General features: G+C 59.4%; 55 protein-coding genes and 1 tRNA gene (2 of these 56 only partly in view). 16 read left to right on the top strand and 40 right to left on the bottom strand.

Annotated elements, in window-relative coordinates; genetic code table 11:
- A protein-coding gene (locus AC2CGQ_RS13645; RefSeq protein ID WP_004931740.1) for a TIGR03571 family LLM class oxidoreductase crosses the window boundary here: on the top strand, positions 1-178 show its final stretch. The gene continues 740 nt to the left of window position 1, outside the view; 178 of the gene's 918 nt are visible here — the last part of the coding sequence; the start codon falls outside the window, past its left edge; the stop codon is at positions 176-178.
- 158 nt (positions 179-336) lie between these two features.
- Positions 337-768 carry a VOC family protein gene (locus tag AC2CGQ_RS13650; protein WP_015378948.1) on the top strand — a complete coding sequence of 144 codons (432 nt, stop codon included), beginning with the start codon at positions 337-339 and terminating at the stop codon, positions 766-768.
- A gap of 6 nt (positions 769-774) precedes the next feature.
- Here the strand turns inward: AC2CGQ_RS13650 and AC2CGQ_RS13655 are convergent, their stop codons facing one another.
- Entirely contained in the window at positions 775-2,319 is a 1,545-nt protein-coding gene (locus tag AC2CGQ_RS13655; protein WP_015378949.1) for a BCCT family transporter, read from the bottom strand.
- Between the two features lie 158 nt (positions 2,320-2,477).
- Between AC2CGQ_RS13655 and betI the strand changes: the two genes are divergently transcribed.
- Complete coding sequence (betI, locus tag AC2CGQ_RS13660) at positions 2,478-3,074, top strand: transcriptional regulator BetI (protein WP_160125905.1); 597 nt, start codon at positions 2,478-2,480, stop codon at positions 3,072-3,074.
- Between the two features lie 18 nt (positions 3,075-3,092).
- On the opposite strand, the gene AC2CGQ_RS13665 is transcribed toward betI, so the two are convergent.
- On the bottom strand, positions 3,093-4,862 hold the full coding sequence (locus tag AC2CGQ_RS13665) for an ABCB family ABC transporter ATP-binding protein/permease (RefSeq protein WP_413714697.1): 1,770 nt from the start codon (positions 4,860-4,862) through the stop codon (positions 3,093-3,095).
- Positions 4,863-5,041: 179 nt separating this feature from the next.
- Between AC2CGQ_RS13665 and AC2CGQ_RS13670 the strand changes: the two genes are divergently transcribed.
- Positions 5,042-5,899 carry an AraC family transcriptional regulator gene (locus tag AC2CGQ_RS13670; RefSeq protein ID WP_015378952.1) on the top strand — a complete coding sequence of 286 codons (858 nt, stop codon included), beginning with the start codon at positions 5,042-5,044 and terminating at the stop codon, positions 5,897-5,899.
- Positions 5,900-5,933: 34 nt separating this feature from the next.
- On the opposite strand, the gene actS is transcribed toward AC2CGQ_RS13670, so the two are convergent.
- On the bottom strand, positions 5,934-6,683 hold the full coding sequence (gene actS / locus AC2CGQ_RS13675) for an amidase activator ActS (RefSeq protein WP_025304102.1): 750 nt from the start codon (positions 6,681-6,683) through the stop codon (positions 5,934-5,936).
- A 149-nt stretch (positions 6,684-6,832) separates the two neighbouring features.
- Here actS and AC2CGQ_RS13680 point away from each other — a divergent pair, with 149 nt between their 5' ends.
- Positions 6,833-7,402, top strand: a complete 570-nt coding sequence (locus tag AC2CGQ_RS13680; protein ID WP_076741306.1) for an HdeD family acid-resistance protein — start codon at positions 6,833-6,835, stop codon at positions 7,400-7,402.
- Positions 7,403-7,460: 58 nt separating this feature from the next.
- Here AC2CGQ_RS13680 and AC2CGQ_RS13685 read toward each other — a convergent pair whose 3' ends face one another.
- Both AC2CGQ_RS13685 and AC2CGQ_RS13690 read right to left on the bottom strand, forming a co-directional pair.
- Positions 7,461-8,720 carry a glycoside hydrolase family 75 protein gene (locus AC2CGQ_RS13685; protein WP_076741305.1) on the bottom strand — a complete coding sequence of 420 codons (1,260 nt, stop codon included), beginning with the start codon at positions 8,718-8,720 and terminating at the stop codon, positions 7,461-7,463.
- Between the two features lie 73 nt (positions 8,721-8,793).
- Entirely contained in the window at positions 8,794-9,519 is a 726-nt protein-coding gene (locus AC2CGQ_RS13690) for a hypothetical protein (RefSeq protein WP_484593723.1), read from the bottom strand.
- 607 nt (positions 9,520-10,126) lie between these two features.
- On the opposite strand from AC2CGQ_RS13690, the gene AC2CGQ_RS13695 reads away from it, so the two are divergent.
- The 3 genes from AC2CGQ_RS13695 (at position 10,127) to AC2CGQ_RS13705 (ending at position 13,239) form a co-directional block, all read left to right on the top strand.
- Positions 10,127-10,741 (top strand): 2OG-Fe dioxygenase family protein, encoded by a 615-nt coding sequence (locus tag AC2CGQ_RS13695; protein ID WP_226883068.1) that lies wholly within the window; start codon positions 10,127-10,129, stop codon positions 10,739-10,741.
- Positions 10,738-11,970 (top strand): cysteine desulfurase-like protein, encoded by a 1,233-nt coding sequence (locus AC2CGQ_RS13700; protein ID WP_171404316.1) that lies wholly within the window; start codon positions 10,738-10,740, stop codon positions 11,968-11,970. Before AC2CGQ_RS13695 ends, AC2CGQ_RS13700 begins: the two co-directional genes overlap by 4 nt.
- A gap of 276 nt (positions 11,971-12,246) precedes the next feature.
- Entirely contained in the window at positions 12,247-13,239 is a 993-nt protein-coding gene (locus AC2CGQ_RS13705) for a LacI family DNA-binding transcriptional regulator (protein ID WP_031300612.1), read from the top strand.
- Positions 13,240-13,358: 119 nt separating this feature from the next.
- Here the strand turns inward: AC2CGQ_RS13705 and AC2CGQ_RS13710 are convergent, their stop codons facing one another.
- From AC2CGQ_RS13710 to AC2CGQ_RS13725, 4 genes are all read right to left on the bottom strand, one after another.
- A complete protein-coding gene (locus AC2CGQ_RS13710; protein WP_076741303.1) occupies positions 13,359-14,756 on the bottom strand; it encodes a c-type cytochrome in 1,398 nt (465 codons plus the stop codon).
- Positions 14,753-16,405, bottom strand: coding sequence for a GMC family oxidoreductase (locus tag AC2CGQ_RS13715; RefSeq protein WP_004931708.1), 1,653 nt, complete (start codon positions 16,403-16,405; stop codon positions 14,753-14,755). Before AC2CGQ_RS13715 ends, AC2CGQ_RS13710 begins: the two co-directional genes overlap by 4 nt.
- Positions 16,402-16,989: a sugar dehydrogenase complex small subunit gene (locus AC2CGQ_RS13720; protein WP_015378961.1), complete on the bottom strand. Its 588-nt coding sequence runs from the start codon at positions 16,987-16,989 to the stop codon at positions 16,402-16,404. Before AC2CGQ_RS13720 ends, AC2CGQ_RS13715 begins: the two co-directional genes overlap by 4 nt.
- A gap of 374 nt (positions 16,990-17,363) precedes the next feature.
- Positions 17,364-17,834, bottom strand: a complete 471-nt coding sequence (locus AC2CGQ_RS13725) for a NanQ anomerase/TabA/YiaL family protein (protein WP_015378962.1) — start codon at positions 17,832-17,834, stop codon at positions 17,364-17,366.
- Between the two features lie 570 nt (positions 17,835-18,404).
- Between AC2CGQ_RS13725 and AC2CGQ_RS13730 the strand changes: the two genes are divergently transcribed.
- A complete protein-coding gene (locus AC2CGQ_RS13730; RefSeq protein ID WP_021505698.1) occupies positions 18,405-19,355 on the top strand; it encodes a 2-hydroxyacid dehydrogenase in 951 nt (316 codons plus the stop codon).
- Between the two features lie 85 nt (positions 19,356-19,440).
- A complete protein-coding gene (locus tag AC2CGQ_RS13735) occupies positions 19,441-20,751 on the top strand; it encodes an MFS transporter (RefSeq protein ID WP_015378964.1) in 1,311 nt (436 codons plus the stop codon).
- Between the two features lie 200 nt (positions 20,752-20,951).
- On the opposite strand, the gene AC2CGQ_RS13740 is transcribed toward AC2CGQ_RS13735, so the two are convergent.
- From AC2CGQ_RS13740 to xerD, 6 genes are all read right to left on the bottom strand, one after another.
- Positions 20,952-21,025: transfer RNA gene (locus AC2CGQ_RS13740), tRNA-Gly, on the bottom strand.
- Between the two features lie 147 nt (positions 21,026-21,172).
- Positions 21,173-22,690 (bottom strand): lysine--tRNA ligase, encoded by a 1,518-nt coding sequence (gene lysS / locus AC2CGQ_RS13745; RefSeq protein WP_004931697.1) that lies wholly within the window; start codon positions 22,688-22,690, stop codon positions 21,173-21,175.
- Positions 22,691-22,699: 9 nt separating this feature from the next.
- A protein-coding gene (gene prfB / locus AC2CGQ_RS13750; protein WP_096242572.1) for a peptide chain release factor 2 occupies positions 22,700-23,798 on the bottom strand; the annotation gives its coding sequence in 2 pieces (ribosomal slippage) (positions 22,700-23,722 and positions 23,724-23,798; 1,098 coding nt in all).
- A 166-nt stretch (positions 23,799-23,964) separates the two neighbouring features.
- Positions 23,965-25,698, bottom strand: coding sequence for a single-stranded-DNA-specific exonuclease RecJ (gene recJ, locus AC2CGQ_RS13755; protein ID WP_015378966.1), 1,734 nt, complete (start codon positions 25,696-25,698; stop codon positions 23,965-23,967).
- A gap of 6 nt (positions 25,699-25,704) precedes the next feature.
- Positions 25,705-26,421 (bottom strand): bifunctional protein-disulfide isomerase/oxidoreductase DsbC, encoded by a 717-nt coding sequence (gene dsbC / locus AC2CGQ_RS13760; protein WP_004931688.1) that lies wholly within the window; start codon positions 26,419-26,421, stop codon positions 25,705-25,707.
- Positions 26,422-26,447: 26 nt separating this feature from the next.
- Positions 26,448-27,347, bottom strand: a complete 900-nt coding sequence (gene xerD, locus AC2CGQ_RS13765; protein WP_004931685.1) for a site-specific tyrosine recombinase XerD — start codon at positions 27,345-27,347, stop codon at positions 26,448-26,450.
- Between the two features lie 106 nt (positions 27,348-27,453).
- Between xerD and fldB the strand changes: the two genes are divergently transcribed.
- Positions 27,454-27,972 (top strand): flavodoxin FldB, encoded by a 519-nt coding sequence (gene fldB, locus AC2CGQ_RS13770; protein ID WP_004931683.1) that lies wholly within the window; start codon positions 27,454-27,456, stop codon positions 27,970-27,972.
- A 34-nt stretch (positions 27,973-28,006) separates the two neighbouring features.
- Here fldB and creD read toward each other — a convergent pair whose 3' ends face one another.
- The 5 genes from creD to sdhE form a co-directional block, all read right to left on the bottom strand.
- Entirely contained in the window at positions 28,007-29,371 is a 1,365-nt protein-coding gene (creD, locus tag AC2CGQ_RS13775; RefSeq protein WP_484593724.1) for a cell envelope integrity protein CreD, read from the bottom strand.
- A gap of 80 nt (positions 29,372-29,451) precedes the next feature.
- On the bottom strand, positions 29,452-30,870 hold the full coding sequence (gene creC, locus AC2CGQ_RS13780; RefSeq protein ID WP_033632173.1) for a two-component system sensor histidine kinase CreC: 1,419 nt from the start codon (positions 30,868-30,870) through the stop codon (positions 29,452-29,454).
- Positions 30,867-31,562: a two-component system response regulator CreB gene (gene creB, locus AC2CGQ_RS13785; protein WP_033632172.1), complete on the bottom strand. Its 696-nt coding sequence runs from the start codon at positions 31,560-31,562 to the stop codon at positions 30,867-30,869. Before creB ends, creC begins: the two co-directional genes overlap by 4 nt.
- Positions 31,562-31,984: a protein YgfX gene (locus AC2CGQ_RS13790; RefSeq protein WP_033632171.1), complete on the bottom strand. Its 423-nt coding sequence runs from the start codon at positions 31,982-31,984 to the stop codon at positions 31,562-31,564. Before AC2CGQ_RS13790 ends, creB begins: the two co-directional genes overlap by 1 nt.
- Positions 31,965-32,231, bottom strand: coding sequence for an FAD assembly factor SdhE (gene sdhE / locus AC2CGQ_RS13795; RefSeq protein WP_004931679.1), 267 nt, complete (start codon positions 32,229-32,231; stop codon positions 31,965-31,967). The genes AC2CGQ_RS13790 and sdhE overlap by 20 nt, the downstream gene beginning before the upstream one ends.
- Before the next feature lie 320 nt (positions 32,232-32,551).
- On the opposite strand from sdhE, the gene ygfZ reads away from it, so the two are divergent.
- The gene (gene ygfZ, locus AC2CGQ_RS13800; RefSeq protein WP_044030542.1) at positions 32,552-33,544 is read left to right on the top strand and encodes a tRNA-modifying protein YgfZ; all 993 of its coding nucleotides are present in this window, start codon (positions 32,552-32,554) and stop codon (positions 33,542-33,544) included.
- 38 nt (positions 33,545-33,582) lie between these two features.
- Here ygfZ and AC2CGQ_RS13805 read toward each other — a convergent pair whose 3' ends face one another.
- Positions 33,583-34,080 carry a DUF2165 family protein gene (locus AC2CGQ_RS13805; RefSeq protein WP_044030541.1) on the bottom strand — a complete coding sequence of 166 codons (498 nt, stop codon included), beginning with the start codon at positions 34,078-34,080 and terminating at the stop codon, positions 33,583-33,585.
- Between the two features lie 150 nt (positions 34,081-34,230).
- Positions 34,231-34,905: a PAQR family membrane homeostasis protein TrhA gene (gene trhA, locus AC2CGQ_RS13810; protein ID WP_021505704.1), complete on the bottom strand. Its 675-nt coding sequence runs from the start codon at positions 34,903-34,905 to the stop codon at positions 34,231-34,233.
- A gap of 183 nt (positions 34,906-35,088) precedes the next feature.
- Between trhA and AC2CGQ_RS13815 the strand changes: the two genes are divergently transcribed.
- Positions 35,089-35,697 carry an HD domain-containing protein gene (locus AC2CGQ_RS13815; RefSeq protein ID WP_004931670.1) on the top strand — a complete coding sequence of 203 codons (609 nt, stop codon included), beginning with the start codon at positions 35,089-35,091 and terminating at the stop codon, positions 35,695-35,697.
- A 40-nt stretch (positions 35,698-35,737) separates the two neighbouring features.
- Here AC2CGQ_RS13815 and rbsK read toward each other — a convergent pair whose 3' ends face one another.
- From rbsK to AC2CGQ_RS13875, 12 genes are all read right to left on the bottom strand, one after another.
- Entirely contained in the window at positions 35,738-36,664 is a 927-nt protein-coding gene (gene rbsK / locus AC2CGQ_RS13820) for a ribokinase (RefSeq protein ID WP_021505706.1), read from the bottom strand.
- Positions 36,661-37,569 carry an allose kinase gene (alsK, locus tag AC2CGQ_RS13825; RefSeq protein ID WP_021505707.1) on the bottom strand — a complete coding sequence of 303 codons (909 nt, stop codon included), beginning with the start codon at positions 37,567-37,569 and terminating at the stop codon, positions 36,661-36,663. Before alsK ends, rbsK begins: the two co-directional genes overlap by 4 nt.
- 10 nt (positions 37,570-37,579) lie before the next feature.
- A complete protein-coding gene (gene alsE / locus AC2CGQ_RS13830) occupies positions 37,580-38,251 on the bottom strand; it encodes a D-allulose 6-phosphate 3-epimerase (RefSeq protein ID WP_021505708.1) in 672 nt (223 codons plus the stop codon).
- A 31-nt stretch (positions 38,252-38,282) separates the two neighbouring features.
- Positions 38,283-39,317, bottom strand: a complete 1,035-nt coding sequence (locus AC2CGQ_RS13835; protein ID WP_021505709.1) for an ABC transporter permease — start codon at positions 39,315-39,317, stop codon at positions 38,283-38,285.
- A 10-nt stretch (positions 39,318-39,327) separates the two neighbouring features.
- A complete protein-coding gene (locus tag AC2CGQ_RS13840) occupies positions 39,328-40,314 on the bottom strand; it encodes an ABC transporter permease (protein ID WP_021505710.1) in 987 nt (328 codons plus the stop codon).
- Positions 40,307-41,824, bottom strand: a complete 1,518-nt coding sequence (locus AC2CGQ_RS13845) for a sugar ABC transporter ATP-binding protein (protein WP_021505711.1) — start codon at positions 41,822-41,824, stop codon at positions 40,307-40,309. Before AC2CGQ_RS13845 ends, AC2CGQ_RS13840 begins: the two co-directional genes overlap by 8 nt.
- Before the next feature lie 2 nt (positions 41,825-41,826).
- On the bottom strand, positions 41,827-42,810 hold the full coding sequence (locus tag AC2CGQ_RS13850; protein WP_015378977.1) for a substrate-binding domain-containing protein: 984 nt from the start codon (positions 42,808-42,810) through the stop codon (positions 41,827-41,829).
- A 47-nt stretch (positions 42,811-42,857) separates the two neighbouring features.
- Complete coding sequence (locus AC2CGQ_RS13855; RefSeq protein ID WP_004931653.1) at positions 42,858-43,676, bottom strand: DeoR/GlpR family DNA-binding transcription regulator; 819 nt, start codon at positions 43,674-43,676, stop codon at positions 42,858-42,860.
- Between the two features lie 381 nt (positions 43,677-44,057).
- Positions 44,058-44,375, bottom strand: a complete 318-nt coding sequence (locus AC2CGQ_RS13860; RefSeq protein WP_004931651.1) for a BrnA antitoxin family protein — start codon at positions 44,373-44,375, stop codon at positions 44,058-44,060.
- A complete protein-coding gene (locus AC2CGQ_RS13865) occupies positions 44,338-44,661 on the bottom strand; it encodes a BrnT family toxin (protein WP_072056098.1) in 324 nt (107 codons plus the stop codon). The genes AC2CGQ_RS13860 and AC2CGQ_RS13865 overlap by 38 nt, the downstream gene beginning before the upstream one ends.
- A 77-nt stretch (positions 44,662-44,738) precedes the next feature.
- Entirely contained in the window at positions 44,739-45,485 is a 747-nt protein-coding gene (locus AC2CGQ_RS13870; RefSeq protein ID WP_031300616.1) for an SDR family oxidoreductase, read from the bottom strand.
- Positions 45,486-45,581: 96 nt separating this feature from the next.
- Entirely contained in the window at positions 45,582-45,815 is a 234-nt protein-coding gene (locus AC2CGQ_RS13875) for a hypothetical protein (protein ID WP_004931645.1), read from the bottom strand.
- A gap of 189 nt (positions 45,816-46,004) precedes the next feature.
- Between AC2CGQ_RS13875 and AC2CGQ_RS13880 the strand changes: the two genes are divergently transcribed.
- From AC2CGQ_RS13880 to AC2CGQ_RS13890, 3 genes are read left to right on the top strand one after another with little or no spacing between them, the layout of a single operon-like run.
- A complete protein-coding gene (locus AC2CGQ_RS13880; protein ID WP_031300618.1) occupies positions 46,005-46,664 on the top strand; it encodes a response regulator in 660 nt (219 codons plus the stop codon).
- Between the two features lie 4 nt (positions 46,665-46,668).
- Positions 46,669-48,075: an ATP-binding protein gene (locus AC2CGQ_RS13885; protein WP_021505718.1), complete on the top strand. Its 1,407-nt coding sequence runs from the start codon at positions 46,669-46,671 to the stop codon at positions 48,073-48,075.
- An 11-nt stretch (positions 48,076-48,086) separates the two neighbouring features.
- A complete protein-coding gene (locus AC2CGQ_RS13890; protein WP_031300620.1) occupies positions 48,087-48,614 on the top strand; it encodes a GNAT family N-acetyltransferase in 528 nt (175 codons plus the stop codon).
- A 10-nt stretch (positions 48,615-48,624) separates the two neighbouring features.
- Here the strand turns inward: AC2CGQ_RS13890 and AC2CGQ_RS13895 are convergent, their stop codons facing one another.
- The 6 genes from AC2CGQ_RS13895 to ubiH form a co-directional block, all read right to left on the bottom strand.
- Complete coding sequence (locus tag AC2CGQ_RS13895; RefSeq protein ID WP_021505720.1) at positions 48,625-49,590, bottom strand: quinone oxidoreductase family protein; 966 nt, start codon at positions 49,588-49,590, stop codon at positions 48,625-48,627.
- Positions 49,591-49,698: 108 nt separating this feature from the next.
- A complete protein-coding gene (gene gcvP / locus AC2CGQ_RS13900; RefSeq protein WP_015378983.1) occupies positions 49,699-52,578 on the bottom strand; it encodes an aminomethyl-transferring glycine dehydrogenase in 2,880 nt (959 codons plus the stop codon).
- Between the two features lie 92 nt (positions 52,579-52,670).
- Positions 52,671-53,057: a glycine cleavage system protein GcvH gene (gcvH, locus tag AC2CGQ_RS13905; protein ID WP_004931633.1), complete on the bottom strand. Its 387-nt coding sequence runs from the start codon at positions 53,055-53,057 to the stop codon at positions 52,671-52,673.
- 46 nt (positions 53,058-53,103) lie between these two features.
- Positions 53,104-54,201, bottom strand: coding sequence for a glycine cleavage system aminomethyltransferase GcvT (gcvT, locus tag AC2CGQ_RS13910; protein WP_004931631.1), 1,098 nt, complete (start codon positions 54,199-54,201; stop codon positions 53,104-53,106).
- Positions 54,202-54,707: 506 nt separating this feature from the next.
- Positions 54,708-55,910 carry an FAD-dependent 2-octaprenylphenol hydroxylase gene (gene ubiI, locus AC2CGQ_RS13915; protein WP_004931629.1) on the bottom strand — a complete coding sequence of 401 codons (1,203 nt, stop codon included), beginning with the start codon at positions 55,908-55,910 and terminating at the stop codon, positions 54,708-54,710.
- Positions 55,911-55,991: 81 nt separating this feature from the next.
- Positions 55,992-56,554, bottom strand: partial view of a 2-octaprenyl-6-methoxyphenyl hydroxylase gene (gene ubiH / locus AC2CGQ_RS13920; protein ID WP_242141794.1) — the 3' end only. 616 nt of this gene lie beyond the right edge of the window; only the last 563 of its 1,179 coding nucleotides appear in the window; the start codon falls outside the window, past its right edge; its stop codon occupies positions 55,992-55,994.

The raw sequence follows: 56,554 nt of genomic DNA on the forward strand, positions 1-56,554 counted from the left end.
TCAGCGCCATCGCTTCGGCATCAAGAGCGGCCGCAATGGATTGATTCAGGAACTGAGCGCCATGCGTGACGCCGGGGTCAACCACATCGGCCTGCATTTCCGCCGCAACCAGCGGCCGCTGGAAGAGACGATGCAGGAGATCGGTCAACTGGTGTTGCCGGAATTCCATCGCGCCTGAAGCCCGCTTTAGCCCGCTATTCCGACCTGAGCGGGTCTTTGCCCCGTTACCGGGGCTTTTTTATTTCCGCCGCTGCTAGTTCATAACAACTCAGTCTAATCCCTGCGGCCAAACGGCGGCATGATGACGGGGAAACGAGCCACCATGAGGAATGAGCAATGACGGCAAAACTGACAGAAGCGGGCTTTTGGCGCAAAACCGCCGACTCTTCATCGCTGCGCGAGCCGCGCGTGCTGATCCGGGTCTACGTCGACGAAGGCGAGATTGACCGCGCCATTGCGTTTTACGAGCGGCTGCACGGCGTGGAAGCGGATATGCGTTTCGACTTTCCCGAACATCGGCTGGTGCTGGCGGCGGTGGGGCCGTTTCTGATCCTGGAAGGCTCGGAAGAAAGCCTGCGTCCTTTCCGCAGCACCGTCGGCACGTTGCTGGTCGATGACATTTATCCTTACCACCAGCGGCTGCTGGCCGCCGGGGCCGATATCTTCTTTGGCCCGGTGGACGTGCCCACCGGCGCCTGTTTCAATGCGCGCCTGCCGGACGGCACGATTATCGAATACGTGCATCACCGGCCGCGCGCGGACGAATAAGCCGCCTCAAGGGAGCGCCGGCGTCATGGCGTAACCGCGCAGATCCTTGCGCAGGCTGACCATGTACAACACGATCACCGCCGAGAACGGCAGGCCGCACAGCACCACCGCGGTCTGCATCGCGCTGAAACTGCCGGCGTACAGCAACCCGGCGCAGATCAAGGTGGTGACCGCCGCCCAAAATACCCGCAGCCAGGCCGGCGCGTCATCGTGGGCGGAACCGCCCTGGCAGGAGAGGTTCGCTATCATCAGCGTGCCGGAATCAACCGGCGTCAGGAACAGCACGAAACTGATCACCACCACAAAACCGGCGGTCAGCTGGGTATAGGGCAGGTATTCGAACAGCTTGAACACCGCCATCGGCGGATCGCTTTGCGCCACCTGCCCGAGGATCGCCTGCCCGCCTTCCAACACCAGGCTGATGGCGGTATTGCCGAAGATCGACAGCCACGCCAGCGTGAAGCCCAGCGGGATCAGCAACACGCCGAAGATCAATTCACGAATGGTGCGCCCTTTGGAAATGCGCGCGATGAACAGCCCGACAAACGGCGCCCACGCCACCCACCAGGCCCAATAGAACAACGTCCAGGCGCCCTGCCACTGGCGCGCCTTGCCGTACAGATACATATCGAAGCTGCGGCTGACCAGCGAAGTGAGATAATCGCCGAGGTTCTGCAACATGCCGTTGAGCAGATTCAGCGTCGGGCCGGCCAGAAACACGAACAGCAGCAACAGGCACAGGAAGCCGACGTTGATGTTCGACAGCATCGCAATGCCCTTCTCGACGCCGGTGACCGCCGCCAGCGTGGCCACCACCATCATCACCACGATCAGCGCCAGCAGCACGCCGGTGCTTTGCGGAATATCGAACAGATAAAACAGCCCCGAGTTCACCAGCAGTGCGCCGATCCCCAGGTTGGTTACCATCGAAATCACCGTCACCAGAATGCCGAAGCTGTCCACCAGATGGCCGGCGCCGCCGTGGGTGCGCTCGCCGAAGATCGGGTATAACGCAGAGCGCAGCGCCAACGGCAGGCCGCGGCAATAGGCGAAATAGGCCAGCGCGGTGGCGATCAGCGCATACAGCGCCCAGCCGTGCAGCCCCCAGTGCAAAAAGGTCAGCGCCATCGCCTGCCGCGCCGCCTGCACGGTGCCGCCGCTGCCTTCCGGTGGCGACAAAAAATGATCCAACGGCTCATAGGCGCCGTAGTACACCAGCGCAATGCCGATGCCCGATGAGAACAGCATCGCCACCCACGAGGGATAGCTGAACTGCGGCGGTTCGTCATCCTGGCTGAGGCGAATATGGCCGAAGCGCGACAGCGCCAGCCAGAAGACGAACACCATGCAGGCGACCATCAACAGCATGTAGTACCAACCGAACACGTCGGCGACCCAACTTTGCGCGACGTTCAACCACTGTTTGCTGGCTGCGGGAAACAGCACGACCAGCGATCCCAGCAGCAGGATCACCGCCGCCGAGCCGAAAAATACCGGGACATTCAATCTGACAGGTTCTTCGTCAAGCGATGGAGGAGTTTTTGTTGTCATTGGCAGGCTTCCATGATGCGAAAGACAGACGATTTAAATGCAACTTTTAATTAACATTTCATCGTCATTTATTTGACATTTTCGCAGCATATAGAGTATTGATTGACCGTTCAATCAATCAAATCCAAAGTGTGATTGGCCTATCAGTTGAGGAAAATATGTACCGAAGAGACATTCCGGAGCAGCGTAAGGAGCAGTTGATTAACGCCGCCTTCGAGACCATAAACGTCGTCGGGCTGGCCGGCGTCACCCTGTCTCAGGTCGCGAAAGAAGCCGGGCTGTCGACCGGCATCGTCAGCCACTATTTTGGCGATAAAGAGGGGTTGCTGAGCGCCACCATGCGCAAGATCCTGCGCGATCTGCGCGACGCGGTGGCCGAGTGCCGCGCGCAAGCGGCGAGCGACAGCCAGTCACAGCTGTTCGCCATTATCCAGGGCAACTTCCACCCCAGCCAAACCAACGCCGTGTCCATGCGCGCCTGGCTCGACTTCTGGGCCGCCAGCATGCATCAGCCGGTGCTGCGCCGCCTGCAGCGCGCCAACGATCGGCGGCTCTATTCCAATATTTGCTGCCAGTTCCGCCGCGAGCTGCCGCTGCAGCAGGCGCGCGACGCGGCGCGCGGGCTGGCGGCGATGATCGATGGGCTTTGGCTGCGCGGCAGCCTGGCCGGCGGCGAGACAGACCTAAAGCAGGACTGCCGCATCGCCTGCGACTACGTGGCGCAGCGGCTCAACGCCGCCCAGCAGCAGGGGTGAACGTGAACGGCGGCTCCATCAGTGCGGTTCCTGCTCTTCACTGTACTGGGTTTGCCACATGGCGGCGTAGCGGCCGTTCGCGGCCAGCAACGCCTCGTGCCCCCCGCGCTCGACGATCTCCCCCGCCTCCAGCACGATAATTTCATCGGCATCCACCACGGTGGAGAGCCGATGAGCGATCACCAGCGTGGTGTGGTTGCGGCTCACCTCGCGCAGGTGCCCCTGGATTTCGCGCTCGGTCTGGGTATCCAACGCGCTGGTCGCCTCGTCAAACACCAGGATGGCCGGATTTTTCAGAATGGTGCGCGCAATCGCCACCCGCTGCTTTTCCCCGCCCGACAGCTTCAGCCCGCGCTCGCCCACCCGGGTGTCGTAACCGTCGGGCAGACCGACGATAAAATCATGGATATGCGCCAGCCGCGCCGCCCGCTCGATATCTTCATCGCTGGAGCCGGTTTTGCCGTAACCGATGTTATAACGCAACGTATCGTTGAACAGCACCGTATCCTGCGGCACGATGCCGATCGCCTGCCGCAGGCTGGCCTGGGTCAGCTGGCGAATGTCCTGGCCGTCGAGGGTAATAGCGCCCCCTTGCACGTCGTAAAAGCGGAACAGCAGGCGCGACAGCGTGGACTTGCCCGCGCCGGAGGCGCCGACCACCGCCACCGTGTGGCCCGCCGGAATGGTAAAACTCACCTGCTTGAGGATCGGTCGACGCGTGTCGTAACCGAAGCTGACCGCGTCGAACCTCACTTCGCCGCGATCGAGGCGCAGCGGCTGCGCATCCGGGTTATCGACGATCTCACGCGGTTCCTGCAGCAGATCGAACATGTTCTCCATGTCGATCAGCGCCTGGCGCACCTCGGAATAAATAAAGCCGAAGAAGTTCAGCGGCTGATACAGCTGCAGCAGATAGGCGTTGACCAGCACGAAGTCGCCGACCGTCATCGTCCCCTGCGTAATGCCCCGCGCCGCCATGGTCATCATCACGATCAGTCCGATCGAGATAATGGCGGTTTGCCCCAGGTTGATCGCCGTAAAACTGAATTGGTTCTTGATGGCGGCGTATTCGTACAGCCGGCGCGACAGGTCGAAACGCTCGGCCTCGAACTCTTCATTGCCGAAGTACTTCACGGTCTCATAGTTCAGCAGGCTGTCGATGGATTTGCTGTTGGCGTCGGCGTTGGCCTTGTTGAGCTCGCGGCGAAAGCGGGTGCGCCAGCTGACCGCCAGCACGGTGAACAGGATGTAGCAACCGACCGTCGTCAGGATCGCCAGCGCGAACCAGCCGTTCAGCATATGCCACATGATCGCCGTGACCAGCGAGAGCTCGAACAGGATCGGCACGATGGAGAACAGCAGCCGCGACAGCACCGTGGACACCGCCTGAGTGCCGCGCTCGATGGACAACGACAATCCGCCGGTCTGGCGCTCCAGATGGAAACGCAGGCTCAGCGCATGCAGCTGGCGGAACACCCGCACGCCCAACAGGCGCGTGGCGTTCTGGCTGACGTGGATAAACATCACGTTGCGCAGTTCCTCAAACAGCGCGCCGCCCACCCGCGCCACGCCGTAGGCGACGATCAGCCCCAGCGGCACCGCCAGCATTTTCGCCGTCTCGCCGCTCAGCGCATCGACCATCGCTTTATAAGCCAGCGGCACCAGCGTGGTGCTGACCTTGGCCGCCACCATGAACACGAAGGCCACCACCAGATACCAACGCAGCCGCGGGTTATCTTTCGGCCACAGATAGGGCAGCAGGAATTTCAGCAAACGGGAACGATCCATCATGTAATATTCATCTTCTCGGTCGGGATCGCGGCGCACAGCCGCGCGGGGTTATGAGTTTGGCCTGGCCGGCGGCGAACGCCGCACCATTCCGTTTTCCTGCAGCGATAACTCAGCATCATCCGTCAGGAGAAGCGGCGGCGGCTCGGGCAAAGTTCAGGCATGGAGGAGACAATCACATGACCCAGACGTATGCAAAGCGTTTTGCGCTGGTCTTTGACTATATCGACCGCCACCTGGACGAGGCGCTCACCGTCGAAAAACTGAGCGAAGTGGCTCACTTTTCGCGCTTTCACTTTCAACGCCAGTTTAGCGCGTATTGTGGCATCTCGGTGTGGCGTTATATCCAGTGGATGAGGCTCAAACGCGCCTCGTACCGCCTGGCGTATAACCCGCTGGAGCCGGTGATTGACATCGCGCTGGACGCCGGTTTTCAAAACCCGGAGTCCTTCAGCCGCGCCTTCAAACAGGCGTTCAGCCAAACGCCAAGCCAGTTTCGCAAACGGCCGGCCTGGATCGATTGGCAACAGCGCTTTCCCGAGCCGAAACACAAAAGGAAACAACCCATGAAGGTAGACATTCTCGACTTCCCGGCCACGCCGGTGGCGATGATCGAACATCGCGGCCCATCCGCGCTGGTCAACGAAACCGCCGCACGCTTTATCGAGTGGCGCAAAACCAGCGGCCTGTCGCCGGTCAGAAGCAGCCGCACTTACGGCATCGCGCCGCACGATCCGGCCACCACCGAAGCGCAGGACTTCCGCTTCTACATCTGCGGAGAGGTCACTGCGCCGATCCCGGAGGACAACGCCTTCGGCGTGGTGAACAGCACGCTGCCGGCCGGGCGCTGCGCGGTGCTGCGCCATCTCGGATCGCTGGATGGGCTCTCGGAAAGCGCCCGCTATCTTTACAGCGAGTGGTTGCCGGCCAGCGGCGAGGAGCTGCGCGATTTCCCGCTCTATTTCCACTACCACAACTTCGTGCACGAGGTAGCGGAATATGAACTGGTGACCGATCTTTATCTGCCGCTGAAATAGCTGACATCCGGCTCTGCAAGGAGCCGGATTGACGTTAACAGGACGGCGACGATCCCTGCGGCGGCAGATAGCGCTGCGGATCGAGCGCGGTGGCGCGGTAGCGGATCTGGAAATGCAGGAACACCGAATCGGTGCCGGTGCTGCCCATGGTGCCGATCTTCTGCCCCGCTTTCACATCCTGGCCGTTGCGCACCAGCGTGGTGTCGTTGTGCGCATAGGCGGTAATGAAGTCTTCGCCGTGCTTAATCATGATCAGGTTGCCGTAGCCGCGCAGCTGGTTGCCGACGTACACCACTTTGCCCTTGGCGGAAGCATAGATCGGCTGGCCGCGTTTACCGGCGATGTCGATGCCCTTGTTGCCGCCATCGGCATTGGAGTACGCCTGCACGATCCGGCCGCTGGTCGGCCAGCGCCAGCAACGTGCGGCGCCCGGCGGCGGCGTTTGCTTGGCGATCGCGGAGGAAGAAGTTTTACGGCGCGTGGCGGCGGTTTTGGTCGGCGCGCTGCCGCTCAGCCGCAGCTTTTGCCCCACTTCCAGGCTATAAGGAGGGCGTATCTTGTTGATTCTGGCCAGATCGCTGACTTCGCTGTCGGTGATCCAGGCGATGTAATACAGCGTATCGCCCCGTTTGACGGTGTAGGACTTGCCGGTGTAGCTGCCCTTCGGCAGTTTGTCGTAGTCGCGGTTGTAGGTGTTTTTACCCGAACATCCGGCCAACAGCAGCCCCAATGTCAGACACACCGCGATGCGGCGCCACCTCGCCAGCTTGCTTCCTGTGCTCAAATCCTGTCCCCAGTCGTCTTTTCGGTTCTGATACGCCTCAGCCACACAGTGTAACATTTGCGCCGGGTCAGTCAAAAACCCCCAGACGGTCTATGCTAAACAGATAAGGATGACTGATTAATTACCCAACGACGAAATGGAGTACTGTCATGTTGAACCTCGACCGCAATAATCTGCCCCTCCTGAGCGAAGAACTGCTCAAAAAGCAACGCACCACCCTGCTGATCATCGCCTTCCTGCTGCTGGCGGGCGGCATACTGTGCCTGGTCAACCCTTTCGCCTCCGGCGCGGCGCTGAGCATCGTGGTGGGCGTCCTGCTGCTGTTGAGCGGCGCCGGGCTGATTATCGCCATGATCGCCAACCGGGCGCAGAATACCTGGCCGATGATCGGCGGCATTCTGCTGGGCGTGGCCTACCTGATTATCGGCTATGTGTTCATCACCAGTCCGCTGGCGGGCATTCTGGCGCTGGCGGTCTACCTCGCCGTGCTGTTTGCGCTCGGCGGCATCGCGCGCCTGGCAGCCGGCTATATGCGCCGCGGATTGCCGGGCAACTGGCTGCAGTTCGTCATTGGCGTACTCGATTTGATCATCGCCTGGATGCTGATCGGCTCAGGCCCGGCGGCGTCGGTCACGCTGGTGACGGCGATCGTCGGCATCGAAATGCTGGTCAGCTCCTTTGCACTGTTCCAGGCGGCGAATCTGTTTAGAAAAAGCTAAATCGGTAGCCGCCACTCCCTTGAGCGGCGGCTTTGAATAACACGCCAATAAAAATTCCCTAGGGCATTCTTATTGCGTAACGCCATTCCCCAATCGTTGAACCTATACCATCAAGAGAACGTAGGTGGATACCAAAATATTGATTATCAAAAATAGCCGCATAGCCGACCTGCTCGGCAGAAAACGAGACAAAGCAATAAACATGGTCAAATTCCTTGAGGTGGCCAATCGGCCCGGAGACACAGATATCTCCCGGCACCAGACTCGCGCGATTGGTTATCTTCTGCCATCCCTGCTCCAGAGCCCATTCAACGAAATAATCAACATTGATAGACTGTATGCTGCCAAGTTGCGGATAAGGTAGGTCACAAAGTTTAAGGCAACTGACCTGGTGTGCAACGCAGGCATTACTTGTCGCGGTAGGGCTGTATTCCGGCACAAACCAGTCTTCTACTGCTTCCCTGATTGAACGGTAATCTTCTTTAAACATCCCGACAAACCGTTCAGCATTGCTGGGAAAGTGATCATTCCACACCATGGCATCAGCCAGTTGCACAACAAACGGTGCATCTATCGTGACCTTTGTTTTGGGCAGTAGTTGCAATATCAGAGCGAGTTCCTGAGTATCACTATATTCTTTAACATGACTTTCGCCCGATTTCGACGAGATAACCACCGTCGGCGTTCCCTTTACATTACTACCTAACATAACACCGGAGATATCTTCGACTTTCATCGGCAAACTAAAAGGCAAATTTTCCTTGAATAACTCTCTACCATATGCCTGGATCGTTTCAAAACTCACTGTTGCCCCCAAGCTTGCAGAACCTGCAATGACCTCATAGGTCACACCATATCCGATCCCCCTGATTATTTTTTTCTTATTTTTACTCCATGGGTTAACTCCAAGCGCTTCGACTGCGGCAATGGAGGCCTCTCCTATAGAATCTTTTCCACCGATATCTGCACAGATTGCATAGACATGATTATTTCTATAATTTATTTTAGCCATATCTCCCATATTCACAGCGACCCCGGTGATCTTCTTCCAATTACCTGGAATAACAAAATATGGAATAATACGTGCATTAACATAATCTCCCTCACCTCGCCAACCATTCCCTCTTCTTAAGCTAGTTTCCTTTTGCCCTGTCGGATCGATTTCCTCGGCATCAGGACTGCCATCGGCATCCGTATCCGCATCGGAAATAATTAAAATATGGCCATCATCTTTAATCATAACCACAGGATCTGGCATGACCGGCTCATCTGGGGAAGTTCGGTTATTTTTCCATGGGTGGGTGACGATATTTGACATAATGTTACCCTCGTTGAAAGTATGGCATCAAGCGATATATATTCCCGACAAGTACAAAGATATACGTGATACATTATGACGGTTTGTCGGTCATATTAATTCGGCAGAGTTTTATTTTCGATTTAACAGATGCGACCACCAACTCCTTGTCTTCTTTACTGTAAAATTTACTTTCCTGACTCATTGTGACACTCAGCAATTTTTCTTTATTTTGTTGTTCTTTTTTAATGGCTTCCGCCAACGCATCAAGATTAGGCGTGATTAATTCAACACCCGCCTGCCTGACCTCCAATTCATAGGCCAAATCCTCCAGATTCTGGTAAAGATAGTTTCCAATATCAGTATAGTATGCCTTATTAGCATTAATAATTAACGTAATGTCCTGATCTAAAAGGTTGATAGCTTCATACATGCAATTAGCCGATGCCGCAGCCGTCTTGTAATTATAGATTTGCGTTGCATAATTATAATGACCGGGAAAGATATTAGCGCCAGCAGCAATGCCGCCACTGTACATCGCAGTGGTCACTGAACCACTTGCGGCGGAAATCACAGCAACGAGAGTACCAAAAAAACCCACTTCATTATATCCATAGATTTGCTGATAAAGACTTATGTATTTTTCTCGCCATAAATTCCGATAAACCAAAGCGATTTTCTTAATGTTATCAATCATAGGCTTTTTTTCTTCCTCGACCGGCCACGGTGCAGGCCGAGGTGTTTCTACCGGGATCGGATAAGGACTGGTACAGCCAGAAAGCATCCACGCTAATGATAATGAAGCTAATAGATTATTCATATTCCAAGCTCACAACACAGACACTTACTTATAAAAATAGCTCAGCACTTTTTTTCCTCCACTTTTCTAGTTATAGACTTTTAGTTTGAAATTTAAATCTAAAAAACCAACGATAGACTGATATTTTGTTCTTCACAATGGTTTACCTATGCATAAAAATCTTGGATAGAATATATTTGACCACCGCTCCTTTTCACTAAAGTTAAAATATTCAATATAATAAAGCAGACCTCTGCCCTGACGGAAAATCGCCAATAGATATGATAGTCTTGTGCACACTATTCGATAATATGTCCTTTTATCCCTCCCCCCTCATCTGACAGGCAGTGTTCTATCATGCCTCCAATCCTTAGCCAGGAGTAAACCAGGCTTGATTGGGATGCTCTTGTAAAAATGACGCTTACCTCTCATTACCACCGAAAAACGCGTTGATGCCCCCCCCCCTCTCTGCTGTTCACCCCACTTTACGACCGCCGTCACACCTCGCTACCGCTAAATTGCGTTGGTTATAGAGTCGTCTACAATTCAATCGAATTACCCCCTACAACATCAGAAATTATTATTATTAGAGGTGATTATGTTACAGAAACACGAAAACGTAATAAGTATGACTGTACTAAGCCCGCAAGCCACCCAACAGCTGATGCCATCGTTCTCCTCCTTGCCCCACACGCAACACGCCGACGGCAAATATCGCCTGCGCCGTTATTCGGTCGTTAAATACCTCAACCCCAACGTCGCCGAAGTGGGGCCGCGCACCTTCATGCAGTCGGATCAGATCAACCACTTCCAAGGCAATGTGGTACGCCGCTTCGAACCTATCGACAGCGCCGTGTTGCAGAGCGCCGGCATGGCAGAGATGTGCAACCTGTTTGCAGAAAGCAACGAACTGCCGGAAGGCGCCGAGATAGAGATCCACCAGATGCGCGTGGTCGCCATCGAGAAAGACACCCAGGTGGCGCCGGAAGGCATTCACCAGGACGGTTTCGACCATATCGCAATGATCGCCATTCATCGGCACAACATCGTCGGCGGTGAAATCATGCTGTATGACGACAGCCACCACGACCCTTTCTTTAAAAAAGCGCTGGCGGACGGTGAAGCCGTGCTGCTGGCGGACAGCAAACTGTGGCACAACGCCACGCCGATCAACGCCGTGAGCCCGGAAGAAGAAGGTCATTTGGATCTCTTTGTCCTCACCGCGCGGGGGGAGAAAGCATGACCTTTACCCCCGAGCTCGCCCGCGCCCAGTTCAGCGCGCTGTCACAGCAGATCGACGGCAAACCGGCCATCTTTTTCGACGGCCCCGGCGGTGCGCAGGTTTCACGGGGCGTGCTGGAAAAAATGACCGACTACCTGGGAAGGTACAACGCCAACCTGGGCGGCCACTATTTCTCGAGCCGGGTCACCGGCGAGGTGATGGGCCAGGCGCGGGAATCAGTGCGCGCCTTGTTAAATGCGCCGTCGCCCGACAACATCGTCTTCGGCATGAACATGACCACGCTGACTTTCCATCTCAGCCGCATCATCAGCCGCGACTGGCAGGCCGGCGATGAAGTCATCGTCACCGCACTGGATCACTACGCCAACGTCTCCAGCTGGCAGCAGGCTGCCGCCGACAAAGGGGCCGCGGTGCATCAGATACCGCTGGAGAGCGCCGACTGCGCATTGGATGCCGCGAAAGTGTGCGAGCGCATCAACGCCAACACCCGTCTGGTGGCGGTCAGCTACGCCTCCAACGTCACCGGCAGCATCGTCGATATCAAAACCATCGTCGAAGCCGCGCATCGGGTCGGCGCGCAGGTGTATGTCGACGCCGTGCACTATGCGCCGCACAACCTGATTGACGTGCAGGCGCTGGGCTGTGACTTCCTGGTGTGCTCCGCCTACAAGTTCTTTGGCCCGCACGTCGGCATGGCCTACATCGCGCCGCAGTGGTTGCAGCGCCTGCGCCCTTACAAGGTCGAGCCGGCCACCGACGTCGGCCCCGGCCGTTTCGAGACCGGCACGCAAAGCTTCGAAGCGCTGGCCGGCGTCGCGGCCGCTATCGAGTATCTGGCGCAGTGGGGCACGCCCGGTGCGCCGTTGAGGCAGCGTCTGCAGGAGAGCTTCGCCGCCTACCACCAGCATGAAGAGGCGTTGTGCAGCCACTTCCTGCAGCGGCTGCAACAACTCGACGGCGTGCGGCTTTATGGCAACCCCCAGGCGGACAGCGCGCGCCGCACGCCGACCTTCGCCCTGACCTTCAGCGGCCATACGCCTGACGCGATCGCCCGCCGCCTGGGGCAGCACAACATCTGCGCCGGCAGCGGGCATTTCTATGCGTTGGGCTTGGTGCAACAGCTGGGGTTGCAGGACGGCGGCGTGCTGCGCATCGGCATGATGCACTACAACACTCGGGGCGAGATCGATACGCTGTTCAACGTGATCGCCGAAGATATTCTCAGTTAATCCGGCCATATCGGCCCGTTCATCTTATTGAGCGGGCCGAATAAGGTATCAAACTGCCCGTCTTTTCTTCCACCGCGTCCACGGCGCACAGATGCATGCCTTTCTTTCCCCGCGTTACGAAATGCGGAGATAACGAACATATAATGCCGGAGACCGGAATCGGCGCATCGTGCGGTTGTCACCGGATACGGCGGAGGCAGCACATTGCGCGCATTCTCTTTTGACTCGGCAGTGGGCATAATGACAAACACGGTCTGGATCAGATGAGTATGAATGGTGAAGTCGCAGCGCATTACGTTAAATGACATTGCTGTACTGGCTGGTGTCACCAAAATGACGGTCAGCCGCTATCTGCGCACGCCGGACAGGGTTAAACCGGAAACCGCTGCGCGCATCGCCGCCGTGATCGAGGAAGTCGGCTATCAGGCCGATCCTGACAATCCCGCCCTCTATTCCAATAGCCCTCCCCTCATCGGCGTTCTGGTTCCTTCTTTTAACAATCTGATATTTGCTGATGTCCTCGCCGGCATTGAATCCGTGACGTCTGTACAGGGTTATCAGACGCTGGTCGTCAATTATGACTACAACAGCAAACGCGAAGAGGAGCAAATTGCCGCGATCCTGGCTTTTAAGATCAAAGGGCTGCTGCTGACCGAGTCAGTTCATAGTCTGCGGGCGGAAAAATTCCTGAAGACGGCAAAAATACCCGTTGCTGAAATCATGGGGCTGTCAGGCAATGCAGATCGAATTAACGTGGGTTTTGATAATGTGAAAGCCGGCTACGATATGACCACCATGTTGCTGGCCAGCGGTAAAAAACGCATTATCTATTTTGGTTCAATGTCTGATATCCGCGATGAACAGCGTTACACGGGATATTGTCAGGCAATGGCTAACCATGATTTACCTACCGGTCGTATTTCCCCCAATAAGATCTCTTCCATTTCAATTGGGACGGGCATGATGACGCTTGCGAGCCAAATGTATCCGGATATGGATGGAATTCTCTGTACCAACGACGATCTGGCCGTGGGCGTGTTACAGGAATGCCTGGCAAACGGTATCAGCGTTCCAGCGCAAATTGCCATTGCCGGATTTCACGGTCTTGAGATCGGGCAGATCATCACCCCCCGGTTAGCCAGCGTACTGACGCCACGGTATGAGATGGGGAAAGTGGCGACAGAAATCATAATAAAAAAAATTAAAGGGCTGCCGACCATTGAACGTGTCGATCTCCACTTCCGCCTGTCAATGGGGGAGACAATATAGCTTTCCTCGCCAGTCACTTCAGTACTGGCCATAATTGCCCGCTTCGCCAGAAAAACATCACTCGCTATCCCGACCAGAAATTCGGCCAGATGGCGCCACCCACCTGACCGAACGCCCCCTTAACGTGCCTTGCGGCGCCGGAGCCAGAATAGGACCAGCAGAATAATGACGACCGCCGCGACGGCCATGCCAGGCAGAATCATCGGCTGTGCGCGCGCCAACAGCGGTTTCGGGCCCCCGGCGCGCACCTCACTCACGTCCTCCTCAGTCACGCTCAGCGTGCTGTTGCCGTATTTCTGCAGCACGAAGTTAGCGATATCGGCAACCTGCTTATCCGTCAGCTCTCCGACATAGGAACCGGCGCCAAAGCTCGGCATCAGTACGTGCTTGCCGTCAACCCGGCGATCAACCCCCTGCAAAATGGCGGCAATCAGGTTTGACGGATTGCTCGCGGCCGTGGTGGAGTTGTTGAATAGCGAAGGGTAGGCCTGGTTCAAACTGCCGCTGCCGTCCGGCTGATGGCAACTGGCGCAGTAGCCGCTGTAGAGCGCCTCGCCGCTATTGAGCGTGTGGTTGGCGTTGGGCGAATTCATGCCGCGGAGATGGGGCTCAACGTTGTAGTGCGCCTGGCTAAGGCCATTGCCCTGGCGCCCCTCGCCCTGTGACGGCACGGTCTTCAGGTAAGTTGCAATCGCCCGCAGCTGCCGGTCGGTCAGGTATTGGAAGCTGTGCTCAACGGCTTCAGCCATTGGCCCCGCAGCTTGTGCGCGCCCTTCCGCCCGACCGGTTTTCAGGTAGTCCACTAACTCCTGCTCGCTCCAGTCGCCGATCCCTTCCTGGCGATCGGCGGTGATATTCGGCGCGTACCAAGCCCCCAACGATGCCCCCATCAGGAAGCGCGAATTGTCTTCCGCCATCAGCACATTACGCGGCGTATGACAGGTTCCGCAGTGAGCCGGGCCCTGCACCAGCGCAGCCCCCTCGTTCCACGCCTCACCTTTCGTCACATCCGGGGTGAAACGCCGATTGTCCAAATAAAGCATGTTCCACACCGCCATGGAGAGGCGGATGTTGAACGGAAACGGCAGATCGGTTTGGCGCTTGGCCGGCTCATCGACCGGGGCAACGCCATGCATGAAATAGGTATACAACGCGTGGATCTCGTCATCACTCAGACGGGTATAGGCGGTGTAAGGCATTGCCGGATAGAGATACGTCCCATCTTGCCGGATCCCAGAACGCAGAACGTCGGCAAACGCCGCTTCAGAATAGCCGCCGATGCCGTATTTTACCGATGGGGTGATATTGGTGGCGTAGATAGTGCCCATGGGAGAAGCAATGCCGTACCCCCCGGCAAAAGGCTTGCCCTGCTGCTGCGTATTCGTATGGCAGGCCATGCAGTCCGAGGCGATAGCCAGCGCTTGCCCTCTAGCGATCAGATCGCCGTCCTGGGCATGCGCCGCGAAGCCGCTTCCCAGCAGCAGCGTCGCTGCCAGCGAGTGGGTGATTTTATTCATTTGCTCTCCAGGGCGCGCAGTACGTCATTGGCCGCCTTGAGTCCAAGCGCCGCCATCGTCAACGTGGTGTTGACAACGCTGGCTGAAACCATGGCGCCTCCACCCGGGATCCAAAGGTTGTCATGATCGTGGGCGCGGCAATTGCCGTTCACCACCGAGTTCGTGGGATCGCTGCCCATGATCGTGCCGCCCATAATGTGGTTGTTGGCATTCAGCTTGTCGTTAATCACAAACTCTTGCGCATCGAACAAGTCGCCAATCTGCCGTAGCTGGATTTTGACCACTTCCAGCCCTTTACGCACATAATCGCCGACGTCGTAGTGGATGTCCGGGCAGGCCAGGCCATGCTTGTCTTTGCGGGTGGGGCTCAGGGTCAGACGGTTGTTCGGGTCCGGCAGCGGTTCCAGGCTGATGGAGAGATCCACCGAGCGGCTGGCGCGATCGCGCACTTCATCCTGCAGCGCCTTGCCGACCTTGCCCGTTTTCAGGACTTCAAGGGCGGAGGGGATCACCCGGTTGATGTTGTTGATGATGATCTTGTTGGCGGAGTGGTCGCTGCGGAACGCGCCGTCACGATACCCCACCATGCAGCTGCTCTGCGCCGGGCCGCGGCCAACCCACAGGGCCTCTCGCGCCAGGAAGGAGCAGTGCAGGCCAGAGTGATCCATCATGTTGCGCCCCACCTGATCCGAGCTGTTCGCGATGCCGTTCGGGTTCTTTTCGTTGGCCGCCAGCAGCAGTAAGCGCGGGTTCTCAATCCCATTGCAGGCCAGAACGAACGTTTTACCGATCGCCCGATGGGAGTTATGCGCCGTGTCGTACCAGTGAACGGCGGTGACGCGGTTATTGTCGTCGGTGTCAATTTTGTACACCACCGCCTCGGGGATCACCTTCGCCCCCTTGTGTTCGGCCCGTTCAACGTGGTGAATGCCGTTGTACATCGCCCCTATAGGGCAAATCGGCTGGCAATTGTTATTGCCGCAGCAGGTGGGCCGTCCGTTCCAGGGGCGGGTGCTGCGGCCTTGCGGAATGGGCACCGATTTAAAACCGTGAGGATTAACAATCTCAGCAATGCGTCTGTCGCCGTAGGCCCAGGGCACCATGTCCATCGGGTAAGGCCCGCTGCGTTCCGCAGGGGACTGCCACTCCGGATTATTCGGGCCGGCAACGCCTATTTCCTCTTCGGCTTTCGCGTACCACGGTTCGATATCTTCGTAGGAAATAGGCCAGTCTCTCCCCACGCCATAGAGGGATTTCATGCGAAAATCATTGGGATGGTTGCGCCAGCAAGAAGCGGCCCAGTGCCAGGTGGTTCCCCCCACCACACGCAAATAGCCCTGTTTAAAGCCTGAGCCATTGGGGCCGGTCAGTTTGATATAGTCGTTCTCCGGGAAATAGAGCGGCGCGGTGGCGTACTCCGATTGCGGGTAAAGCCCCTGAAAATCCGACCCCGCACGATTGTGCAGTGGCATATTGCGCCAGTTTTCCACAGCCTGTGCGCGCTCAATGCGCGGGCCTGCCTCAAGCACCAGCACCGAGTAGCCCTGGCTCACCAAAGCATCCGCCATCAGACCGCCCACAATACCGGAACCGACAATGACGACATCGGCCTCTGCATCGCCGGAAGCATTAATTATTGGGCTTTTCACACGCGGTCCTCATATTTTTTATCGGCTACGGCAGGCAAATCTGTTGCGGGAATGGAAGGTTGGCGGGTAACGCCCGGCGGCAAGCCGGTCCACCACAGCGGGCCAAAATTGCACCAGGTCGGCACAATCAGGGCATCCTGAACCGTGCGATACATCAGCGCCTCTTTATAACTAATCAACTGACCCTGCTCAGCGTTTGAAGGATCTACGGTTCCGGTATACCACGCGGTCACGATCGCCTGGATAAGCTCCCTCTGCCCCTGTTCAATCGCATGTCGGTTCAAGGTTTCCGCATCGGTGGCTTGCTGGCTCAGGATGAACAGGGCGTTGAGTTGCGAGTTCAACTGCGGAAAATGTTCGCGCAGTGCGGAAAAATAGCGGGCGGAGAGTGTGACGTCCAAATCGTCAAACTCGGTAATTTTTCTCGAAATTTGCAAAAATTGCGCGTATTCAACGGGCGAGGCGGCAATTTGCGCCCGTTCGGCATAGGTTATATTTGAATAAGGCAACAGGCTGGCGGCGACGATGACGCCCACCATTTTCCCCAGCGCCTCCCTGCGGGTAAGCACGATTTGCAACGACATTATTAGCTCCGAAATAATTTATTTTTATATAGTTTTTTTAATATCTATCAGAACGCAGGCAAACCAAAATAAAAAATTGTGCTAATGGGGAGGAACCGCATTAAAAGATCAAGGCGTTATGAGATTGGCTACATCGACTACAGAGGTAAACTCCGGCCTTAATGATGTGATGTGAACCTGAAGCAAATATCCCTGTAAATAATACGGCGTAATCTCTGCCGTACATTTATTCAACCCAACTCAATTTTTAAAATTTAGGGGCTATGGCTTTGACGGGAAAGGCGCATTCTTCGGAATCGCTGCAGACGGCGGATGAACGAGGCTTTCCGCCGGGCAGCCTGAAGTAGCGGTACCAGCCGCCGCTGAACGTCTTGCTACGTCAGCAGGGCGCCGTCGATTTTCGCCACAATTTTACGCAGAACTGCCGGCGTTGTGCAGGTACTCATCGGGCGATGCAGCTCCCCCGGGAAGATAACGGCCAGTTCACCGGGTTGCAGGTGGATGAGAGTCTCACCGGGGATCGCCGGGCTAAACCCAAGGTCGTGCGCCTCGTTAAATGGCTCACTCAACGGCAAAGGCAGCCCCAGAACTCCGGCGCCAATCACTTCTCTCCCTTCCAGGACAAGATGGATATCCAGATACTGGCGATGAAACTCCGGCTTCTGGTCGGCCAATAGTTTGGTTTCCCCTTCAACGACGTTAAAGAACATCTGTTTACCCTGCACCTGATAGTGGCCGACAGGTAAATTGTACGGCTCACTTTCAATAATGCTGGCCAGCATTTTTCGAATGGCTGCCGGATAGAATTTATTATTTACGGCAGTGGTTAAGGCATCAATAATCATAATATTTTCTCTGGTAGGTATCGATTCGGTATTTCACCGACAAGAACAATGGCTGGGTATTTTTATGGCAACAGGCAATCTCGGCGTAATTACGGTAGAATCGCTATTAGATCGTTCTACGGGCGCCACTATGAATAAGCAACAAAGCAAACCGCTTTCTTGTTAATATTTACAGCCTATCACCACTGTGAGTAAACTCCACCTGAAAGGCTATTCGGCATGGTGAAATAAGTCATGACCTATCTCACGGTTTTTAGCCGCTTAAAACTGTGACAAAAGTCACTTAATTAAGTGTTACGAAACGACGTTACTTATCCTGTGATCCACGGCAGAAAATCACTGGATATTCACCGCTCTCACCAAAATCGCTCGATTCCGCCTTCTCCCCTACGGGCATAATGGATTATTTTCCCCGATAATCACTGACAGAAACCACGAAATTGCACACGAGATCACGCCAGCAGTAACATGCTTTTTTAACACTCTTTGGCGTGATGCAGATCGCAAAAATAAGCGGTAAAAAAACGTCTGATACAGGGTATCCCCTATTTTTCAGACAGGATCGCAACGATGCACACTGACACTCAACCTACCATTTTACTTATCGCGCCGGTGATGGATGCTTTGCAAGCCGCGTTGGACGCCCGCTACCGGGTATTCCGTCTCTATGAACAATCAGATATTCCAGCCTTCCTGGTTCGCCATGGCGCAGACGTTCAGGCGGTGGTCACCCGTGGTGATGTGGGGGTAACCCGAGAGACGCTGGAGCAATTGCCGCAGGTGGGCATGATTGCTGTCTTTGGCGTGGGAACCGACGCTATCGATCTCGACTACACCCGGGAACGCCATATCAGCGTCGGGATCACCGCCGGCGTGCTGACCGATGATGTGGCAGATCTGGCTCTGGGGCTAATGCTGTCCGCCAGCCGCCGCCTCTGCCAAGGGGACCGATTTGTACGCGAAGGCCGCTGGGAAACGACGCCGCCACCGCTGGCGACCAAAGTGAGCGGTAAACGCATCGGTATTTTCGGCATGGGGAATATTGGCCAAGCCATCGCCCGCCGGGCGAAAGGCTTCGATATGACCATCCTGTATACTGACCGCCAGCGCAAAGACGGCCTGGATTACCAGTGGTGCGCCGATCTGCACACGCTCGCAGCACAGAGTGATTTCCTGGTGATCGCGGCATCCGGCAGTGCGGAAAACCGCGGGATTATTGATGCCAGTGTATTTAACGCCATGCCCGAACGCGCCTGGCTTATCAATATTGCCCGCGGCAGCCTGGTCGATGAGGCGGCGCTGATAAAGGCGTTACAAAATCATGTTATCGCCGGGGCCGCTCTGGATGTCTTTGAAAACGAACCCCATGTCCCGACAGCGTTCTTTGCTCTCGAGAATGTTCTGCTTCAACCCCATGTGGCCAGCGCTACCGTAGAAACTCGTCAGGGAATGAGCCAATCCGTTTTGGATAATCTGGCAGGTTATTTTTCACATCAGGATATTCCTGGGTTAATTCAATAAAAATGATCGTTTGAGTTACGAATAATCATTTTTATCCGCCAACTCAATATCCTCTGTGAATGGCGGATATCATCGAGACGCTATTATGACCGATAAAATACCAGGAACTCGCTGGCTGCGGGTTATCGCGCCGATCCTTATCACCTGTATTATTTCATTTATGGATCGCGTTAATATCAGCTTTGCTCTGCCGGGCGGCATGGAACAGGATTTAGGCATTACCAGCCAGATGGCTGGCGTGGCCAGCGGTATCTTTTTTATTGGTTATTTATTTCTGCAAATCCCTGGCGGACGACTTGCGGTTTACGGTAGCGGAAAACGTTTTATAGCCTGGTCGCTCGTGGCCTGGGCGATTGTCTCTATCGCCACCGGATTCGTCACCCATGAATATCAACTGCTCGTGCTGCGTTTTATTCTCGGGATCTCCGAAGGGGGAATGTTGCCCGTCGTGCTGACCATGGTAAGCAATTGGTTCCCGGAAAAAGAACTGGGGCGCGCCAATGCCTTTGTCATGATGTTTGCCCCACTAGGGGGGATGCTGACCGCCCCGGTTTCTGGCGCGATTATTGCCACTCTCGACTGGCGCTGGCTGTTCATTATCGAAGGCTTGCTGTCGGTCGTGGTGTTGACCATTTGGTGGCTGGTGATCAGTGACCGTCCGGAAGAGGCGCGTTGGCTACCGGCGAAGGAACGCGACTATTTATTGACCGAACTGGCCCGGGAGCGCAAAGCGCGGGAAGGGAGGGTGCCGGCAGCGAAGGCGCCGTTAAAAGCGGTGTTTCGCAACAAGGGATTGATGCGCCTGGTCGTGCTGAATTTCTTTTACCAGACCGGGGACTATGGATATACGTTGTGGCTGCCCACCATCTTGAAAAACCTGACCGGTGGCAGCATGGCCAATGTTGGGGTATTGGCGATCCTGCCGTTTGTTGCCACTCTGGCGGGGATTTATGTGATTTCGATGTTCAGCGATCGCAGCGGTAAACGCCGTTTGTGGGTCAGGATCTCCCTGTACTGTTTTGCGGCGGCGCTGATAGCCTCGGTGATCCTGCATGAGCACGTGGTGGCCGCCTATATCGCGCTGGTAGTGTGCGGCTTCTTCCTTAAAGCGGCGACCAGCCCCTTCTGGTCAATTCCCGGACGCATTGCGGCGGCGGAAGTGGCGGGCAGCGCACGCGGGGTGATCAACGGGCTGGGCAACCTCGGTGGGTTTTGCGGCCCCTATCTGGTAGGCGTCATGATTTATCTGTACGGACAGAACGTCGCGGTTTGCGCGCTGGCGGCATCGCTGTTGCTGGCAGGAAGTATCACCTTCCTGCTGCCGAAAGAATGCGACCGCTCCTGCGAAGAAACGGACAACCGCCTGCCATCCGGGGCTAAACAGAAGTGGAGTTAAACGGTAATGGCGCGCTGTGGGCAGCAACGGTGGCTCACACCCGCGTCAGGCTTGGGTGGCGCGTTGTGTTATCGCGGTTAAATGCCAGGCCAATGGCTTGAGCGACTCACACGCCAACCCGCACCAAACGGTGATGCGATCGTTGAGAATCAGCTTTTCTAAAAACGGTTATAACTCAATGGGGTGATGCATAGGGAGATTGGAGCGGGTGAAGGGAATCGAACCCTCGTATGCAGCTTGGGAAGCTGCCGTTCTACCATTGAACTACACCCGCATCGGTGTGCGACAGGCATTATAACCGGTTATCGGCGGCGGGCAAGCGGAGATGGCGCGTAACTGTCGATGTTTTAAGCGGTTAAGTCCCGTAGACGAAAAAAAACCGGCGCAGTCGCCTGCACCGGTTGTTGCACGCTAAACGGGATTATTTCTGTGGGCGCATCGCCGGGAACAGAATCACGTCGCGGATGGTGTGGCTGTTGGTGAACAGCATCACCATGCGGTCGATACCGATGCCCAGACCGGCAGTCGGCGGCAGGCCGTGCTCCAGTGCGGTGACGTAGTCTTCGTCGTAGAACATCGCTTCGTCGTCGCCGGCGTCTTTAGCATTCACCTGATCGGCGAAGCGTTGCGCCTGGTCTTCGGCGTCGTTCAGCTCGGAGAAACCGTTGCCGATTTCACGGCCGCCGATGAAGAACTCAAAGCGGTCGGTGATTTCCGGGTTCACGTCGTTGCGGCGCGCCAGCGGCGACACTTCAGCCGGGTACTCGGTGATGAAGGTCGGCTGAATCAGATGGCTTTCCGCCACTTCTTCGAAGATCTCGGTCACGACGCGGCCCAGGCCCCAGCTCTTCTCAACCTTGATGCCGATGGATTCGGCGATGGCCACCGCTTTGCCCATGTCGGCCAGGTCAGCCAGATCGGTTTCCGGACGGTATTTCTTGATCGCCTCGGTCATGGTCAGCTTCTCGAACGGCTTGCCGAAGTCGAACACTTCGTCGCCGTACTGCACCTGAGAGGTGCCCAGCACTTTCTCGGTCAGGGTGCGGAACAGGGTCTCGGTCAGCTCGATCAGGTCTTTGTAATCCGCGTAAGCCATGTAGAGTTCCATCATGGTGAACTCTGGGTTATGACGCGGAGAAACGCCTTCGTTGCGGAAGTTGCGGTTGATTTCGAACACGCGTTCGAAGCCGCCGACCACCAGACGCTTCAGATACAGTTCCGGCGCGATGCGCAGGTACATGTCGATATCCAGCGCATTGTGGTGCGTGATGAACGGACGCGCGGACGCGCCGCCCGGGATCACCTGCATCATCGGGGTTTCGACTTCCATGAAGCCGCGTTCCACCATGAAGTTACGGATAGCGGACATCACCTGCGAACGCACCTTGAAGGTGTTGCGCGATTCTTCGTTGGCGATCAGATCCAGGTAACGCTGGCGGTAACGGGTTTCCTGATCCGCCAGGCCGTGGAATTTGTCCGGCAGCGGACGCAGCGCTTTGGTCAGCAGACGCAGTTCGGTGCAGTGGATCGACAGTTCGCCGGTCTTGGTTTTGAACAGCTTGCCGCGCGCGCCGAGGATATCGCCCAGGTCCCACTTCTTGAACTGCTCGTTGTACACGCCTTCAGCCAGATCGTCGCGCGCGACGTACAGCTGAATGCGGCCGCCCACGTCCTGCAGCGTAACGAAGGATGCCTTGCCCATAATGCGGCGGGTCATCATGCGGCCGGCGACGGTCACTTCTACGCCCAGCGCTTCCAGCTCTTCGTTGTCTTTATCGCCGTACGCGGCGTGCAGTTTGTCGGAGGTGGAGTCGCGACGGAAGTCGTTCGGGAACGCAATGCCGTTCTCACGCAGGCCGGCCAGTTTCTCGCGGCGGGACTGCAGTTCGTTATTGAGATCCAGCGCCTGATCGGCGCCCTGTACTTGTTGTTCAGACATTTCTATTCCTCATAACCCGGCTTTCAAACTTGCCTCAATGAATTTATCCAGGTCGCCATCCAGTACGGCCTGCGTGTTACGCGTTTCGACGTTGGTGCGCAAATCCTTGATGCGGGAGTCATCCAGCACGTAAGAACGGATTTGGCTGCCCCAGCCGATGTCGGACTTGTTGTCTTCCATCGTCTGCTTATCAGCATTTTTCTTTTGCATCTCAAACTCGTACAGCTTGGCTCGCAGCTGTTTAAACGCTTGATCCTTGTTCTTATGCTGAGAACGATCGTTCTGGCACTGCACCACGATGTTGGTTGGCAGGTGAGTAATACGTACGGCGGATTCGGTTTTGTTGACGTGCTGACCGCCCGCACCGGAGGCGCGGTACACGTCGATACGCAGATCCGCCGGGTTGATTTCGATATCGATATCGTCGTCGACTTCCGGGTAGATGAACACCGAGCTGAACGAGGTGTGGCGACGGCCGCCGGAGTCGAACGGACTCTTGCGCACCAGGCGATGCACGCCGGTTTCAGTGCGCAACCAGCCGAACGCGTAGTCGCCGATGATCTTGATGGTGGCCGATTTCAGGCCCGCGACGTCGCCGTCGGACTCTTCGATCACTTCGGTCTTGAAGCCCTTGGCTTCAGCCCAACGCAGGTACATGCGCAGCAGCATGCTGGCCCAGTCCTGCGCTTCGGTGCCGCCGGAGCCGGCCTGGATATCCAGGTAGCAGTCGGCGCTGTCGTATTCGCCGGAGAACATGCGGCGGAATTCCAACTGATCCAGCTTGCTCATCAGTTGATCCAGCTCGGCGACCGCTTCGTTGAAGGTCTCTTCATCGTCGGCTTCCACCGCCAGTTCCAGCAGCCCGCCGACGTCTTCGCCGCCCTGCTCCAGCTGATCGATGGTTTCAACGATGGCTTCCAGCGCGGCGCGCTCTTTGCCGAGCGCCTGCGCGCGCTCCGGCTCGTTCCAGACGTCCGGCTGTTCCAGCTCGGCGTTGACTTCTTCTAGGCGTTCCTTCTTGGCATCATAGTCAAAGATACCCCCTAAGAACCGCAGTCCGCTCGGACAGGTCCTGAATTCGGTTTTTTACCGGGTTAATTTCAAACATGGTTTCGTTCTTTTACGTTGATGTCGTCGATGGCGGAATGCCATTGGAACCGCTAATTCTAACGGATCCGGGCGGCAGTTTATAGCGAGCTGGTCAGTTTTTGTGGCGATCGGGAAGGATGCCGGGGATTGGAGAGCCCAATCCCCGAATTGTGTTCAATTTCGCCTCAGCGCGGCCAAAGATGCTGGATCAGCAGTTGCACGTTGCGGTTGCCGCGAAACTCGTTGACGTCGAGCTTGTAGGCCAGTTCCACTTCGCGCACGCTGCTGTCCGGCCACAGCGTGGTATCCACGTTAAACGCGATGCCGTCGAGCAGCGGGCCGCCGCCGAGCGGTTCCACCATCAGCTTCAGGTGTTTCTCGCCCACCAGCCGCTGCTGCAGAATGCGGAACTTGCCGTCGAAGGTCGGTTCCGGGAACGCCTGGCCCCACGGGCCGCCCTCGCGCAGCAGCTCCGCCGTGGTCAGCGACAGCTCCTGCATCGCCAGTTCGCCGTCGGACCAGATAACCCCTTCCAGCATCGCCGGATCGAGCCATTCCCCCACCAGCTCGCCGAAACGCTGGCGGAACTCGTCGAATTTGGCCTCTTCCAGCGACAGCCCGGCCGCCATCGCGTGGCCGCCGAACTTCATCATCAGCCCGGGGTTCAGCATATCCAGCCGCTCCAGCGCGTCGCGCATGTGCAGGCCGGGCACCGAACGGCCGGAGCCCTTCAGGATGCCGTCGCCCGCCGGCGCGAACGCGATCACCGGGCGGTGGAAACGCTCTTTGATGCGCGAAGCGAGGATGCCCACCACGCCCTGATGCCATTCCGGGTGATACATCGCCAACCCATAAGGCAGCTCGGTGCTGGTGCGCTCCAGCTGATCGCACAGCTGCAGAGCTTCCACCTGCATGCCCTGCTCTATCTCGCGGCGCGTCTGGTTCAGCGCATCGAGATCGTTGGCCAGCATGCGCGCCTGCGCAATGTCGTCGCTCAGCAGCAGCGCCACGCCGATAGACATGTCGTCCAACCGGCCGGCGGCGTTGAGGCGCGGGCCGAGGGCGAAACCGAGATCGTTGGCCGCCAGCTGGCGGGCGTCGCGGTTGGCCACCTCAAGCAGCGCGCGGATGCCCGGTCGGCATTTGCCGGCGCGGATGCGGTTTAACCCCTGATACACCAGAATGCGGTTGTTGGCGTCCAGCGGCACCACGTCGGCCACGGTGCCGAGCGCCACCAGATCCAGCAGTTCCGCCAGATTCGGCATCGCCAGCGCGCGCTGCTCGAACCAGCCGCTGTCCCGCAGCCGGGCGCGCAGCGCCAGCATCAGGTAGAACGCCACGCCTACCCCCGCCAGCGATTTGGACGGGAAGGCGCAGCCGCGCAGGTTGGGATTGACGATCGCTTCAGCCGCCGGCAGGGTCTCGCCCGGCAGGTGGTGATCGGTCACCAGCACCTGCATGCCTTTGGCGTGCGCCACGTCGACGCCGGCGTGGGAGGAGATGCCGTTATCGACGGTGACAATGAGTTCTGCGCCGCGCGCCGCCGCCTGCTCCACCACTTCAGGGCTCAGGCCGTAGCCGTCTTCGAAGCGGTTTGGCACCAGATAATCGACGGCTGCGCCGCCCATGCTGCGCAGCGCCAACACCGTCAGCGCGGTGCTGGTGGCGCCATCGGCGTCGAAATCGCCCACCACCATGATGCGGCGGCCGTCGGCCAGCGCCTGTTGCAGCAGGCTGACGGCGTCGTCGATACCGTCCAACTGTTGCCAGGGCAGCATGCCCTTGACGCTGCGTTCCAACTCTTGCTCAGCCTGCACGCCGCGCAGGGCGTAAAGCCGGCGCAGCAGCGGCGGCAAACTGGCGGGCAGATGCGTGTCGTCCGCCGCCGGGCGGCGGCGTAGTTGCGTTTTGATACTCACCGGCGATTAACCACCGGCTTTGGTGGCGGCCTGGTGCGCATCCAGCATGGCGGCCATCTCTTTCGGCCCCTGATAGCCCGGGATCATCATGCCGTTTTCCAGGATGATGGCCGGCGTGCCCTGAATGCCGAACTGTACGCCCAGCTCGTAATGCTTGCTGATGTCGGTTTTACAGGTCGCCGGAGAAACGGCGTCGCCCTTCATGGCGGCGTCGAACGCCTTGGCCTTGTCGGCGGTGCACCAGATCGACTGCATGTCTTTTTCAGCCTGGGATGCCAGCCCCTGGCGCGGGAATGCCAGGTAACGCACGGTAATACCCAGATCGTTGTACTCTTTCATCTGCTGATGCAGCTTGTGACAGTAACCGCAGGTGATGTCGGTGAACACGGTGATCACGTGTTTCTCTTTCGGCGCCTTGTACACGATCATCTGATCTTTCAGCGCGTCCATCTTGCTGCTCAGCAGTTGGTTGGTCACGTTGACCGGCTCTTTGCCGCTGACGTCGAACAGCGGGCCCTGCAGGATGTGCTTGCCGTCTTCGGAGGCGTACAGCACGCCGCTGTCGGTCAGCACGGTTTTCAGGCCGTTGACCGGTGAAGGCTGCACGTCCGCCTGCTGGATGCCCAGGCTGGCGAGCGCTTTTTTGATCGCCGCGTCATCGGCATGGGCGGCGCCGGCCACCGAGGCCACCAGCAGTGAAAGCAGCATTAAACCTTTTTTCATTATTCCAATCCTTTCGAACCCGCCGCTCAGGCGCGCGGGTGATGCTGTTGATGTAGCTGTTTCAGTCGTTCGGTCGCTACATGAGTATAAATTTGCGTGGTCGAGAGATCGCTGTGCCCTAACAACATCTGTACGACACGGAGATCGGCCCCATGGTTCAGCAAATGGGTAGCGAACGCGTGCCGCAACACGTGCGGCGACAGACGCTCGCTGTCGATGCCCGCAAGGATGGCATAGTGTTTGATGCGATGCCAGAACGTCTGTCGGGTCATTTGCTGGCAGCGGGTGCTGGGGAACAGCACATCCAGCGTCTGGCCGTTGACCAGCCATGGGCGGCCGTGCTCCAGATAATTTTCGATCCAGTAGACCGCCTCTTCGCCCAGCGGCACCAGCCGCTCCTTGTTGCCCTTGCCGATCACCCGCACCACGCCCTGACGCAGGCTGACGTCGCTGATGTTCAGCCCCACCAGCTCGGAAACCCGCAGCCCGGTGGCGTACAACACTTCGAGCATCGCCTTGTCGCGCAGCTCCAGCGGCTGATCGACGCAGGGCGCCTGCAGCAACGCATCGACCTGCGCCTCGCTCAGATCCTTCGGCAAGCGCTGCGGCAGTTTGGGAGACGCCAGCTGCGCGGTGGGATCGTCGGCGCGCAGCTTTTCGCGGTACAGATATTGAAACAGGCGCCTCATGGCGCTCAACAAACGCGCGGAGCTGGTGGCTTTGTAACCGCCATCCACCCGCTCGGCGAGAAACGCCTGCAGATCCAGCGCCTGCGCCTGCAGCAAATCGGTCTTCTGCTGGCCAAGCCAGGCGCCCAGGGCCTGCAAATCCAGCCGATAGGAGGCCAGCGTATTTTCCGCCAGATTACGCTCAAGCCACAGCGCATCCAGGAATTGTTCAATCAGCGCATTGTCTTGCTGTTGCACGCGGTCCTCTCTTTGTTGCATTTCCACCCGCGCCATTATGCCTTAAGCCGGCGCAAATCAGGTATACTCGCTGCAATTCTCTAAACAGCAACGTAACGGTTTACACATGAAGATTGGTCTGTTTTACGGCTCCAGCACCTGCTACACCGAAATGGCGGCAGAAAAAATCCGTGAGATTCTGGGTGAAGACCTGGTCGACCTGCACAACCTGAAAGACGTCTCGCCCAAGCTGATGGAGGACTATTCCATTCTGATCCTCGGCATCCCGACCTGGGATTTCGGCGAACTGCAGGAAGACTGGGAAGCGATCTGGCCGCAGCTGGCGGCGCTGGATCTGAAAGGCAAAATCGTCGCCATGTACGGCATGGGCGATCAGCTCGGTTACGGTGAGTGGTTCCTCGACGCGCTGGGCATGCTGCACGATCACATCGCGCCGCTGGGCGTACAGTTCATCGGCTTCTGGCCCACTGAGGGTTTCGAGTTCACCAGCCCCAAACCGCTGAGCGCCGACGGCAAACACTTCGTCGGCCTGGCGCTCGATGAGGTCAACCAATACGATCTGAGCGAAGAGCGCCTGCAGCAATGGTGCGAACAGATCCTGTTGGAGATGGAGCCGCTGCTGTAGCCGCTATCGGGCGCGTAGCGCCCGATTTCCCTCACTATTTCCACAGCCGGAAGCGTGGCTCGTCTTCCCCGGCCGGCGTTTCCTTGGTCAAACGCGCCGGATCGGCCACCTGATACCAGTCCAGCTTGCGCGTCAACAGCATAATGCCCGCCAGAATGGCGAACAGCAGCCCAGCCCCCAGCACCAACGCATTGTCCTCCGACTGCAACAGCAAATAGAGCACGCCGTACAACAGCAATAGGCTCGCGGCGAACAGCGTACCGCGCAGCTTGCCGCGCAGTACGGCGCACAGATAGAAGCCGATCAGGCCGCTGCAGGCGATGCTGGCCGCCAGGTAAGCGAGAGCGAATCCCAGGTGTTCGGAGAAAGCCAGCAGAATCAGGTAGAACAACACCAGCGCCGCGCCGACCAGCAGGTACTGAATCGGATGCACCCGCAGCCCGGTCAGGGTTTCGAACAGGAAAAACGCCATAAACGTCAGCCCGATAAACAACAGCGCGTATTTGACCGCGCGCTCGGTCAGCTGATAGTGATCGACCGGTTCGACCAGGCTGGCGCTGAAGGCCGGCAGTTTGTCCTCGTCGATAATGCCATCGTCGTAATGGAACCCACTGTTGATGTTGTTGGCGAACCAGGTGCTGCGCCAGCGAGCGCTAAACCCTTGCTCCGTCACCTTACGTTCATCCGGCAGGAAGTTGCCGAGGAAATTCGGGTGTGGCCAGTTGCTTTGCAGTTGCAGCTCGCTGCTGCGCCCCAGCGGCACCAGCGACAGGCTGCTGGTGCCCGCCAGCGTCAGGGTAAAGTCGGCGTTCAGCCCCTCTTTTTGTTGCAGAGCCGCCAGCGTCAGCGGTGCGTGGATCCCCTGACGCAACAAACCCACGCCGGTGCCCGGTTCAAACGCCACCGGCTGCGGTGTTGCCAGCGGGGAAATGCGCTTGATGCCGCGAGAGTCGCTCAGCGCCACCAGCAGGAACGGCTGGCCGACGGTCACGTTGGCGCGTTGCAAATCCGACAGCTCCGGCTGGCCGAAACGCACCTTGAAGTTTAGCGGCCCCTGGTAAACCTGTGTCTGATAAATGCCCAGCTTGCGCACCTCCACATTCGGCGCGCCCTGTACCTGAAGCGACTCCGGCAGCACATAGCGGTAATGCTGCACTCGCTGCACCACCGTTTGCCCTTTCTCGTCTTTCTTCTCTTCTTGTTCGACGTAGGGAATGACAATCAACGGACCGAGTATGCGCTGAGCCCCGCTGGTGCTTTCGCTCACCTGCCCGACCACGCTTTGCCGATAGCCGCTGCGTTCGTCGATCACGCTCATCAGTTGGGTGATGGGGATCAACATCACCACCATCAATCCCAGCAGCGTGGTTATTTTCCAGAAAAGTACCGATTTCATCATGCTCACTCCTCGTAGGTAATGAGGCCACGATAAAACCCGCTGGTGAAATCAGAATGTGGTTATGTGAAGGGAAGGTGAAGTCACAGCGATAAAATGAAAGTCGCTTCCACCCCGTGCGGCCGGCGGTTGCGCAGGTGAATGCCGCCATGATGCAGACGCGCGACCTCCTGCACGAAGTTCAGGCCCAGCCCGCTGCTTTTCGGCCGTTCGGCGCGCGGCAGCGAATAAAAACGCTCAAACACCTTATCGAGCGCATAGTCCGGAATGCCGCTGCCGTCATCGCAAACGCTGATGCAATAACGCTGTTCCCGCCGTTCGCCTCGCACGCTGACGCAACCGCCCGGCGGGGTAAAGTCGATCGCGTTGTCCAGCAGGTTGGTCAGCGCCTGGCTGATCAGCAACGCATCGCCGTTCAGCGTCACCTCCGCCAACGCCTCCAGTTGCAATCTGACGCCGCGCTGCGTCGCCTGCGCCTCTTTGCCCGCCACCGTCTGGCCGATCAGCGCCGCGATCGCGAGGGGCGCGGTCTCCATTTCTGGCCGGCTCTCCAGCCGCGCCTGCACCAGCAGTTTGTCCACCAGTTGCTGGATACGTGCGCTTTGCTGCTCAATATTGGTGAGAAAGCGCCGGGCTGTCTCCGGCGGTGGCAGCTCCTGCAACAGCTCCGCCGCCCCCCGGATCGCCGCCAGCGGGCTTTTCAGCTCATGCGTCAGGGTATGTGCATACTGTTCGATATAAGCTTTGCCTTCCAGCTTCAGACGCATGCTCTCCAACGCCTGCGCCAGCTGCGTCAATTCCCGGCCGCCCACTTTGGGCAACGGCGCGGTTTCCCCTTGCGCCACCCCGTCGGCATAACGCACCAGCCGGCCTATGGAACGGTTGATCCACCAGACGAACGCCGCCCCGATCAGCAGCGCGATCCCCAGCAGCAATGCGCCGGCCCACAAAATGCGCCGTTCGCTGCGTTTGATCACCGGCGCCATGGTGCTGTTGGGCTTGCCCACGGTAAGCACGCCGATAATATGCCCTTGTTCTATCACCGGCGCGGCCACATACATCACCGAACTGTTTTCATCCTGCGGGTCGCTGCGGGTGCTGCGGGCGCCGTATTGGCCGCGCAGCGTCCGATAAACGTCATTCCAGCGGGAATAATCCTGCCCCTGCGCGCGGCCGGCGGAATCGAAGATGACCTTGCCTCGCGCATCGGTAAGATAGACGTGGTATTCGCTGCGATCCTTGCGGATGCCGGAGATATTGGCGCCGATCGGCCGCTGGTTCAGCTGCGTAAACGCCTGCGCCAGTTGGCCATGCGCCGCATCGCCGCGCTGCATGTCCTGACGGGCGATCTGCGCCAGCAGATTGGCGGTATCCACCAGCGTGCCTTCGGTGGCGCGCCGCACGCCGGGCTTCACTTCCTGGACGAAAATGCTCAGCACGAAGTACCCGGCCACCGCCACAATCAGGAAATATCCCAGCAGCAGGCGCAGGCCAATTTTCATGGCTGGCGGCTCACGCTGTAGCCCAATCCGCGGTGGGTGTGGATCGGCGGCTCACCGGGTTCAACCGCACGCAGCTTGGCGCGCAGGGTTTTTATGTGGGTATCGACGGTGCGCTCCAGGCTTTCTTCCGCCTGCGCCCAAACGCTTTCCATCAGTTGCTGCCGCGAGAACACCCGTCCAGGCGCCAACAACAGTGTCTTCAGCAACAGGTATTCATAACGGGTCAGCGGCAGCGGCCGCTGATGGTAGGAGATGGTGGCCGCGTCTTCGTCGAGGACGAAAGCGCCGAAATGGTAGCGCGCGCTCTGTTGCAGGCGCTGCTGCTTATGCAGGCGGCGCAAAATGGTGCGCACCCGTGCGCTGACCTCGCGCGGGGAGAACGGCTTGGCGACATAGTCGTCGGCGCCGATCTCCAGCCCGATCAGGCGATCCACTTCATCACTGCGGGCGGTAAGAAACAGAATCGGCAGGTCGGCCGCCTGAGCCAACAGGCGGCGACACAATTCAAAGCCGTTGATATCCGGCAAACCAACATCGAGGATAGCGAGCGCGGGCGCCCCCTGCGCCAGTGCCTGCAACGCCGGCTCCGCGCGTTCGAACCAACGTACCTCGAAGCCTTCGCTCTCCAGCGTGTAAACCAGCGTATCGGCAATGCTGGGTTCATCCTCCACCAACCAGAGTACGGGTTTCATCAGGACTCCTCGCCGTCACCCGCCGGCGGATACAGCAACAGCTGCCGCAGGTGGCGCCATTCCTCTTTGCTCATGCAGTCGGAAGCCAGCCACAGCCGGCGGCGCTTTTTGCCTTCCATCGGCTGTAGCGTCAACAGCATGCCGTAACCCGGCATCCACGGTTTTTTCGCCAGTCGCCACTCGCGGCCGTGCCAGCTGAAACGCCGATCCGCCAGCAGCCGCAGCTCGCCCTGCACCGCGGCGATGCGCTTCTGGCTGCGAATGCACTGAAACACCACCAGCGTCAGCAGCACCAGCCAGAGCGGGCCAAAGCCTTCCGGCCAGGGCGAAATCAGGATCAGCAGGATCAGAACGCCGTGGGTCAACAGTGAAAACAGCTGGGTGCGCCAGGAAATGCGGATATCACATCGCCACTGGGCCACGGTCTTTATTTCGCGTTTGGATCAGGGTCACCATTCTCTGCAGCTCGCCGTCCTGCGGCGCGCCATGATTCATCAGCCAGTTGAACAAATCGGGATCGTCGCACTCCAGCAGGCGGATAAACAGCGCCTTGTCCGCGTCATTCAGGCTGTCGTATTCGTATTCGAAGAACGGCATGATGGAGATGTCCAGCTCGCGCATGCCACGGCGGCAAGCCCAGTGAATACGTGCTTTGTTGTTAATATCCATGTTGTTATGACTCACCTCTTTTCAGCGCGGCAGCGCCAGCGCAGGGTTCAAATGACACACTGTATGGCAACGCCGTCGCAATATAATTCCATCAACCGGGGATCTGTCTGCAAGGGTGCCCTGGCCGCAAGCCTATAGAGTAACAATTTGACATACACGCCGGGAAGGCGCTTTGTGGCGGAAAACGCAATAAAGCGCAAAATGCCAAAAAAAGCGCACCCCGGCGCCGCGGCGCGAATAACAGTTTGCAAAGCCCGTCGCCTCTTTTACCATGGGTCCAATACCCTTCAGGTAAGCTAAACGTTGAGCAGGAACTTACTATGGCGCATAACATTCCATTCCCACCCCGTCAGCCCTCCGCTTCCACCCATCTGCCCCTGACGCTGATCTCGCTGGAAGATTGGGCGCTGGTGACGCTGAACGGGCCGGACACGGTGAAATATCTCCAGGGCCAGGTGACGGCGGACATCGACGCGCTGGCGGCCGATCAACACGTGCTGTGCGCCCACTGCGACGCCAAGGGCAAAATGTGGAGCAACCTGCGTCTGTTCCACCGTGGCGAAGGCTTCGCCTATCTGGAGCGCCGCAGCGTGCTGGACAGCCAACTGGCGGAAATCAAAAAATACGCGGTGTTCTCCAAAGTCACCATCGCCGCCGATAATGACGCGGTATTGCTGGGTGTCGCCGGTTTCCAGGCGCGCGCCGCGCTGGCGGGCCTGTTCGCCACGCTGCCAAGCGCTGAGCACCCGGTAGTGCAGGACGGCGAGACCACGATTCTGCACTTCAATGCGCCGGCGGAACGTTTTCTGCTGGTGACACGCCCCGCCGTGGCCGAACAGCTGATCGGCAAACTGCATGACCAGGCGGAACGGAATGACAGCAGCCAGTGGCTGGCGCTGGAGATCGAAGCCGGTTATCCGGTTATCGACGCCGCCAACAGCGCGCAGCTGATCCCGCAGGCCACCAACCTCCAGGCGCTGGAAGGCATCAGTTTCAGCAAGGGCTGCTATACCGGTCAGGAGATGGTGGCACGCGCCAAGTTCCGCGGCGCCAACAAACGTGCGCTCTACTGGCTGGAAGGTAAAGCGGCTCGCGCCCCGCAGGCGGCGGAAGATCTGGAGCTGCAGCTGGGGGAAAACTGGCGTCGCACCGGCACCGTACTGGCGTCGAGCCAGTTAGCCGACGGTACGCTGTGGGTGCAGGTGGTGATGAACAACGATCTGGATGCCGACAGCAAGCTGCGGGTGCGCGACGATGCCGCCAGCCAGCTGGCGATCAAACCGTTGCCCTACTCGCTGGCCGAAGAGAAATAATCCGTCGGCCGCAGGCCCCCTGCCTGCGGCCATCTTCGTTACTCGTCCAACTCCCCGTCGCGCTGCACCAGATAGATCAGCACCAAGATGATGGTGACGAAGAAGCGAAACGCGCTCGGCACGCCGTTCCATTGCTGCGACATCCACATGCCGAACCACTCCCCCCCAATCGACATAAAACCGACCTGCCAGGTAAGGAAGCCCAGCGTCAGCCCCGCTACCGCCCATTTTTTGCGGCCGTTGAAAGCGTTGGCGGGCAGTTTCAGGCCGCACAGCAGGCGCAGGCCACCAATCCAGCACAGCAGCGCGGTCAGACTCTCCAACGCAATGATGAAAATATAACCGGCGTGATGCAGCCACGGCGTCTGTATCGAGCGGTAGCCGATGGTGGCGTCGGGGAAAAGGGTATCCATCATAAAGACGTGGCGCACGAAGGCGAAATTGGAGCCGTAGTCGGTGAGGTTGCCGAAGGCCACCAGCGAAGCGAACAAGGCGATAGCGCAGACCAGCAGCGCTTTGGATAAGCGAACGATCATCTTGATGAGTCCTGAACAGAGGTTAGAGAAACGGTATGCGGGCTCAGAAATGAAAGACAGGGCTTGCTGGATACCCGAAAGAAGCAAGCGCCTCTTTTTTAAAACAAAAGAGGCGCCTGTTCAATACGCATTCAGACGTAGCGGCAACGCTTAGACGTACAGGTAGATCGCCATGAAGTGGCAGGCGCTGCCGCCGAGCACGAAGCCGTGCCAGATGGCGTGGCCAAAGCGAATGCGCTTGGAGGCATAGAAAATCACGCCCAGGGTGTAGACCACCCCGCCGATCGCCAGCAGCGTGACGCCGCCGGCCTCCAGCCGCGTAACCAGCTGATAAATCACGATCAGCGACAGCCAGCCCATCGTCAGGTAGGTCACCAGCGACAGGGCTTCAAAACGGTGGGCGAAGGCCAGCTTGAACAGTACGCCAAGCAGCGCCAACCCCCAGATTACCGCCATCAGGCCCTTCGCCAGCGGCGAATCCAGCCCTACCAGCAAGAACGGCGTGTAAGTGCCGGCAATCAGGAGATAAATGGCGCAGTGGTCAAATTTTTTCAGCCAATGCTTGGCCTTTTGATGCGGGATCGCATGGTACAGCGTAGAAGCGAGAAACAGCAGGATCATGCTGCCGCCGTACAGGCTGTAACTGGTGATGGCCGTCGCATCGGCGCCGGTATTCACCGCCTGCACCAGCAGCAACACCAGGCCGACAATACCGAACACCAGCCCGATGCCGTGGCTGATGCTGTTGGCGATCTCTTCCGCCCACGGATAAGCCGCGGTGACAATCTTATTGTTCCCGGCTTTCACTACGTCCGTTTTCCCCATAACGCGCAACCCCTCAAAATGCCCTGCTTTGTGCGAAATTAACGCAAAGCAGCTTAACTGAGAATAATTCCAGTGTACACGTGTACGCTAAAATAAAAATGTGAACGCGTGTAACCATCGAAATCCCCCGCCCGCTGGTCTACAATCGTCAGGCTTCAACCCACCCACCTTGAGGTTTACACCATGTCATCCGCTGTACCCGCGTTAGATTTCGGTTCAATGACCCAGGCCATCCAGTTCCTGATGGAAATCGATAAGTTGAAAGGCGTGCAACGCCGCACCAAGGTACTGGGCACCCAGCGCCAGGAAAACTCCGCCGAACACAGCTGGCATTTCGCCATCGCCGCCATGAGCCTGGCGCCCTACGCCGGTGATGACGTAGACATTCAGCGCGTGATCCAGATGGCGCTGCTGCATGACATCGTGGAAATCGACGCCGGCGACGTGCTGGTCTACGATCTGGCGGCCCGCGCGGCGATCCACGATCAGGAAGTGGCGGCGGCGCGCCGTCTGTTCGGCATGTTGCCGGAGGCTCAGCGCGAGTATTTCACCGCTTTATGGCAGGAATATGAAGACGGCGAAAGCGCCGATGCGCGCTTTGCCTTGCTGCTGGATCGCACCATGCCGATGCTGATGAATCTGCACAATGAAGGCCAGAGCTGGGTAGAAAACGGCATCAGCCTGGAGCAGGTGCTGGCGCGCAATGCGTCGATCGCCGACGTGCATCCCGAGCTGTGGCGCCATATGGAGCAACATCTGCGGGACGCGCAGCGCAAAGGCTGGTTGAAGTAAGGGAGCCGGGCTGCCGCCTCTGCGCCGCAGCCCGTCAACGTCAAGCGAACGCCTGCTGGCGTTCCAACGCCTCCTCATAACTCGGCATCGATCCCGCCGCCCCGGCGCGTTCCACGCAGACCGCCGCGTAGGCGGCGGCGAAGCGCGCCGCATCGGCTAACGGCACCTGATTCGCCAGCTGCGCCGCCAGAGCGCCGTTAAACGCATCCCCCGCGCCGGTGGTGTCTTTCGGCTGCGCCGGAAACGCCGGGATCAGCTCACTGTGTTCCCCGTCCGAGAACAACGCCCCCTGCGTACCCAAGGTCACGATCAGCAAACGAATGCCCTTGGCGTGCAGCACCTGCGCCGCCTGACGCGCCGAAGCCACATCCCGCACCGGCACGCCGGTCAGCAATGTGCATTCGGTGGCGTTGGGCGTCAGCAGATCGACCTGCGCCAACAGGCTGTCCGGCACCGGCTGAAACGGCGCCGGGTTGAGAATGATGAACGTCCGCGCCTCGCGGGCGATGGCAATCACTTGTTCGATCGCCGGCAGGTTGTTCTCCAACTGGGTCAACAGAATATCCGCCGCGGCGATCGCCGGGCGGCACTGGCGCACCTCGTCCTCGCTGACCGTCAGGTTGGCGCCGGGATCGACGGCGATCATGTTCTCCGCATCCTCGCCGGCAACGTAGATAAGCGCATTGCCGGTCGGGCAATCGCCGGTCGAGAACAGCGTCACCGCATCGAAGCCGGCCGCGGCGAGATGACGCCGGGCGAAGGTGCCGAAGTCGTCGCGCCCCACCTTGCCGATATAATGCACCCGCGCCCCGGCGCGCAGCGCGGCGGTGGCCTGGTTGGCGCCCTTGCCGCCCGCCCCCATCATACTGTTACGGGCGATCAGCGATTCGCCGGGCTGCGGAAACCGCGCCATGCCGGCGACGATATCTAGGTTGAACGAACCGAACACGCAGACTTTGCCTTTCATTGCTGGTACTCCCTGCTCAATTGGAGGTGGCGCCGGGCGGCCAGACAGGCGCCTTTGCTGCCGGTTTCATCGGTCAGGCGGCTGATGGAGATCGCCAATCCCTGTGCCGGCTGCGGCCCGCGCAGATGACGGCGGATCTCTTGCTCCAGCCGCGCCAACGGAAAACCGCGCATGGCGATCACGCCGCCGCCCAGGATCAGCCGTTGGGGGTCGATCACGTTCATTTCGATGGCGATGGTCTGCGCCAATCGTTCAACGAAACGCCGCAAATCCGGATGATCACCATGGCGTTCGAACAGCCGGTCGAACGGCGTTTGCGCCGCGTTGGCGCGCGCCCAGCCGGTCAGCCAATGGCCGGAGGTCAAACTCTCGACGCAGCCCCGTTTGCCGCACGGGCAATCGCCCAGATGGCCCGGCCAGGGAATGTGCCCCAACTCGCCGGCGGCGCCATGCGCCCCGTGGTAAAAATCGCCGTTCAGCCACAGGCTGTTGCCCATGCCGGTGCCCAGATACAGTCCTACCGCCACCTGCGGCAGCGCCGGCAGCTGCTGCAAATCCCACCACAGCAGATGGTTGACGTCCTTGTCCATTCGCACCGGCAGCGCCAGCAAATCGGCCAACAGCGCCGCCACCGGCTGGGCATCCAGCGCCGGAATGAACGGCAGCGACAGCACCCGCGAGCGATCGCGGCTGAGGATCCCCGGCAGCCCCAGCATCACCTGCGCCACCTGACGATCCTCACAATGCCGGGCGATAAGATCGCCCAACGCCGCCAGCGGATCGGCCTGCCGCGCCCAATCGGCGGTCGCTATCTTGCGGTAAGCACTAAACTCGCCGTCATCATCCATCAACAGCAGGCGGGTATTGGTGCCGCCAACGTCAACGCCAAGAAAATACCGCATCATATCCCCCGCCTCAGGCCGCCTGCCGCATCTGATCCAGCATTTTTTCCCATGCCGCCTCCAGATCCGGATCGAGATTGAACAACCCGGAGCTGCCGACGATCAACACTTCCGCGCCGGCGCCCAGCAGATCGCGATAAGTACGTTGGTTGCAGGATCCGTCGATCTCGATCAGATAGCGCAGATTTTGTTGGCTTTTCAGATCGCGTAACTGGCGGATCTTGTCCAGCATTTCGGGAATGAACGGCTGCCCGGCATAGCCCGGATCGACGGTCATGACGGTGACCTTGTCCAGCAGGTGAAGGTAGTGGCGGATAAACTCCACCGGCGTGGCCGGGTTCAGCACCACCCCCACTTTTTTGCCCAGCGCGCGAATTTGATTGATCACGCGGAACGCGTCGCGGTTGATGGTTTCGGCGTGCGGGCAGATAAAGTCCGCCCCGGCGCGGGCGATCGGCTCGATAAAATCGGTTGGGTTCTCCACCATCAAATGCACGTCCAGCAACAACGAGGTATGCGGGCGGATCTGTTCGATAAAGAACGGCGACAGCGTGATGTTTTTAACGTAGTGCCCGTCCATGATGTCGATATGCAGCATATCGGCGCGGCGATTCAGCACCGCCAATTGCTGCCGGATATCCATCAGGTTCATGCACATCAGTGAAGGTGAAATCTGGTATTTCATTAGCGTTATCCTGCGCAAAAGGGAAAAGGGATCAGTGGCCCGCCGCGATTCTGGCCTGGGCCGCGCTGCGGCGCATCGCCCGCCGCTGCTGATAGCGATGGCGGAAAAACTTCAGCGCCAGCACCGCGATCAGCACCGCGCCCCACATCGCCAGACTGAAATGCGGGCTGACGTTCATCAGGTTCAAACCGGTCGCGATCACCTGCAGCACGATCAGCGCCAACACCACGCCGCTGACCCGGCCAAAACCGCCGAACGGATCGGTGCCGCCCAGTATGATCGCCAGCACCGTGAGCAGCAGGTAGGAGTCGCCGTAACCCATGCGCGCCGAGTTGAAGCGCGCCATCATCACCAGCCCGGCAATGACGCACAGCAGGCTGGAGAGGGTGTAAATGGCGATCAACACCCGATGGGTATTCACGCCGCTGAAGTGGGTGGCGTTGATGTTGCTGCCGCTCATGTAGATGCATTTGCCGAGCCGGGTTTTCTGCAAGAACAGCGCCAGCAAGGCGGCGACCACCAGGAAGATCCACAGCGGTACCGGCACGCCCAGCACGCGCTCGGCGCCGATAAACCGCACGATCTCCGGCATGCCGCTCAGGGCCGCGCCGCGCGTCAGGTAAATGCCGATGCCGTTGACCGTCGTCATGGTGGCCAGCGTCACCAGAATCGGATGCGCGCCGACGTAGGCCACCAACGCGCCGGTCGCCGCGCCGATAAGCCCGGCCAACAGCATCGCCGCCGCCAGCGCCAACGCCAGCCACAGCGCCTGCAAGCCCAGCCCGGCATCCGCCGGCAGGTAGCTGATGAACAGCCAGGCCATCAGCAGGCTGGTCAGGTTGGCGCTGGCGATAATGCACAGGTTCAGGCCACCGCTGAGGATCGGGATGAACATCGCCAGCGTCAGCAGGCCCAGCTCCGGCAGCTGGAAGGCCACGCTGGTGAAGGTGGCGCCGCTGAAGAAGCGCCCCGGCATCAGCAGGCTAAAGCCCAGCACCACCGCCAGCAGCAATGCCAGCAGACCGACGGCGACCCCGTCCGGACGAAATTTCAGGTTGTTGCCCATCAGGCGCTCCTCAGGCGAAACCGACGTCGGTTTCTTTGCGTTTTTTGTAGTGGGTGACGGTGATCGCCGCGACGATCACCAGACCGATCACCACGTTCATGAAGTAGCTGGACACGCCGATCAGGTTGAGGCCGTTTTTCAGCACGCCGATCAGGAAGACGCCCATCAGCGTGCCGACCACGCTGCCCTTGCCGCCGTTCAGGCTGGCGCCGCCCAGCACCGCCGCCGCCAGCACGTCGAGCTCCCCGCCCACCAGCGCGTTGGGCACCACTTCCCCCATGCGATACACCTGCACCAGGCCGCCGATCGCCGCCATCGCGCCCAGATAGCCATAGGCGAACAAATGCAGCAGGCCAACGCGGATGCCGATGCGCCGCGCCGATTCCGCATCACCGCCCACGGCAAACAGCTGGCGCCCGAGGTGCGTTTTGTTCAGCAGCAGCCAGGTCAACAGCGCCACCGCCAGCATCACCAGCGTCGGCAAACCGAGCTGATAGCTCTGTTCACCCAGCTGGAACGGCAGCACGCTGCGCGGCAGCGTCCACCAGTCCGGCAATGCGTACAGGCTGCGGCCGTTGGTCAGCCACATCAGCATGCCGAACAACAACGCTTGCATGCTGATGGTGACGATGATCGAGACGATGCGCAGGCAGTAGATCAACAGCGCGTTGACCATGCCCAGCACGGCGCCGATCGCCAACGCCAGCAGAATGCTGCCCGCCGGGCTGGCCAGGCCGTAGTGGGTCGCCAGCGTGGCGATCAGGTACTGCACCACCGAGGCGACTGCGGCGAAGGAGATATCGATGCCGCCGGTCACCAGCACTACAAACAGGCCGAGGGCGAAAATACCGCTCACCGCATAGCTTTCGCTGAGATCGAGCAGGTTTTGCACCGTTAAAAACCGATCGCTGAGCAGTGAAAAGACCATGACCGTCAGCAGCAACACCCAGGCCAGATAGCCTTCGTTGCCGCGCGGTTTCAAACTGAATCTACGCATTGACCGCCTCCGCCAGCTGTTGCTGGCTCACCTGCCCCGGCAGGTATTCGCCGATCACGCTGCCGCCGCTGAAGTGCAGCACCCGATCGCAGTTGTAATACACCTCCGGCACCTCGTCGGAGATCAGCAAAATGGCGATCCCCTCCTGCGCCAGCAGATGGATCAGTTGGTAGATGCTGGCCTTGGCACCGACGTCGACACCGACGGTCGGCGAGTCGAGGATCAAGATCCGCGGCTGGGTCAGCACCCACTTGGCCAGCACGATCTTTTGCTGATTGCCGCCGGACAGCGTCGAAACCGCCTGATCCGGATCCGCCACCCGCACGCCGAGCTTGGCGATCCACTCCGCGACGATGCGATTCTTGCGGTAGTCGTCGATCAGGCGAAAACGCCCGCGCAGCTTATCGAGAATGGTCAGCACCGCGTTATCCGCCACCGACTGTTGCTGCACCAGCCCCAGCGTCAGGCGATCCTCCGAGACGTAGCCGATGCCGGCCTTGATCGCGTCCTCATGGCCGCGAAAGCGCACCGGTTTGCTGTCGAGGTAGAGTTTGCCGCTGTCCGGCCGGGTCATGCCGAACAGGCTCAGCGCCAGCTCGGTACGCCCGGAGCCGAGCAGCCCGCACAGACCGAGCACCTCCCCCTGATGCAGACGGAAGCTCACATCCTGATACTGCCCAGCGCGGCTCAGGCGATCCGCCTCCAGCATCACCCGATCCTTATTCAGGCTGGGCGCTTTCAGGCGATAGTCCAGCTTCAGACCGGTCATCAGCTCGGTCAGACGATCGCCGGTGATCTCCGCCGCCGGCCAGGTGCCGACTTTGTTGCCGTCGCGGATCACCGTGACGCGATCCGAGATCTCCAGCACCTCGTCCAGCCGGTGGCTGACGAACACCACGCAGATGCCCTGCGCTTTCAGATAGTCCACCGTGCGCAGCAGTTGGTTGACCTCGGTGCGGGTCAGCGAAGCGGTCGGTTCGTCCATGATCACCAGCCGCGCCTGCGCCACCAGCGCACGGCAGATCGCCACCTGTTGGCGCTGCGCGATCGGCAGCTCCGCCACCCGTTTGTCGAGATCCAGATTGAAACTCAGCGATTGCAGCTGGCGTTCGGCGGCGCGCCGCAGCCGCGCCGGGCGGTGCCAACCCAGCAACCCGCGCAGGTTGTGTTCGAAGGCGATGTTTTCCGCCACCGTCAGGTTGGGAAACAGCGACAGATCCTGATAGATCACCTGAATGCCGAAGGCGCGCGCCTGATCCGGCGACAGCCGGCCGAAGGTTTGCCCATCGAGGGTAATGCGGCTGCCGTCGTCCGGTTGATAGACGCCGGCGATCGCCTTGATCAGCGTGCTCTTGCCGCAGCCGTTGGTGCCGGCCAGACAGTGCACCTCCCCCGGCATCAGCGCCAATGAAATATCGTTCAGCGCACGCTGCCCGCCAAAGGTCATCGACAGCTGTTGCAGTTCGATAAGCGGCGCGCCCTGCGTTGCCGTATTGCCGGAAATCGCCATGATTACAGCCCCATTTTCACCAGCTTCGGCAGGTTTTGCTTATCCAGGCTTTCGGTGGCGTTGCCGAGAATGGTGTGCTGCTGCGCATCCACCTGCACCTTGCCCATGCCTTCGATGGTCATGCCGTCGGTGATTTTCTCCCCCTTGTGCATCATGTCGGCGATGCGCACGAACACTTCGCCGGCCACCATCGGATTCCAGATGTAACCGCCCTTGATGGCGCCGCGATTGACCAGCGAAGCGCCCTGGCCCGGGCTGAACGGCCCGATGACGCAGATATCGTTGCTTTTGCCGCGGTTGAGCACCGCGCGCCCGGCGCCGATCGGCCCCTGCGAGCCGAACGCCAGTACGCCTTTCAGATCGGGATACTTGGCCATCAGATCGTTGGTGGTGCGCACGCTGTCATCCAGCGATTCCCCCACGCCGAACTTGTCGCCCACCAGTTGCATGTTCGGGTAGTGCTGCTTCTGGTAGTTGATGGCCGAGTCCGACCAGGTGATGTGCAGCGGCACCGTCAGGCTGCCGACGTATACCGCGTACTTGCCCTGCTCTTTCATGCAGGCGGCCAGTGCTTTCATGTGGTTGACCCCGTGCTGCGAGGCGTCCACCAGCTCAAAATCCCAGTCGGCGTACTTCTGGCCGGGGGATTCGTGCACGATCACCTTGATGCCCGCCTCCTGCGCGCGCTTGAGCACCGGCTCCAGCACCCGGGCGTCGTTCGGCACCACGCCGATGATGTCCACCTTCTGCGCGATCAGATCCTCGATGGCGCGCACCTGCAGCGCCGGATCCGCCGCCGTCGGCCCAACCATCCAGGCGTCGATGTCGCGTTTGGCGCTCTCGCTTTTGATGCCGGCCTCCATGGCGTTGAACCAGGGAATGCCGCCGATCTTCACCACCACGCCCATTTTCAGCTTGTCCGCCGCCTGCGCGGAGACCGACAGCAGCAGCGAGGCAAACAGACCGACCAGTACGGATTTTTTCATTGTTCTCTCTCCACAAGTGTTGGCTGTAATAAGGGTTTTCATTGTTGTTATCGCGCCGCCCTTTTCGCGGCGGGTGAAACTTCAATCACGTCGACGTTGTTCCAGGCCAGTTCCTGACGAAATTCGTCGTCGCTGAGCCTGTCGGTGATCAGCGTGTCTATTTCCCGGTAATGGCAAATGCGGGCGAACGAGCGGCGGCCGAACTTGTTGCTGTCCACCAGCAGGAACTTGCGTTCCGACGCCAGCAGCATCTGCTGCTTCAGCCGCGCATGGTGCTCATTGCTTTCGCGGATGCCGCCGTCCTGGCAGATGCCGTGGCAGGAGAAAAACAGCTTGTTGATCACGAACTCCTTCAGCATCTGCTCCGCCAGCACGCCGATAAAATCCTCGTACTTGGCGGAATACTCGCCCCCCAGGCCGATGGTGCGCACGTTGGCCTTGCAGGCCAGCGTCTGGATGATGTGCAGCGAGTTGGTCAGCACCACCAGCGAGATATCCGGCAGTTGGCGCGCCAAAAACCAACTGGTGGAACTGCTGTCCAGCAGCAGGCAGTCCCCCGGCGCGATAAATTCCAGCGCGCGTTTGGCAATGCGCGTCTTCTGTTCCGGCGCCTCGTTGCTGCGCTGGCGGAAAGATTCCCCCTGGTCTATCTCGGCGGGCACATAGGTTTTCTCCACCGCCGGCGGCTCGACGAACACCGCGCCACCGTGGCTGCGCAGCAGCAGGCCGCGCCGTTCAAGCAAGGCCAGATCACGCCGCGCCGTCTCGATAGAGATGTGGCACAGCTGCGCCACCTCCTGCACCATCACGCGGCCGCGCTGGCTCAAGACTTCGGTGATAAAGCGATGACGTTCTACAGGCAGCATGTTTCTTTTCTCCTCCACAACGTTGATTACGATATCGATTTGCCGCGTCGCGTTTTGCGCGCGGACGCAAAGCGCATCGCCCTGCGATCGGTCAACGATCGCGATGTGATAGTTGTCAAAAAAATCGGGAAGGAAATGAAATGAATAATTACGAAAGTGTGGAGTAACAGGCAGTTATGATGCGCGTACGCCTGAGGTAAACAGGAGAGAAACGGTAAACGGTCACAATTCCACGCTCCGCAGTATGACCGTTAATGACCGTTTGTGTGGTTTTGACCGAGCGCCGCAATTAGACCGCCGGCGTTGATAACGCATTACCTGAAAAAACAGCAAAAAAAATCCGGTGAGAACCTCACCGGATCGTTAGCCGCCTGGCACACATTATTCCCCGTGTTCATGCTCTTTCAACATCGCCTCACGCAACACGGCGTTCAGGCGTTTCTGATAGCCTTTGCCTGGCCGCTGAAGCCAGGCCAACACATCCGCATCGATGCGGATGGTTTTCGATACTTTCATCGGTTTATAAAAACGCCCCTGAACCGCAGCCTGCCACTTTTCCTCATCCAGTGCCGGCGCATCGGCATAATCGATGTCCTCGTCCGGCAACGCACTCAGTGAAGCAATTTGCGCTTTCTGCTCCTCCGTCAACGGCGGGAGTACGCTATGGGCCAGATTTTTGGCGGAATTTTTGCGCTTCATATCTTCCCCTCTCTTTGGCATCGGCCTTACGTGCTGAAATGATACGCACGATCTCTACTGTATCGCCTTCGACATCCGTTTCGATCGTCGTATGTGCCACCAGCAACAGCAAGCAGGATCCGACCATGCCGATCGTTTGCCAACGTTCTTCTCCACCCTCGATCCTTTCCAACACAGCCAAATGGTTGGGATCCAGAAAAACCCGTTGCGCAATCTCAAAACTGACACGGTGTTTGCGCTGGTTACTGTGATTTTTATCCTGATTCCATTCAAAATAAACATACATTTTTGTAACTACATTTTGATTGTTATTTAATCAAAATACCTCGCATCCGGAGGGATGTCAAAACCCTACGGATGCGTTCAACGCCCGCCTGCGGCCTCGATAAAGGTGCCGGTCACGTAAGATGCGGCGTCAGACAGCAACCAGGCGATCGCCTCCGCCACTTCCTGCGGCTGGCCGCCGCGCTGCATCGGCAAACTGTCCTTCACGCGATCCACCCGGCCAGGCTCGCCGCCGCTGGCGTGCATCTCGGTATAGATGAATCCGGGCCGCACGCCGTTGACGCGAATGCCCTGCGCCGCCACTTCCCGCGATAACCCGATGGTCAGCGTATCGACGGCGCCTTTCGAGGCGGCATAGTCGACGTACTCTCCCGCCGCCCCCAGTCGGGACGCCGCGGAGGAAACGTTGACGATGGCGCCGCCCCGTCCGCCATAGCGCAGCGCCATGCGCTTCACCGCCTCGCGGCAACACAGGAAGTAACCGGTAACGTTGGTGCCGAGCACCTGATTGATGCGCTCGGCGGTCAACTGTTCAATGTTCGCCTGCTGGAACAGAATGCCGGCGTTGTTGACCAGCGCACTGAGCGTGCCCAGCCCGGCATCCAGTGCGCCGAACATCGCCATCACCTGCGCTTCGTCGGCCACGTCAGCCTGCAATGCCAGCGCCTTACCGCCCTGCGTTTCAATCTCCGCCACCACCTGCCGCGCCGCACTTTCGTCACGCAGGTAATTCACGCCCACCGCATAGCCCTGCCGGGCCAGCAGCAAAGCGGTCGCGCGGCCAATTCCCCGGCTTGCGCCAGTCACCAATGCCACTTTCGTCATCGTATTTTTTCTCTGGTTGGCGATATAAAAATAACGGCCTGCGCACAGGCTCCCCGTTTGCCAGTCAGAGTATAGAGCGGCGCTCTAGAAAACGCTTCAGAGCTGAGCCAGGCGGCGCAGCAGCTTTTTAATCCGATATTTCGCGCAGCCGGAGGCGTCCGTTACCGCCACCTGATGGCCCCGCTGCAAACCGGAAGCATGCAGGCCTTTGTGAGCAGGGCTGTGCACATCGCCGCGAAACGACAGCATCAACAGCACGAGCAGCATCGCCACGCCTGAATACATCAGCCGCCGCGAGGCGCCCGCGAGCGGGGAACCGTCAGTCTGCATGTTTCGCTCCCTCAGCCATGATTTCGAATGGCAGCAAAATAACTGAAATCCCCCCTCGTTCCCTTAACGCGAGATTAAAGCCAGATTAAGGTTTGCTTAAGAACGTGCAGGCAGCGCAGGTTTCCCCGTTGTCTTCCCGTCAGCGTTATAGTTAGATAAGCGCGACTCAAGGATCTCAGCGGAAATAACGTGAACATACTGTTGGTGGAAGACGACCTGCAATTAGGCAAGGCGCTGTGCCGAGCATTGGAGCTGGCCGGCTTTAATTTGTGCTGGGTGCGCCTGCTCGTCGACGCGGAAAATAAACTTTCATCCGGCGGGTTCGATTTGATGCTGCTGGATCTCACGCTGCCGGACGGTGACGGTTTGCAGAGGCTGATCGCCTGGCGCGCCGTCGGGCAAAATATCCCGATCATCATCCTGACCGCCCGCGACCGCATTGAAAGCCTGGTGAACAGCCTGGATTCCGGCGCGGACGACTTTCTGGCCAAACCCTTTGCGCTGCCCGAACTCATCTCGCGCGTCAAGGCGGTCAACCGGCGCATGGCGGGCTTCGCGTCACAAACCTGGAGCCTCGGCGCGCTGTATCTCGATCCGGTCAACCATCAGGTCATGCTGGATAACGAACTGCTGATGCTGTCGAAAAAAGAGTATCACCTGCTGCACGAACTGATGCGCTGCGCCGGCACCGTGGTGCGCAAAGCGGTGTTGGAACAGCGGCTGTTCGGCCACGGCGACAGCGTGGAAAGCAACTCGCTGGAAGTGCACATGCATAATTTACGGCGCAAGATCGGTAAAGAAAGAATTATTACCGTACGCGGCATTGGTTATTTGCTGAAGAAAGAGTAGCGAAATGATCGGTTTCAAATCCTTCTTTATGCGCACCATTATTTTCCAGGTGCTGGCCATTTTATTATTGTGGGGGATCCTCGTCGCCTGGGTGAAATATTGGTATTACCCCGACATGGAGAAATATTTCGATAACCAGCAACGCATCGTCGCTGCAGGCATCGCCAATATTCTCGACGAAACCGGCACTGACCATATCGATTACCGCGGCATCATCAAGACCATTGAAGGCATGTACATTGATTCCATCAATAACGGCATGCAGGATGAAATCGACTATCACCCGCTGTTTGTGGTTTACGATCGAGACAACCGGGTGCTTTACAGTTCGCAAACGCAGGGAGAGCCGCTGCGCCTGCCGCCTTCGGTGCTGTCCGGCTCGGTCAATTACGCCGGCGCCAACTGGCATCTCGCCGGCAGCTGGAGCGAGAATCGCCAGTACCGGGTGATCGTCGGCGAATCGTTCAACGATCGCACCACGCTGTTCGGCAACCCGGCGGAGAGCACCGCCGTACCGCTGCTGGGCATTCTGGCGGCCATCATCATCACCTTGCTGTTTACGGCCTATTTCAGCCTGCGGCCGCTGCGCCAGATCGCCCGAACCATTTCCGATCGTCAGCCCGGCAATCTGTCGCCGATCAACGTCAGCGAGCAGTATCAGGAAATCCGGCCGGTGGTGATGGAGGTTAACAAACTGATGGCGCGCATCGACGCCGCCAATCAGCGCGAGAAACGATTTATGGCCGACGCCGCACATGAGCTGCGCACGCCGATCGCCGCCGTGCTGGCGCAGCTGCATTTGCTGACCCAGGTCAGCGAGCAGCAGGAGCGCCGGGAAATCATCGGCGACATGCAGCAAGGGCTGGATCGGGCGGCGTCGCTGTCGCGCCAGCTGATCAACCTGGCCAAGCTGGAGGCGGAAGATTTTCCGCTGAAGATTGAGGCGGTGGACATCTACGCCGAAATTGGAAAATGCATCGCGCAGCACGTCCCCTATGCGCTGGAAAAAGATGTCGAACTGTCGCTCGACGGCAGCGAGGAGGTGGTGGTGAGTACCGACCGCCATGCGCTGATCGCCATCTTCACCAACCTGCTGGACAATGCGCTCAAGTATGCGCCGCCCGGCAGCCGCATCGAAGCCAATATCCGCTCGCTGGCGCCGCTCGGCTGCTATATTACGTTGCGCGACAACGGCCCCGGGGTGAGCGAAGAGCACCTTCCGCGCCTGTTTGAGCGCTTTTACCGCGTGCCCGGCACGCAGCAGACCGGCAGCGGGCTGGGATTGGCCATCGCCCGCAACCTGGCCGACAAAATCGGCGCGCAGCTGCGCGTCACCGAAGGTCTCGACGATCGCGGCATCGGCTTTATCATCGATTTGCCGGAAAGTTACCGGCCACAGATTGAGAGTTAACCACGAGCATGATCGCCCCTGTACTGCTGCAACGGCAGCAACTCGACCGGCTGTGGGATATCGACCGCAGCGAAATTATCGACACCCTGTATCGCCTGCAGGACGGCAAGCTACACCCCTACCCGGACTACTACGATGTGCGCGGCTGGGATCCGCACGATCGGGAAACCTATACGCCGATCCACGAAGCGTGCTTCGATCGCGGCGGCGCGTTCTTCGCGCTGTTCGAAGGCGAGGAGATCGTGGCAGCGGCGGCGCTGGACACCGAACCGCGCGGCCCGCGGCAAGATCTGCGCCAGCTGCTGTTCTTTTACGTCAGCGCGCACCAACGCGGCCAGGGGTTAGGCAAGCAGCTGTTCCAGCTCTGTCTGCGGCAGGCGGCGCAAGAAGGCGCCGCCGGGCTGTACGTCTCCTCCATTCCCAACAAAAGCACCGTAGACTTCTATCTGGCGCAGGGCTGCCGGCTCATCGAACAGCCGGATACCGAATTGTTCGCCCGTGAGCCGGAGGACATTCACCTGGTCTGCCTCTGCCGCTAGCGGCCAGGGCTTAGCGGGCGATGCGTATCACCGAACGCACGTCGCTTTTCTTGTTCAGATCCCACACCTCGGCGATCTCCGCCAGCGCGTGCTCCTGCGTCTCGATAGTGAGCGCTCCGGTCGCCGCCAGCGCCAAAATCTCGGTCGCGTAGCGCTGCATCTCCGGGATCGGCGGGAAGTTGCCGGTGCCGCTGCCGAGGATCTGCAGCTGATTGCTGCGCAGCACCGCCGCCGGCAGCCGGATGTCCGGCGCGGCCATCGAGCCGACGTTGACCAAGCGAATGCCGCGCCCCCCGGCGTAAGACGAGAGATCGTGATTATTGAGCGTCGCCAGCAGCGCTTCGGTCGCCGGGCCCCAGATGTAATCGACAATCACCTGATAACCGCCCGGCCCCGCCGCCGCCGCGAAGGCCTGCGCCAGCGCCTCGCCCTGCAGGCTCAGATCCACCGTGGCGTCCACACCCAACGCCTCCAGCACGCTCAGGCGCCGACCGGCGGCAACGATGCGCCCGGCCCCCGCCTGACGCGCCGCTGCAACCGCCAGCTTGCCCGAGGTGCCGGTAGCGCCGATGATCAGCACCGTTTCTCCGGGCTGCAGATCCGCTCGCCAGCGCAGCGGCAGCCAGGCGGCGAAGGCCGGATTGATCAGCGCCGCCGCCGTGGCGTCGTCCACCGCCTCCGGCACCGGCACCGTCCAGGACGCGACGCTGCGCTCTGCCATCGCGCCGTAAGGGCGACGGAAAGAGGCGAAGTACACCCGTTGCCCGTCCGCCGTACGGCCTACGCCGTCGGTGCCAGGCACGATCGGCAATTGCTTCGGGCTGGAATAATGAGTGCCGGCGACGGTGGCGCGATCCAGCTGCTTGATGCCGGCCGCCAGAACGTCGATCGGCACTTCATTCGCCTGCGCCTGAGGCTCCTCAAAGGTGCCGAAAACCGGGGGTTGCCCCAGCGCTGTTACGATTGCCGCTTGCATGATGACTCCTCAAATCGTGGGAACGTACCGGAAAGAATAGGCCGCGATAAAATAAAAAGGGACACCGCATCATGCGGTGTCCCCCAAACACAAACTTTGCCGAACGTGTTATTCGTAATCGCTCATCGGCACGCAAGAGCAGAACAGGTTACGGTCGCCGTACACGTCGTCCAGACGCTTAACGCTCGGCCAGTACTTGTTCTCGCGTACGCCGGCCACCGGGAACACCGCCAGCTCGCGGCTGTACGGGTGCTGCCAGTCGTTGACCAGCTCCGCCTGCACATGCGGCGCATTCACCAGCGGGTTGTCTTCCAACGGCCATTCGCCTTTGGCGACGCGGTCGATTTCGCTGCGGATCGCCAGCATCGCATCGATAAAGCGATCCAGCTCCACTTTGCTTTCCGACTCGGTCGGCTCGACCATCAGCGTGCCCGCTACCGGGAACGACATGGTCGGCGCGTGGAAGCCGAAGTCGATCAGGCGCTTGGCGATGTCCATTTCGCTGATGCCGGTCTCTTCCTTCAGCGGACGAATGTCGAGGATGCATTCGTGCGCCACGCGGTGATCGCGGCCGGTATACAGAATCGGGTATGCGTCTTTCAGACGGGTGGCGATGTAGTTGGCGTTCAGGATCGCCATCTGGCTGGCCTGCTTCAGGCCTTCCGCGCCCATCATGCGGATGTACATCCAACTGATCGGCAGGATGGAGGCGCTGCCGAACGGCGCCGCGGAGACCGCGCCCTGCTGGGTGGTCACGCCGTCGATCTGCACCACGCTGTGGCCCGGTACAAACGGCGCCAGGTGCGCTTTCACGCCGATAGGGCCCATGCCCGGGCCGCCGCCGCCGTGCGGGATGCAGAAAGTTTTATGCAGGTTGAGGTGCGAAACATCCGCGCCGATGTAGCCCGGCGTGGTGATGCCCACCTGGGCGTTCATGTTGGCGCCGTCCAGATACACCTGACCGCCGAACTGATGCACGATCTGGCACACTTCACGGATGGTTTCTTCATACACGCCGTGGGTCGACGGGTAGGTCACCATGATGCAAGAGAGTTCTTCGCCTGCCTGCTCCGCCTTGACGCGCAGATCGTGCAGATCGATGTTGCCGTTCTTGTCGCAGGCGACCACCACCACGCTCATGCCCGCCATCTGGGCGGAGGCCGGGTTGGTGCCGTGCGCCGAGCTCGGGATCAGGCAGACGTGACGGCCCGCTTCGTTGCGGCTTTCGTGGTAGCGGCGGATCGCCAGCAGGCCGGCGTATTCGCCCTGCGCGCCGGAGTTCGGCTGCATGCACACCGCGTCATAGCCGGTCAGCTGCACCAGCCACTGAGACAGTTGGCCGATCATCTGCTGGTAACCGGCAGCCTGCTCCGGCGGGCAGAACGGGTGCAGTTCGGAGAATTCAGGCCAGGTGATCGGGATCATTTCCGCCGCGGCGTTCAATTTCATGGTGCAAGAGCCCAGCGGGATCATCGCCTGGTTCAGCGCCAGATCCTTACGCTCCAAGCGATGCATGTAACGCATCATCTCGGTTTCGCTGTGATAGCGGTTGAATACCGGGTGGGTCAGGATCGGATCCTGGCGCAGCATGGCGGCCGGGATCGATTGGCTGTTTTTGCTCACCGCCGCGTCTAACGCGTCGATGTCCAGACCGTGATTGTCGCCGGCCAGCAGTGCGAACAGCGTTTGCACGTCTTCACGCGAGGTGGCTTCATCCAGCGTGATGCCGACGGCGCCGTGAATGTCGGTACGCAGGTTGATGCCGAAGCTCAGCGCGCGCTCCAGCACCGCCGCCTTGTCTTTCACTTCAACGGTCAGGGTGTCGAACCAGGTGTGGTGACGCAGCGTCAGGCCGGCCTTCTGCAGCCCGGCGGCCAAAATGTCGGTCAGGCGATGGATGCGCCCGGCGATGCGCTGCAGGCCTTGCGGGCCGTGATACACCGCATACAGGCTGGCGATGTTGGCCAGCAGCACCTGCGAGGTACAGATATTCGAGTTGGCTTTCTCGCGGCGGATATGTTGCTCGCGAGTCTGCATCGCCATGCGCAGCGCGGTGTTGCCGGCGGCATCGCGGGAAACGCCGATGATGCGGCCCGGCATCGAGCGCTTGAACTCGTCGCGGCAGGCGAAGAAGGCGGCGTGCGGGCCGCCGTAGCCCATCGGCACGCCGAAGCGTTGCGCGGAGCCGAACACCACGTCGGCGCCCTGCTTGCCCGGCGCGGTCAGCAGCACCAGGGCCATGATGTCGGCAGCCACGCTGGTGATGATTTTGCGCGATTTCAGTTCGGCCAGCAGCGCGCTGTAGTCGTGCAGTTCACCGGTGGTGCCCACCTGCTGCAGCAACACGCCGAACACGCCGTCCAGCTCCAGCACTTTTTCCGCTTTATCGACGATGACGTCGAAGCCGAAGGTTTCGGCGCGGGTGCGCACCACGTCCAGCGTCTGCGGATGCACGTCGTCAGCCACGAAGAAGCGGTTGGCGTCTTTCAGCTTGCTGGCGCGTTTGGCCAACGCCATCGCCTCGGCGGCGGCGGTGGCTTCATCCAGCAGCGATGCGGAGGCCAGATCCAGGCCGGTCAGATCGAGGGTCACGGTCTGGAAGTTCAGCAGCGCTTCCAGACGGCCCTGCGACACCTCCGGCTGATAAGGGGTGTAAGCGGTGTACCAGCCCGGGTTTTCCAGCATGTTGCGCAGGATCACCGGCGGCGTCAGCACGGCGCTGTAGCCCATGCCGATATAGGATTTGTAGCGCTGATTCTGCGAGGCGATCGCCTTCAGCTCAGCCAGCGCCTGGTGTTCGGTCGCCGCGTCGCCAACCGGCGGCGGCCCCGGCAGCTGAATGTCCGCCGGCACGATCTGTTGGATCAGCGCGCTGAGCGAGCGAGCGCCCACCGCTGCCAGCAACTCCTGGCGTTGTTCCGCAGAAGAGCCGATGTGGCGTTCGATGAACGCTTCGCTGTGTTCGAGTTGGCTGAGTGTCTGAGTCATTGCTACAAATTCCTGAATGCTTGCGTGATACGGGATATAGCTTGAACGGTAACTAAAACGCCCCGGCCGAAAGGCCTGGGGCGTGGGCACGATTACTCGTCGATCGAGGCCTGATAAGCCGCGGCGTCCAGCAGGTTCGCCAGCTCGCCTTCGTCGGAGGCTTTAATCTGGAACAGGAAGCCGTCACCGTAAGGTTCGCTGTTCACCAGCTCCGGGGAGCTTTCCAGCTCGGCGTTCACCGCCACGATTTCACCGCTGATTGGCGCGTAGATGTCCGACGCCGCCTTGACGGATTCCGCCACGGCGCAGTCTTCACCGGCGGCGACTGTGCGGCCCACTTCCGGCAGATCGACAAACACCATATCGCCCAGCAGTTCCTGCGCATGTTCGGTGATGCCTACGGTGTAAACGCCGTTACCTTCTGCGCGAACCCACTCATGAGAGGATGCGTATTTCAATTCTGTTGGCACATTGCTCATCGCCGGTTACTCCTTCGAAGAAATAAAAGAATCAATCAATAAAAAATCAATTTGTCAGCGGCTTGCCGGCGCGAACGAAACCGGGCTTGGTCACTTTGACCGGCATCTCGCGGTTGCGGATCTGCACGATGGCCTGCTCGCCGATACCCGCCGGCACGCGCGCCAGCGCGATGCTGAAGCCCAGCGTCGGGGAGAACGAACCGCTGGTGATCACGCCTTCGTGGGTTTGCCCCGCCGCGTCGGTGAAACGCACCGGCAGCTCATTACGTAATACGCCTTTTTCCGTCATGATCAAGCCGACCAGTTGCTCGGTGCCCTGCTCGCGCTGTTGTTCCAGCGCTTCGCGGCCGATGAAACGGCGATCTTCCGGCTGCCAGGCGATGGTCCAGCCCATATTGGCGGCCAGCGGCGAAACGCCTTCATCCATCTCTTGCCCGTAGAGGTTCATGCCCGCTTCCAGGCGCAGGGTGTCGCGCGCGCCCAGACCGGCCGGCTTGACGCCCGCGGCCAGCAATTTTTGCCAGAAATCCGCCGCCTGCTCTTTCGGCAGCGCGATCTCATAGCCGGCCTCGCCGGTGTAACCGGTGGTGGCGATGAACAGCTCGCCGGCCTGCACGCCGAAGAATGGCTTCATGCCTTCGACCGCGCTTTTTTGTTCCGGGGTGAACAGGGTGCCGGCGCGCTCTTTGGCCTGCGGGCCCTGCACCGCGATCAGCGCCAGATCGTCGCGCACCGTCAGCGCGACGCCATACGGCGCGGCGTGTTCTTCGATCCAGGCCAGGTCTTTGTCGCGGGTGGCGGAGTTCACCACCAGGCGGAAATAGTCTTCAGTGAGGAAATAAACGATCAGGTCGTCGATCACGCCGCCGGAAGCATTCAGCATGCCGGTGTACAGCGCTTTGCCGGGTTGGGTCAGTTTGGCGACGTCGTTCGCCAGCAGGTAGCGCAGGAACTCGCGGGTGCGAGCGCCGTGCAGATCCACGATGGTCATGTGAGACACGTCGAACATGCCGGCATCCTGACGTACCGCGTGGTGCTCATCGAGCTGCGAGCCGTAGTGCAGCGGCATCATCCAGCCGTGAAAGTCTACCATGCGCGCACCGCACGCCACGTGCTGGTCGTACAGTGGGGTTTGCTTTGCCATCTTTTCCCTCTTTCCACTCGTCGCTAGAAGTTAGGGTGCTGCCACGCAATGCGGCGGAGCCTGGCTCGCGGCCCGATCGCCATGGCGCACTGACTGCTCAACACAAATGCTGCGCCGGGACGGGCGAAAACTGCGTGCAACCGCCGTGACGCAAACGATACCTTTCCCCCGAACTTATCACCGAACGACCACATTAACCATAAGTTAAAATAGGCTCATCGCCGTTCCGGGGCGGTAAAATGCCGGGCTAGTGTGCAGAGTTTTTCACTGGAAAAATGCGCCTTAAGGCACAAAATTAACAATTAAAGCGGCAAAATGCCGAACTTATATAACAAACCTATGGCCGCACATGGGATCCGGACTTTTGATAACCGAACATGGAATTAGAAAAAGTAATGATAAAAAGCGGCTGAAATTAGATTATTTCAAATGAAGGGTTATATAAGGAAACGCGATGGCATAAAGCGAGAAGCGCGAGCCCGCTGCGGGCTCGCAGAAGGCAGGTGTCAGGCAAGCCACTCGGGCAGATCGTTCAGGCCCATCGCCTGACGCACCAGCTTAGGCTTGACGCCAGGCAGGCTGTCCGCCAGCCGCAGCCCCACGTCGCGCAGCAGCTTTTTGGCCGGGTGGTTGCCGTCGAACAGTTCGCGGAAACCCTGCATGCTGGCCAACATCACCGCCGCGCCGTGTTTGCGGCGGCGCTCATAGCGGCGCAGATAGAGGTGCTGGCCAATATCCTTGCCCTGCCGCTGCAGGCGGCGCAGTTCGGAAATCAGCTCGGCGGCGTCCATAAAGCCCAGGTTCACGCCCTGTCCGGCCAGCGGATGCACGGTATGCGCCGCATCGCCCACCAGCGCCAGGCGGTGCGCCGCGAAGCTGCGCGCATAGCGGCCGGTCAGCGGGAACGCCAGCCGTTCGCTTTCCAGGCTGCAGGCGCCCAGACGCATATCGAAGGCCATCGCCAGTTCGCGGTTGAATTGTTCCGGCTCCAGCTGCTTGAGACGCTCAGCGTCTTCCGGCGCGACCGACCAGACGATGGAGCTCAAATGCGGATCGCTGAACGGCAGGAACGCCAGAATGCCGTCGCCGTGGAAAATTTGCCGCGCCGTAGCCTGATGCGGCTCTTCGGTGCGGATGGTGGCCACCAACGCGTGGTGGCGATAGTCCCAGAAGGTCAGCGGGATATCGGCATGCTGGCGCAGCCATGACTGGGCGCCGTCGGCGCCAATCACCAACCGGGCGGTCAGCATACGGCCGTCCTCCAGCGTGATGAAGGCGTCATTCTCGCCCCACGCCACCTGCTTGAGCGCGGCCGGGGTAATCAGCGTGATGTCCGACAGGCTTTCGGCGCGCTTCCACAGCGCCTGCTGGATCACCGAATTTTCGATGATGTGGCCGAGATGGCTGAAACCGCACTCGTCGCCGCGGAAGGCGATTTTGCCGAAGCTGTCGCGATCCCACACTTCCATCGCGTTGTAGGCGCTGGCGCGCTGCTGGAGGATGTCGTCCCACACGCCGATATGCTGCAGCAAACGCTCGCTGGCGGCATTGATGGCGGAAACGCGCAGCGCAGGCTGCTCCGACGGCGGCGCCATATCCGGCTGGCGCTGCTCCAGCACCGCCACGCGCAGCCCGCTGCCCTGCAGGCCGCAGGCCAACGCCAGCCCCACCATACCGCCACCGGCGATAATCACGTCAAATGATTGCATGCTGCTCGATTTCCTTAAATAACGCGCGACGCCTTGCCACGCCGCGTTTTTGGGCGCGCCACAGGGCGCCCGATTCTGTGTCTAACGTTCCACCCAGCCCAATGTGCGCTTGGCGAAGGCGTCGCGCACCGCCGGCAAACGCGCCATCGCCATCAGCCCCAGATTGCGGCCGACCACCAGCGGGGCATAACGGTTGGCGAACAGGCGGATCAATCCGTCGGTCACGCCGATCGTCGCCTGCTGATCGTTTTGCCGCCGCTGCTGATAGCGGCTCAGCAGCGCATAACCGCCGGCGTCTTCGCCGCTGTTCATCGCTTCCGCCAGCGTTTCCGCCAGCGACATCACATCGCGCAGACCAAGGTTGAACCCCTGCCCGGCGATCGGATGCAGCGTCTGCGCCGCGTTGCCCACCAGCGCCAGCCGGTGGCTGACATGACGATCGGCGGTTAGCAGGCCAAGTGGATAACTGTGCCGCTTACCGGCCTTGAGGATGCGCCCCAGCCGCCAGCCGAAGGCCTGTTGCAGCTCGGCGATAAAACGCGCGTCGTCCCAGGCATCCACCCGGGCGCGATCTTCGCGCGCATGGCACCACACCAGCGAACTGCGCCCCTGTGACATCGGCAACAGCGCCAGCGGCCCATAAC

The organism is Serratia sp. DFXYC6, assembly GCF_057196085.1.

What these genes read in the sequence shown, in the direction of transcription:
- creC (WP_033632173.1), bottom strand. Translation starts at nt 30,870, where the DNA reads ATGAAAATTGGCCTGCGCCTGCTGCTGGGATATTTCCTGATTGTGGCG.
- AC2CGQ_RS13865 (WP_072056098.1), bottom strand. Translation starts at nt 44,661, where the DNA reads ATGTATGTTTATTTTGAATGGAATCAGGATAAAAATCACAGTAACCAG.
- AC2CGQ_RS13735 (WP_015378964.1), top strand. Translation starts at nt 19,441, where the DNA reads ATGACCGATAAAATACCAGGAACTCGCTGGCTGCGGGTTATCGCGCCG.
- gcvH (WP_004931633.1), bottom strand. Translation starts at nt 53,057, where the DNA reads ATGAGCAATGTGCCAACAGAATTGAAATACGCATCCTCTCATGAGTGG.
- ubiI (WP_004931629.1), bottom strand. Translation starts at nt 55,910, where the DNA reads ATGCAATCATTTGACGTGATTATCGCCGGTGGCGGTATGGTGGGGCTG.
- AC2CGQ_RS13885 (WP_021505718.1), top strand. Translation starts at nt 46,669, where the DNA reads ATGATCGGTTTCAAATCCTTCTTTATGCGCACCATTATTTTCCAGGTG.
- gcvT (WP_004931631.1), bottom strand. Translation starts at nt 54,201, where the DNA reads ATGGCAAAGCAAACCCCACTGTACGACCAGCACGTGGCGTGCGGTGCG.
- AC2CGQ_RS13710 (WP_076741303.1), bottom strand. Translation starts at nt 14,756, where the DNA reads ATGAATAAAATCACCCACTCGCTGGCAGCGACGCTGCTGCTGGGAAGC.
- AC2CGQ_RS13870 (WP_031300616.1), bottom strand. Translation starts at nt 45,485, where the DNA reads ATGACGAAAGTGGCATTGGTGACTGGCGCAAGCCGGGGAATTGGCCGC.
- AC2CGQ_RS13730 (WP_021505698.1), top strand. Translation starts at nt 18,405, where the DNA reads ATGCACACTGACACTCAACCTACCATTTTACTTATCGCGCCGGTGATG.
- betI (WP_160125905.1), top strand. Translation starts at nt 2,478, where the DNA reads ATGTACCGAAGAGACATTCCGGAGCAGCGTAAGGAGCAGTTGATTAAC.
- AC2CGQ_RS13875 (WP_004931645.1), bottom strand. Translation starts at nt 45,815, where the DNA reads ATGCAGACTGACGGTTCCCCGCTCGCGGGCGCCTCGCGGCGGCTGATG.
- AC2CGQ_RS13665 (WP_413714697.1), bottom strand. Translation starts at nt 4,862, where the DNA reads ATGGATCGTTCCCGTTTGCTGAAATTCCTGCTGCCCTATCTGTGGCCG.
- lysS (WP_004931697.1), bottom strand. Translation starts at nt 22,690, where the DNA reads ATGTCTGAACAACAAGTACAGGGCGCCGATCAGGCGCTGGATCTCAAT.
- AC2CGQ_RS13840 (WP_021505710.1), bottom strand. Translation starts at nt 40,314, where the DNA reads ATGCGTAGATTCAGTTTGAAACCGCGCGGCAACGAAGGCTATCTGGCC.
- alsE (WP_021505708.1), bottom strand. Translation starts at nt 38,251, where the DNA reads ATGAAATACCAGATTTCACCTTCACTGATGTGCATGAACCTGATGGAT.
- AC2CGQ_RS13720 (WP_015378961.1), bottom strand. Translation starts at nt 16,989, where the DNA reads ATGTCGTTGCAAATCGTGCTTACCCGCAGGGAGGCGCTGGGGAAAATG.
- sdhE (WP_004931679.1), bottom strand. Translation starts at nt 32,231, where the DNA reads ATGGATATTAACAACAAAGCACGTATTCACTGGGCTTGCCGCCGTGGC.
- AC2CGQ_RS13690 (WP_484593723.1), bottom strand. Translation starts at nt 9,519, where the DNA reads ATGAATAATCTATTAGCTTCATTATCATTAGCGTGGATGCTTTCTGGC.
- AC2CGQ_RS13695 (WP_226883068.1), top strand. Translation starts at nt 10,127, where the DNA reads ATGACTGTACTAAGCCCGCAAGCCACCCAACAGCTGATGCCATCGTTC.
- AC2CGQ_RS13700 (WP_171404316.1), top strand. Translation starts at nt 10,738, where the DNA reads ATGACCTTTACCCCCGAGCTCGCCCGCGCCCAGTTCAGCGCGCTGTCA.
- AC2CGQ_RS13815 (WP_004931670.1), top strand. Translation starts at nt 35,089, where the DNA reads ATGTCATCCGCTGTACCCGCGTTAGATTTCGGTTCAATGACCCAGGCC.
- creD (WP_484593724.1), bottom strand. Translation starts at nt 29,371, where the DNA reads ATGATGAAATCGGTACTTTTCTGGAAAATAACCACGCTGCTGGGATTG.
- gcvP (WP_015378983.1), bottom strand. Translation starts at nt 52,578, where the DNA reads ATGACTCAGACACTCAGCCAACTCGAACACAGCGAAGCGTTCATCGAA.
- creB (WP_033632172.1), bottom strand. Translation starts at nt 31,562, where the DNA reads ATGAAACCCGTACTCTGGTTGGTGGAGGATGAACCCAGCATTGCCGAT.
- ygfZ (WP_044030542.1), top strand. Translation starts at nt 32,552, where the DNA reads ATGGCGCATAACATTCCATTCCCACCCCGTCAGCCCTCCGCTTCCACC.
- AC2CGQ_RS13850 (WP_015378977.1), bottom strand. Translation starts at nt 42,810, where the DNA reads ATGAAAAAATCCGTACTGGTCGGTCTGTTTGCCTCGCTGCTGCTGTCG.
- AC2CGQ_RS13895 (WP_021505720.1), bottom strand. Translation starts at nt 49,590, where the DNA reads ATGCAAGCGGCAATCGTAACAGCGCTGGGGCAACCCCCGGTTTTCGGC.
- AC2CGQ_RS13650 (WP_015378948.1), top strand. Translation starts at nt 337, where the DNA reads ATGACGGCAAAACTGACAGAAGCGGGCTTTTGGCGCAAAACCGCCGAC.
- fldB (WP_004931683.1), top strand. Translation starts at nt 27,454, where the DNA reads ATGAAGATTGGTCTGTTTTACGGCTCCAGCACCTGCTACACCGAAATG.
- AC2CGQ_RS13685 (WP_076741305.1), bottom strand. Translation starts at nt 8,720, where the DNA reads ATGTCAAATATCGTCACCCACCCATGGAAAAATAACCGAACTTCCCCA.
- AC2CGQ_RS13805 (WP_044030541.1), bottom strand. Translation starts at nt 34,080, where the DNA reads ATGATCGTTCGCTTATCCAAAGCGCTGCTGGTCTGCGCTATCGCCTTG.
- AC2CGQ_RS13670 (WP_015378952.1), top strand. Translation starts at nt 5,042, where the DNA reads ATGACCCAGACGTATGCAAAGCGTTTTGCGCTGGTCTTTGACTATATC.
- trhA (WP_021505704.1), bottom strand. Translation starts at nt 34,905, where the DNA reads ATGGGGAAAACGGACGTAGTGAAAGCCGGGAACAATAAGATTGTCACC.
- AC2CGQ_RS13835 (WP_021505709.1), bottom strand. Translation starts at nt 39,317, where the DNA reads ATGGGCAACAACCTGAAATTTCGTCCGGACGGGGTCGCCGTCGGTCTG.
- alsK (WP_021505707.1), bottom strand. Translation starts at nt 37,569, where the DNA reads ATGATGCGGTATTTTCTTGGCGTTGACGTTGGCGGCACCAATACCCGC.
- dsbC (WP_004931688.1), bottom strand. Translation starts at nt 26,421, where the DNA reads ATGAAAAAAGGTTTAATGCTGCTTTCACTGCTGGTGGCCTCGGTGGCC.
- AC2CGQ_RS13725 (WP_015378962.1), bottom strand. Translation starts at nt 17,834, where the DNA reads ATGATTATTGATGCCTTAACCACTGCCGTAAATAATAAATTCTATCCG.
- AC2CGQ_RS13680 (WP_076741306.1), top strand. Translation starts at nt 6,833, where the DNA reads ATGTTGAACCTCGACCGCAATAATCTGCCCCTCCTGAGCGAAGAACTG.
- AC2CGQ_RS13855 (WP_004931653.1), bottom strand. Translation starts at nt 43,676, where the DNA reads ATGCTGCCTGTAGAACGTCATCGCTTTATCACCGAAGTCTTGAGCCAG.
- AC2CGQ_RS13860 (WP_004931651.1), bottom strand. Translation starts at nt 44,375, where the DNA reads ATGAAGCGCAAAAATTCCGCCAAAAATCTGGCCCATAGCGTACTCCCG.
- AC2CGQ_RS13655 (WP_015378949.1), bottom strand. Translation starts at nt 2,319, where the DNA reads ATGACAACAAAAACTCCTCCATCGCTTGACGAAGAACCTGTCAGATTG.
- AC2CGQ_RS13845 (WP_021505711.1), bottom strand. Translation starts at nt 41,824, where the DNA reads ATGGCGATTTCCGGCAATACGGCAACGCAGGGCGCGCCGCTTATCGAA.
- rbsK (WP_021505706.1), bottom strand. Translation starts at nt 36,664, where the DNA reads ATGAAAGGCAAAGTCTGCGTGTTCGGTTCGTTCAACCTAGATATCGTC.